Origin of the sequence: Microbulbifer sp. YPW1 (assembly GCF_013367775.1) — a bacterium.
Classification (GTDB): domain Bacteria; phylum Pseudomonadota; class Gammaproteobacteria; order Pseudomonadales; family Cellvibrionaceae; genus Microbulbifer.
The window spans coordinates 1,462,672-1,519,288 of record NZ_CP055157.1; the positions used below are offsets into that span (position 1 = coordinate 1,462,672).

Annotated in this window: 58 protein-coding genes (2 of these 58 running past the window's edge); 15 read left to right on the top strand and 43 right to left on the bottom strand. The window is 59.4% G+C overall.

Going from position 1 to position 56,617, the window contains the following annotated elements; genetic code table 11:
- The 7 genes from HUW35_RS06150 to HUW35_RS06180 all read right to left on the bottom strand — a co-directional run.
- Window positions 1-652, bottom strand: partial view of a hypothetical protein gene (locus HUW35_RS06150; RefSeq protein WP_181254730.1) — the 5' portion only. Its footprint begins 95 nt before the window's first position; only the first 652 of its 747 coding nucleotides appear in the window; its start codon is at window positions 650-652; the stop codon falls past the left edge of the window.
- 71 nt (window positions 653-723) lie between these two features.
- Window positions 724-1,134: an ACT domain-containing protein gene (locus HUW35_RS06155; protein WP_181254731.1), complete on the bottom strand. Its 411-nt coding sequence runs from the start codon at window positions 1,132-1,134 to the stop codon at window positions 724-726.
- Window positions 1,135-1,171: 37 nt separating this feature from the next.
- Window positions 1,172-2,032 (bottom strand): hypothetical protein, encoded by an 861-nt coding sequence (locus tag HUW35_RS06160; RefSeq protein ID WP_181254732.1) that lies wholly within the window; start codon window positions 2,030-2,032, stop codon window positions 1,172-1,174.
- 132 nt (window positions 2,033-2,164) lie between these two features.
- A complete protein-coding gene (locus HUW35_RS06165) occupies window positions 2,165-2,710 on the bottom strand; it encodes a hypothetical protein (RefSeq protein WP_181254733.1) in 546 nt (181 codons plus the stop codon).
- A 126-nt stretch (window positions 2,711-2,836) separates the two neighbouring features.
- On the bottom strand, window positions 2,837-4,057 hold the full coding sequence (locus HUW35_RS06170; RefSeq protein WP_181254734.1) for a cytochrome c: 1,221 nt from the start codon (window positions 4,055-4,057) through the stop codon (window positions 2,837-2,839).
- Window positions 4,058-4,184: 127 nt separating this feature from the next.
- Complete coding sequence (locus HUW35_RS06175; protein ID WP_181254735.1) at window positions 4,185-4,862, bottom strand: thiol:disulfide interchange protein DsbA/DsbL; 678 nt, start codon at window positions 4,860-4,862, stop codon at window positions 4,185-4,187.
- A gap of 205 nt (window positions 4,863-5,067) precedes the next feature.
- On the bottom strand, window positions 5,068-5,718 hold the full coding sequence (locus HUW35_RS06180) for a cytochrome c (RefSeq protein WP_181254736.1): 651 nt from the start codon (window positions 5,716-5,718) through the stop codon (window positions 5,068-5,070).
- A 134-nt stretch (window positions 5,719-5,852) separates the two neighbouring features.
- Between HUW35_RS06180 and yihA the strand changes: the two genes are divergently transcribed.
- Window positions 5,853-6,533, top strand: coding sequence for a ribosome biogenesis GTP-binding protein YihA/YsxC (gene yihA, locus HUW35_RS06185; protein ID WP_181254737.1), 681 nt, complete (start codon window positions 5,853-5,855; stop codon window positions 6,531-6,533).
- A gap of 26 nt (window positions 6,534-6,559) precedes the next feature.
- Here yihA and HUW35_RS06190 read toward each other — a convergent pair whose 3' ends face one another.
- From HUW35_RS06190 to polA, 3 genes are all read right to left on the bottom strand, one after another.
- Window positions 6,560-6,760 carry a hypothetical protein gene (locus HUW35_RS06190; RefSeq protein WP_181254738.1) on the bottom strand — a complete coding sequence of 67 codons (201 nt, stop codon included), beginning with the start codon at window positions 6,758-6,760 and terminating at the stop codon, window positions 6,560-6,562.
- A 15-nt stretch (window positions 6,761-6,775) separates the two neighbouring features.
- Window positions 6,776-7,246 carry a hypothetical protein gene (locus HUW35_RS06195; protein WP_181254739.1) on the bottom strand — a complete coding sequence of 157 codons (471 nt, stop codon included), beginning with the start codon at window positions 7,244-7,246 and terminating at the stop codon, window positions 6,776-6,778.
- A gap of 925 nt (window positions 7,247-8,171) precedes the next feature.
- Window positions 8,172-10,916 (bottom strand): DNA polymerase I, encoded by a 2,745-nt coding sequence (gene polA / locus HUW35_RS06200; protein ID WP_181255581.1) that lies wholly within the window; start codon window positions 10,914-10,916, stop codon window positions 8,172-8,174.
- 224 nt (window positions 10,917-11,140) lie between these two features.
- Here polA and HUW35_RS06205 point away from each other — a divergent pair, with 224 nt between their 5' ends.
- Window positions 11,141-11,563: a hypothetical protein gene (locus tag HUW35_RS06205; protein WP_181254740.1), complete on the top strand. Its 423-nt coding sequence runs from the start codon at window positions 11,141-11,143 to the stop codon at window positions 11,561-11,563.
- A gap of 50 nt (window positions 11,564-11,613) precedes the next feature.
- Here HUW35_RS06205 and HUW35_RS06210 read toward each other — a convergent pair whose 3' ends face one another.
- The gene (locus HUW35_RS06210) at window positions 11,614-12,558 is read right to left on the bottom strand and encodes a metal ABC transporter substrate-binding protein (protein WP_255463514.1); all 945 of its coding nucleotides are present in this window, start codon (window positions 12,556-12,558) and stop codon (window positions 11,614-11,616) included.
- Window positions 12,559-12,731: 173 nt separating this feature from the next.
- On the opposite strand from HUW35_RS06210, the gene HUW35_RS06215 reads away from it, so the two are divergent.
- Both HUW35_RS06215 and HUW35_RS06220 read left to right on the top strand, forming a co-directional pair.
- Window positions 12,732-13,568: an ATP-binding cassette domain-containing protein gene (locus HUW35_RS06215; RefSeq protein WP_181255587.1), complete on the top strand. Its 837-nt coding sequence runs from the start codon at window positions 12,732-12,734 to the stop codon at window positions 13,566-13,568.
- Complete coding sequence (locus tag HUW35_RS06220; RefSeq protein ID WP_181254741.1) at window positions 13,565-14,371, top strand: iron chelate uptake ABC transporter family permease subunit; 807 nt, start codon at window positions 13,565-13,567, stop codon at window positions 14,369-14,371. Before HUW35_RS06215 ends, HUW35_RS06220 begins: the two co-directional genes overlap by 4 nt.
- A 7-nt stretch (window positions 14,372-14,378) precedes the next feature.
- Here the strand turns inward: HUW35_RS06220 and HUW35_RS06225 are convergent, their stop codons facing one another.
- The 9 genes from HUW35_RS06225 to HUW35_RS06265 form a co-directional block, all read right to left on the bottom strand.
- On the bottom strand, window positions 14,379-14,537 hold the full coding sequence (locus tag HUW35_RS06225) for a hypothetical protein (RefSeq protein ID WP_181254742.1): 159 nt from the start codon (window positions 14,535-14,537) through the stop codon (window positions 14,379-14,381).
- Between the two features lie 14 nt (window positions 14,538-14,551).
- Window positions 14,552-14,731 (bottom strand): hypothetical protein, encoded by a 180-nt coding sequence (locus HUW35_RS06230; RefSeq protein ID WP_181254743.1) that lies wholly within the window; start codon window positions 14,729-14,731, stop codon window positions 14,552-14,554.
- Between the two features lie 24 nt (window positions 14,732-14,755).
- Window positions 14,756-14,950 (bottom strand): hypothetical protein, encoded by a 195-nt coding sequence (locus HUW35_RS06235; RefSeq protein WP_181254744.1) that lies wholly within the window; start codon window positions 14,948-14,950, stop codon window positions 14,756-14,758.
- Window positions 14,951-15,181: 231 nt separating this feature from the next.
- Window positions 15,182-15,973, bottom strand: coding sequence for a CPBP family intramembrane glutamic endopeptidase (locus HUW35_RS06240; protein WP_181254745.1), 792 nt, complete (start codon window positions 15,971-15,973; stop codon window positions 15,182-15,184).
- Between the two features lie 84 nt (window positions 15,974-16,057).
- Window positions 16,058-16,726, bottom strand: coding sequence for an SCO family protein (locus tag HUW35_RS06245; RefSeq protein ID WP_181254746.1), 669 nt, complete (start codon window positions 16,724-16,726; stop codon window positions 16,058-16,060).
- Between the two features lie 2 nt (window positions 16,727-16,728).
- Window positions 16,729-17,637, bottom strand: a complete 909-nt coding sequence (gene cyoE / locus HUW35_RS06250) for a heme o synthase (RefSeq protein ID WP_181254747.1) — start codon at window positions 17,635-17,637, stop codon at window positions 16,729-16,731.
- A 196-nt stretch (window positions 17,638-17,833) separates the two neighbouring features.
- On the bottom strand, window positions 17,834-18,886 hold the full coding sequence (locus HUW35_RS06255) for a heme A synthase (protein WP_181254748.1): 1,053 nt from the start codon (window positions 18,884-18,886) through the stop codon (window positions 17,834-17,836).
- Window positions 18,887-18,934: 48 nt separating this feature from the next.
- Window positions 18,935-19,585 carry a hypothetical protein gene (locus HUW35_RS06260; RefSeq protein ID WP_181254749.1) on the bottom strand — a complete coding sequence of 217 codons (651 nt, stop codon included), beginning with the start codon at window positions 19,583-19,585 and terminating at the stop codon, window positions 18,935-18,937.
- A gap of 84 nt (window positions 19,586-19,669) precedes the next feature.
- Entirely contained in the window at window positions 19,670-20,515 is an 846-nt protein-coding gene (locus tag HUW35_RS06265) for an SURF1 family protein (protein WP_181254750.1), read from the bottom strand.
- Between the two features lie 32 nt (window positions 20,516-20,547).
- Here HUW35_RS06265 and HUW35_RS06270 point away from each other — a divergent pair, with 32 nt between their 5' ends.
- On the top strand, window positions 20,548-20,772 hold the full coding sequence (locus tag HUW35_RS06270; protein ID WP_181254751.1) for a DUF2909 domain-containing protein: 225 nt from the start codon (window positions 20,548-20,550) through the stop codon (window positions 20,770-20,772).
- 49 nt (window positions 20,773-20,821) lie between these two features.
- On the opposite strand, the gene HUW35_RS06275 is transcribed toward HUW35_RS06270, so the two are convergent.
- From HUW35_RS06275 to coxB, 4 genes are read right to left on the bottom strand one after another with little or no spacing between them, the layout of a single operon-like run.
- Window positions 20,822-21,712, bottom strand: a complete 891-nt coding sequence (locus tag HUW35_RS06275; protein ID WP_181254752.1) for a cytochrome c oxidase subunit 3 — start codon at window positions 21,710-21,712, stop codon at window positions 20,822-20,824.
- A gap of 6 nt (window positions 21,713-21,718) precedes the next feature.
- The gene (locus tag HUW35_RS06280) at window positions 21,719-22,312 is read right to left on the bottom strand and encodes a cytochrome c oxidase assembly protein (protein ID WP_181254753.1); all 594 of its coding nucleotides are present in this window, start codon (window positions 22,310-22,312) and stop codon (window positions 21,719-21,721) included.
- 29 nt (window positions 22,313-22,341) lie between these two features.
- Window positions 22,342-23,892 (bottom strand): cytochrome c oxidase subunit I, encoded by a 1,551-nt coding sequence (ctaD, locus tag HUW35_RS06285; protein WP_078084159.1) that lies wholly within the window; start codon window positions 23,890-23,892, stop codon window positions 22,342-22,344.
- A 24-nt stretch (window positions 23,893-23,916) separates the two neighbouring features.
- The gene (gene coxB / locus HUW35_RS06290) at window positions 23,917-25,077 is read right to left on the bottom strand and encodes a cytochrome c oxidase subunit II (protein WP_181254754.1); all 1,161 of its coding nucleotides are present in this window, start codon (window positions 25,075-25,077) and stop codon (window positions 23,917-23,919) included.
- A gap of 433 nt (window positions 25,078-25,510) precedes the next feature.
- On the opposite strand from coxB, the gene HUW35_RS06295 reads away from it, so the two are divergent.
- Entirely contained in the window at window positions 25,511-26,875 is a 1,365-nt protein-coding gene (locus tag HUW35_RS06295) for an MATE family efflux transporter (RefSeq protein WP_255463515.1), read from the top strand.
- Between the two features lie 139 nt (window positions 26,876-27,014).
- Window positions 27,015-27,674, top strand: a complete 660-nt coding sequence (locus HUW35_RS06300) for a hypothetical protein (RefSeq protein ID WP_181254755.1) — start codon at window positions 27,015-27,017, stop codon at window positions 27,672-27,674.
- 32 nt (window positions 27,675-27,706) lie between these two features.
- On the opposite strand, the gene HUW35_RS06305 is transcribed toward HUW35_RS06300, so the two are convergent.
- The 3 genes from HUW35_RS06305 to HUW35_RS06315 are packed head-to-tail and all read right to left on the bottom strand — an operon-like array spanning window position 27,707 to window position 30,884.
- Window positions 27,707-28,513: a hypothetical protein gene (locus tag HUW35_RS06305; protein ID WP_181254756.1), complete on the bottom strand. Its 807-nt coding sequence runs from the start codon at window positions 28,511-28,513 to the stop codon at window positions 27,707-27,709.
- A gap of 20 nt (window positions 28,514-28,533) precedes the next feature.
- Entirely contained in the window at window positions 28,534-28,809 is a 276-nt protein-coding gene (locus HUW35_RS06310; RefSeq protein ID WP_181254757.1) for a YheV family putative zinc ribbon protein, read from the bottom strand.
- An 8-nt stretch (window positions 28,810-28,817) separates the two neighbouring features.
- A complete protein-coding gene (locus HUW35_RS06315) occupies window positions 28,818-30,884 on the bottom strand; it encodes a M3 family metallopeptidase (protein ID WP_181254758.1) in 2,067 nt (688 codons plus the stop codon).
- Between the two features lie 102 nt (window positions 30,885-30,986).
- On the opposite strand from HUW35_RS06315, the gene HUW35_RS06320 reads away from it, so the two are divergent.
- Window positions 30,987-31,544, top strand: a complete 558-nt coding sequence (locus HUW35_RS06320) for a gamma carbonic anhydrase family protein (RefSeq protein WP_255463516.1) — start codon at window positions 30,987-30,989, stop codon at window positions 31,542-31,544.
- 149 nt (window positions 31,545-31,693) lie between these two features.
- The gene (locus HUW35_RS06325; protein ID WP_181254759.1) at window positions 31,694-32,542 is read left to right on the top strand and encodes a helix-turn-helix transcriptional regulator; all 849 of its coding nucleotides are present in this window, start codon (window positions 31,694-31,696) and stop codon (window positions 32,540-32,542) included.
- 117 nt (window positions 32,543-32,659) lie between these two features.
- Here the strand turns inward: HUW35_RS06325 and HUW35_RS06330 are convergent, their stop codons facing one another.
- The 5 genes from HUW35_RS06330 to HUW35_RS06350 all read right to left on the bottom strand — a co-directional run bounded on the left by HUW35_RS06330 (window position 32,660) and on the right by HUW35_RS06350 (window position 40,716).
- Window positions 32,660-34,075: an FAD-binding oxidoreductase gene (locus tag HUW35_RS06330; protein ID WP_181254760.1), complete on the bottom strand. Its 1,416-nt coding sequence runs from the start codon at window positions 34,073-34,075 to the stop codon at window positions 32,660-32,662.
- Window positions 34,076-34,113: 38 nt separating this feature from the next.
- Window positions 34,114-36,441: a TonB-dependent receptor gene (locus tag HUW35_RS06335; RefSeq protein ID WP_181254761.1), complete on the bottom strand. Its 2,328-nt coding sequence runs from the start codon at window positions 36,439-36,441 to the stop codon at window positions 34,114-34,116.
- Between the two features lie 189 nt (window positions 36,442-36,630).
- Window positions 36,631-38,034 carry an APC family permease gene (locus tag HUW35_RS06340; RefSeq protein ID WP_255463517.1) on the bottom strand — a complete coding sequence of 468 codons (1,404 nt, stop codon included), beginning with the start codon at window positions 38,032-38,034 and terminating at the stop codon, window positions 36,631-36,633.
- 70 nt (window positions 38,035-38,104) lie between these two features.
- A complete protein-coding gene (locus HUW35_RS06345) occupies window positions 38,105-39,532 on the bottom strand; it encodes an aldehyde dehydrogenase family protein (RefSeq protein ID WP_181254762.1) in 1,428 nt (475 codons plus the stop codon).
- A 206-nt stretch (window positions 39,533-39,738) separates the two neighbouring features.
- Window positions 39,739-40,716 carry a LysR substrate-binding domain-containing protein gene (locus tag HUW35_RS06350; RefSeq protein WP_181254763.1) on the bottom strand — a complete coding sequence of 326 codons (978 nt, stop codon included), beginning with the start codon at window positions 40,714-40,716 and terminating at the stop codon, window positions 39,739-39,741.
- Between the two features lie 133 nt (window positions 40,717-40,849).
- Here HUW35_RS06350 and HUW35_RS06355 point away from each other — a divergent pair, with 133 nt between their 5' ends.
- Together HUW35_RS06355 and HUW35_RS06360 are read left to right on the top strand one after the other, a co-directional pair.
- Window positions 40,850-42,109, top strand: a complete 1,260-nt coding sequence (locus HUW35_RS06355; protein ID WP_181254764.1) for a Zn-dependent hydrolase — start codon at window positions 40,850-40,852, stop codon at window positions 42,107-42,109.
- Window positions 42,110-42,298: 189 nt separating this feature from the next.
- On the top strand, window positions 42,299-43,210 hold the full coding sequence (locus tag HUW35_RS06360; protein ID WP_181254765.1) for a dimethylarginine dimethylaminohydrolase family protein: 912 nt from the start codon (window positions 42,299-42,301) through the stop codon (window positions 43,208-43,210).
- Between the two features lie 91 nt (window positions 43,211-43,301).
- Here HUW35_RS06360 and HUW35_RS06365 read toward each other — a convergent pair whose 3' ends face one another.
- From HUW35_RS06365 to HUW35_RS06415, 11 genes are all read right to left on the bottom strand, one after another.
- Complete coding sequence (locus HUW35_RS06365) at window positions 43,302-43,691, bottom strand: cytochrome c (protein ID WP_181254766.1); 390 nt, start codon at window positions 43,689-43,691, stop codon at window positions 43,302-43,304.
- Window positions 43,692-43,722: 31 nt separating this feature from the next.
- Window positions 43,723-44,124: a hypothetical protein gene (locus tag HUW35_RS06370; protein WP_181254767.1), complete on the bottom strand. Its 402-nt coding sequence runs from the start codon at window positions 44,122-44,124 to the stop codon at window positions 43,723-43,725.
- Window positions 44,125-44,336: 212 nt separating this feature from the next.
- A complete protein-coding gene (locus HUW35_RS06375) occupies window positions 44,337-45,452 on the bottom strand; it encodes a 5-(carboxyamino)imidazole ribonucleotide synthase (protein ID WP_181254768.1) in 1,116 nt (371 codons plus the stop codon).
- Window positions 45,453-45,505: 53 nt separating this feature from the next.
- Complete coding sequence (purE, locus tag HUW35_RS06380; RefSeq protein WP_181254769.1) at window positions 45,506-45,997, bottom strand: 5-(carboxyamino)imidazole ribonucleotide mutase; 492 nt, start codon at window positions 45,995-45,997, stop codon at window positions 45,506-45,508.
- A 311-nt stretch (window positions 45,998-46,308) separates the two neighbouring features.
- A complete protein-coding gene (gene aroE, locus HUW35_RS06385; protein ID WP_181255591.1) occupies window positions 46,309-47,130 on the bottom strand; it encodes a shikimate dehydrogenase in 822 nt (273 codons plus the stop codon).
- 39 nt (window positions 47,131-47,169) lie between these two features.
- A complete protein-coding gene (locus HUW35_RS06390) occupies window positions 47,170-47,601 on the bottom strand; it encodes a hypothetical protein (protein WP_181254770.1) in 432 nt (143 codons plus the stop codon).
- Between the two features lie 80 nt (window positions 47,602-47,681).
- Entirely contained in the window at window positions 47,682-48,587 is a 906-nt protein-coding gene (gene hemF, locus HUW35_RS06395) for an oxygen-dependent coproporphyrinogen oxidase (RefSeq protein ID WP_181254771.1), read from the bottom strand.
- Between the two features lie 58 nt (window positions 48,588-48,645).
- Window positions 48,646-49,233, bottom strand: a complete 588-nt coding sequence (locus tag HUW35_RS06400) for an L-threonylcarbamoyladenylate synthase (RefSeq protein WP_255463519.1) — start codon at window positions 49,231-49,233, stop codon at window positions 48,646-48,648.
- 165 nt (window positions 49,234-49,398) lie between these two features.
- On the bottom strand, window positions 49,399-50,592 hold the full coding sequence (locus HUW35_RS06405) for a sorbosone dehydrogenase family protein (protein WP_181254772.1): 1,194 nt from the start codon (window positions 50,590-50,592) through the stop codon (window positions 49,399-49,401).
- A 116-nt stretch (window positions 50,593-50,708) separates the two neighbouring features.
- Entirely contained in the window at window positions 50,709-51,869 is a 1,161-nt protein-coding gene (dprA, locus tag HUW35_RS06410) for a DNA-processing protein DprA (protein WP_181254773.1), read from the bottom strand.
- Between the two features lie 133 nt (window positions 51,870-52,002).
- Complete coding sequence (locus HUW35_RS06415) at window positions 52,003-53,070, bottom strand: LysM peptidoglycan-binding domain-containing protein (RefSeq protein ID WP_181254774.1); 1,068 nt, start codon at window positions 53,068-53,070, stop codon at window positions 52,003-52,005.
- Between the two features lie 291 nt (window positions 53,071-53,361).
- Here HUW35_RS06415 and def point away from each other — a divergent pair, with 291 nt between their 5' ends.
- The 4 genes from def to trkA all read left to right on the top strand — a co-directional run.
- Window positions 53,362-53,868 carry a peptide deformylase gene (def, locus tag HUW35_RS06420; protein WP_181254775.1) on the top strand — a complete coding sequence of 169 codons (507 nt, stop codon included), beginning with the start codon at window positions 53,362-53,364 and terminating at the stop codon, window positions 53,866-53,868.
- Between the two features lie 218 nt (window positions 53,869-54,086).
- A complete protein-coding gene (gene fmt / locus HUW35_RS06425; protein WP_181254776.1) occupies window positions 54,087-55,055 on the top strand; it encodes a methionyl-tRNA formyltransferase in 969 nt (322 codons plus the stop codon).
- Window positions 55,048-56,385, top strand: a complete 1,338-nt coding sequence (gene rsmB, locus HUW35_RS06430) for a 16S rRNA (cytosine(967)-C(5))-methyltransferase RsmB (protein WP_181254777.1) — start codon at window positions 55,048-55,050, stop codon at window positions 56,383-56,385. Before fmt ends, rsmB begins: the two co-directional genes overlap by 8 nt.
- A gap of 215 nt (window positions 56,386-56,600) precedes the next feature.
- Window positions 56,601-56,617: the beginning of a Trk system potassium transporter TrkA gene (trkA, locus tag HUW35_RS06435; protein WP_181254778.1), read on the top strand. The gene runs 1,369 nt beyond the window's last position; the window shows 17 of its 1,386 coding nt (coding positions 1-17); it begins with the start codon at window positions 56,601-56,603; its stop codon lies beyond the right edge, outside the window.

Here is a 56,617-nt window from a genome sequence, read left to right on the forward strand (position 1 = left end):
GCAGGTGCTGGAAAGGCAGGTTAAGCAGGCGCTGAAAATCCGCGGCCAGCCAGCGCTGGTTGTTCTCGTGATCCGGCGTGGCGCGACGACACCAGGCGGGTGCGACCTGCATCCCCTGGTGCACACCGCTCAGGCGCAGCATCCACTTCCCGGCCCAGCTGCAGCCGGCCCAGCCACTCCAGAACTGCAGCGCGTCGCAGGTGAGCAGCAGTCCTCCGGATAGGGGCAGCAGCAGCGCCGCCTCGGGCACCCGGCTGTTGCTGAATTCAAATACCCGACCGCCGGTTACCGGACAGGTGCCGCCATCGGCGAGAAACTGATCCGCCGGGGGCAGTGGATAGTGATCGGAGTGGGCCTGTCGCCAGAAGAAAACATTGAAGCGATCGCGGTAATAGAGGTCGTCACAGCCGTGGTAGTAACCGAGCCTGACGGCCTGGCGCACCCGCCCCAGTTCACACAGGCGCTCTTCCTCCATCCGGCGCAGACGCACCGGGTTCACCAGCAGCAGATCGTCGCCGCTGCGCACGATGCCCATGTTGCGATTGACATAAACCCGCGGCGCGATGCGCGCAGTACCGCGCACCACAAAAAAGTCCGGCAACACCTGGCGGATTCGGCCGTGTGGTAGCGGAGCGGGATAGGCAATATGCATGGTCTCAGGAAGCTCCTCAGCGGCGCTCCCTGCCGGATATCTGTTTTCTCCGTCAGCGCGGTTGGCGCTGATCAGCTGTACTGCAATCGATTGCTGATACCGTACAGAACCTGCATGGCCTGCTTGGCGTCATGCTCGCTGACCAGCAGATGCTCGTGACAGCGCGCCGATACCACATTGGCCTGGATACCGGCGTCTGCCAGTTCGCGCACGATGGTGGCGGCGAGTCCCGGCACCTGCAGGCCGCCGGTGTACTGCAGGGTAATCTGGCGGTAACTGCCGTCTTCCGGCAGTGATTCGCGCTCGGCAACGTCCTTGGGCAGCAGCGCGCAGATACCCTCGCGCTCGCGGAAGATACACAGGCACTCCTGCAACAATGTGCGCAACTGGGCTTCATCCAGCTGACACATCACCAGCTGCTCACGGTTCAGAATCGGGGTGAGGCGCTGTAACAACTGGTCGATTTTTACCTGGGCATTCATGGTGATCTCACTCTCCGGATACTGACTTGGGGCGCGCTCAGTTCGCGCCGCGTTTTTTCGGTTTCGGCTGTTTGCCGGTGCCGCCCTTCACCCGCGCCCTGGCGGTATTCTTGCGCTGCTGCGGCAGCTTGCCCTTGGGGGCTTTGGCGGCAGGGCCGAATTCTTCACCGTCGAACTCCGGCTCGCCCTCCACCGGGGTGGTATCTACCAGAGTTTCCTGGCGCTGCGCTTCCAGCTCCCAGCGGTCGAGGGCGATATCGATATCTTTTTCAACATCCATACGCGGGAACTCGGGACACGGGGCGTCTTTCTGCGGGTTGTGCCAGCCGGACAGCGGGGCGACAAACACCACCAGGGATTTGTGCAGGTAATTGCGGCCGATGCTGGCTTCGGTCCAGGTGGTCTGCCAGGCGTATTTGCCCTTGACCGCGTAATCGCTCTCGTAGGATTTGAGGGTCAGGAAGTAGGGATACAGACGGCCGCCGCGGCAAACGATGCGGCGCTCGGTCTTGATATTTGCCATCTGGGTAAACGGATCGAAGTACCAGCGGATATCGTAGCCATAGGAGAATTTCATTTTTTCCCCGTGCTTGCTGAACGCGTAGGAACGACCGGTGCCATCCCGGTTCAGGCTCCACACGTGCTGGGCTTCGCCGTCGCGGGAGATCAGCCAGTTGCCAACCCACTGGCTGGCTTCCAGGCGGGAGTCCGCGTCCCACCCCGGGTACCGGGTTTTGTTCTCCGCCTGCGCCGCGCTGTTCGCGATATCCGCTGCGCTGGCGTCGGCGGGCGCCCCATCCTGCGCCTGCAGGCTGGGACATACACCGCACGCAACCACCGCAGTCACCAGCAGGACCGGTTTCACGAATCCGGAGGGAATAAAGCGAGGCTGCTTCACGGCTTGTCTCCGCTTGCGCTTTATTCGTCCCTGAAGAATTGGTCGCCCACCTGGGGTGTCGACGGGTCCTTCCTGACCGGGCCGACGCTCGGGCGCTGAATCCTGAACCATCGCGTGGGCAGCCGCCGGTGCTCAGTTGCCCGCAGACGCGGTCTGCTGGGTTTCCTTGCGTTCACCGTCGTACAGGTTCGGGCACTCGGCCCCGTGATTGGGGGTCTGCCAGTCTGTCAGGCGACGCTGGAAGGCCAGGATGCCGCCGTTGTGCTGGCGCCAGTGACGCCCGTCGATAACGTTGAAGTCTAGGGTGACCGGACTCCAACCGGTAAATTGCGCGTACACCATGCCGCTGTTGCAGTGCAGGGTGCCACCGGTGCGGATACGTACCGTATCTCCCTCGATTCGCCAGGAAATGGCGAACCCGTGGGTGAGCTGGCCATCGGCGCGGAAGCCGTGGGCAAAACCGGTGCCATCGGCTTTCAGTTGCCACACCAGCTGCTCGTCGCCCTGCCCCACCACCAGCCAGTTACCGGCCCACTGGTGGGCGGTGGACTGATCCGGGGTCTGGCTCTGGGCGGAAGCGAGCATCGGAAGTAACAGGAATATCGCAAGCACCAGGCCATAGACCTGCAGCAGGGATAGGAGAACGGGACGGAAGGACAACTGACGCAACAACTTCATGCGGCACTCTTCTCTGTTGGGTTCTACGACTGGCGGTTATTTAATCAACCTAATTAAAAGCCTAGTCGTAAATCTCAACTGTGGCAGCGGATGCGACAAAATTCTTTGTTTCCGCGCCAATGCACACTACGAAGTTCCGGTTTTGCCCCTGGGGCGGCGCAATCTGTACCACAAAAGCCCGCCAACCCCGAGGGCGATCACCAGGAAAAACACCGCCCACGCGTAGATTGCGCTGCCAGAGGTGGGCTGTAACTGTTCCCGCGCGCGCACCACGTTGGCCTGCAGACGCTGGAACTGTTCGATGATTTCATTGCTCGGGGCGCGGTCGAGGATGGACTGGCGCAGTTCCTGCCACTGCTGGTCGAGCTGGGCGGTGAGCGCCGGGTTGCGCTCGGCCAGCTGCGGACGGGCCTGGGCGTAGCCCTCGCGCAGGCCGAGCATCAACTGGTGATAGGCACTCGCGGAATCGCCGCCGCGATAGGCCGCCTGCCCCAGGTACAGCAGCCCGGCGGCCCGCGCCAGTGGGTGTTGCAGATGCGCGGTCTCCTGCGGGTGCGCGCGCCACCACATCAGCGCGTCACGGGCTTCGTCGGGCAGTTCCACCGGCCGCAGTACCGCCATTCCCGGCAGCCCCACCAGCGCCGGATATTCCTGCGCGCGGCGCGCTGACGGCGCCATCTCCGGCGCGGCAAAACCCGCCACCATCACCGCCAGAGCCCAGCGCTCGCGACTGCTGAGATCGCCATCGATGTCACGGTTGTGGGCGTCGTTGCGCGTGGGCTCGAGCACGTTATAGAAATCGTACAGACTCAGGTTTGCCATGCGTGCGGGATCGGTCAGCTTGCGCTCCGCCTGCGGTGCATCCCCGTTTTCGCCGTGACAGTTGCGGCAGCGATCCTGGTACAGCGCGCGCGCCTCTTGCGCCGACGGCAGCGGCTCTGCCGGCGAGCGCGGCAGCTGGTAGAGCGCCGCAAAGCGATCCGCCGCGGCGTTTGCGCGCTGGCGTACCTGTGCCGGCGGCGCGCGGCTTTCAATCTCCGCGGCGAGGTCTTGCAGGGTGCGCTGCAGCTGATTGCGGCCGGGCTTTTCGGGCAGCTTTTCCAGCAGCGACGCAGCCACCTCCACATTGCCCTGCAATTGACGATACAGGCTGCGATCCCGCATCCCGTCCCCATCGTCACTGACCGCCTCCGGATAATCCACGGCAACAAAGGACAGCAGGCTCACCGCGCGCGCCGCGGTATTCTGGGTTTCCTTGTCTGCAGTGGGCTGCGCCCACGCCGCGCCCCCACCCAGCAAGGTGGCAAGCAACAGTATCAGCAGCGGGGTTTTCGGCGTTCTCGGCATTGGGCAGTGGCGGATTTTTTTGCGGTATCCCGTTTCAGACTAGCAGTATTGCTCCGGACACGGCTCGCACGGCAAACCGCGGGCATAAAAAAACCCCGCATCTGCGGGGTTTCCGTCGCGGTGGCAATCAGCCCTTTTCCGCGCGCTCTTTCTCGACCAGATAGTCGACAACTTCCAGCATCAGCTCCTGACCGTTGGACTTGCCTTTGAAGCCCGGCAGCGAGGTGCTGACACGGTACTTGCCGGCCACAACCATTTCCGGGGTGCCGGAAAGCTTGTAGGCGCGCTGCTTGGCCTGGCCCTGCTTGATCTTGCTGTTGATGGCGAAGGAGTTCATCAGCTTCACCGCTTTGTCACCGTCGGCACCATTGTTGGTGAACATGGCGGCAATGGCGCTTTCGTCCGGGGTCCACTCACGGCCGTTGCGGTCGGCGAACATTTTGCGCTGCTGGGCGATGGCACCAAAGATCGGGTCGTGCACCTTGTCCAGCACGCCCATGGCGTCCGCCACGTAGAACATACGCGCGTGCACTTCCATTACCGGCTGCCAGATTGCCGGGATCTTCTTCAGTGCGACATCCGCAGGCATGGTTTTCTGCCACTTTTTCAGCGGTCCTTCAAAGTGGTAGCAGTGGCCACAGCCGTACCAGAACAGTTCGGTGACTTCGATTTTGCTGTCGTCATCCTGGGCGACGGCCTGGGGCAGCACTTCGTAGTACTCGCCCGCTTTGAATTTTCCCGGGGTATCCTGGGCACAGGCTGCGAGGCTCAGCAGCATGGTGAACAGTGCAACGACGGCTCTCATAAAGACTTACTCCAAACATTATTCTTGGTTCCGGCGGTCAGTATGGCTCGCATAAGCTGACGCCCGGCTGAATATAGACCGCGGGAATTATTGAAGTTCCCGCACTGCGGTGCAACCCGGGTGCGATGGCCGGACAGCAAAAGGCCGGTCAGCGACCGGCCTTTTGTGAACTGGGACCGATTCCGGTGATCCGGCAGGCCAACAGTTACTCGGTGAGGCCCGCAACGTAGTTGGCCACAGCCTTGATCTCGGCGTCGGACAGCTGCTTGGCTACACTGCGCATTACGCGGGTGTCGCCATCGTTGTTACGCGCACCTTCGCGGAAAGCCTTCAGCTGCTTCTCGACGTACTGTGCGTACTGACCGGACAGGCGCGGATAACCCGCAGGAGCGTTGCCCTGGCCGGTGGGAGAGTGACATCCCATACACGCCGGCACACCGGAGCTTGGGTTGCCTGCACGGAAAATCTTGCGCCCCAGGGCCAGACCGTCGACGTTATCGCCGTTGTTCAGCATGACCGAGAATGCCTCGGAGCCGGAGATCTGGATATTCTGGGCGGCGAAGTAGGCGGCGATGTCCGCCATGTCCTGGTCGCTCATGTTGTCGAGCTGGCCGGTCATCTCTGGTACCTTGCGCTCACCGCTCTTGATGTCGTGCAGCTGCTTGAGCAGGTATTTCTCGCCGAGACCGGCGATTTTTGGAAAGGTCGGCGCCGGGCTGTTGCCGTCCGCACCGTGACAGGCGGCACAGGCGGCAGCCTTGGTTTGCCCCGCAGTGGCGTCACCGGCGGCGTGGCCCACCTGAGCAAATGCCACCATCCCCAAAGCCAGAGCGGCCTTCTTTATAATGCTGTTCATACGTCGTCCTGTTGCGCGCTGAAGTTTTGCACCCGATCTTCGCTGCTGGCAGCAACCTTGCCCGGCAGCCATCAGCGACGATAAAACCGCGGCATTATATACTTGCGCGCCATCTGAGTGTACCGGGAAGACTCATGTCTGAATCCAATGTAGAACGAATCAATTACCGTCGCGCCGAATTTCTGATCAGCGCCCCCACCCTGGCGGAGTGTCCGGAAGATTCCGGCGCCGAAGTGGCCTTTGCCGGACGCTCCAATGCCGGCAAATCCAGCGCCATCAACGCCCTGACCGGCAACGGCAAGCTCGCGCGCACCTCCAAGACCCCGGGGCGCACCCAGCTGATCAACTTTTTCAGCCTGAGCGAACAGCAGCGGCTGGTGGATCTGCCGGGCTACGGTTACGCCAAGGTAGCCCGCTCCATGAAGGACGAGTGGCAGCGCCACCTGGCGTTCTATCTGGAACAGCGCCGCTGCCTCAAGGGGCTGGTGCTGTTAATGGATATCCGGCAACCACTAAAAGAGTTTGACCTGCATATGCTCACCTGGGCGGTGAATGCCGGCCTGCCCGCGCACATCCTGCTGACCAAGGCGGACAAACTGAAGAACGGCCCCGCCAACAATACCCGTTTCGCGGTGGAAAAGGAGCTGAAGGAGCTGGAACTGGACAAAAATGTCACAGTTCAGATTTTTTCAGCGCCGAAACGCAAGGGACTGGACAAGCTCGAGGCGCGCCTCAACCAGTGGCTGACACTGGCGCCGGAAGATATGGAAACAGATGTCGATGGCGACGACTCTGGCGAGGACGACAACGACTAAGGCAGGTGCGGGCACAGTGTAAGTGATTACCCACCCGCGAAGCCCTCCTCTTTGAGGCTATCCAGCAGTATCCGTCGCAATGTGCGCCGCGCGGTAGGTGTCAGGCCGCGCAACTGTTCGGCGGTGAGATGCCGCCCCGCGATCAGCGACGTCAGGGTCTGCTGGCTGATCTGGATTTTCAGGTATTGATTGGTGGAGGCCATGGTCTGCTCCAGGTTAAATATCATGGCAATCCGGGACGCTCAGTGCAGGTGTGGCACCGCAGTGTCGCCATCGGAGGACGCCGAGATCCCCTTCAGCTGTCCGCGCCAGCTCTCCGGTAGGCTTGCCTCCGCGGTATAGAGGGTGCGGATACAGTCCGCGGTCAGCTGGTAGTGGGACCTGTCTGCCAACTCCCGCGCCAGGCGCGAACTGGCACCTACCAGGATGTAGTTTGCGTGGCCGGTGGCGCCGTACTGACGATAGGCCTCCATCAGTTTGTGTGCGCTGTCGACAAATCGTGTGGCCGCCACCGCATAACCGGGGGCGCGCTCACTCAACAGGAAATCCGCCAGTTCATAAGCACAACCCAGGAAAGGGACCGCCTGCTGGTACTGCCTCTCCTCACACAACAACCCGCCCCGCTCGCTCCATTCCAGCCATGCCTGCTCCGCACGGCGGCTGTCGCTCATCAACCACTGGCGGTGGTTGGCACACAGAAACTTCAGATTCACAGCATCTCCCCAATATTTCTTCAACGGATCCCCGGTGGGCGTTTGCACCCGGCCAGCCCATATTAATGAGAACAATTATCACTTGCAATTAGACAATAGGCGCTGCTGTTCGAACGATGTGAAATGGGCCGCCAGATTTCTACTAAACTGAATTTAACGGTGCTGTTAACGGCTCTAAGCCGATACCGCTCCCTCGACAGGCTGCGGTGGGAAACCTGCCGGTACTGCTGCGAAATGTGGCATTACAAAACAGACAGGCAAAAAAAAGCCGGCAGATTGCAGCTACCGGCTAGGGGTCAGTGCCCTTGGGGATGGGCACCTAGGGGAACACGCCCAGGGGGACGGGCGCGCTCTTGGGTTCTCACCCAAATTCCACTGCATCCGATGCGTTTCCTTCAATACAAAGATTAAGCTGGGCCGCTAAGGTTCCCCACTCTTTTCTCCGCGTTGTTTTCTCGTCTACGGACAGGGGAAATGTATCCCACAACTATTGAGCACTGGGACAAAAAATTCTTTATTTGAGACTTTATTCCACGCCCCCGGCCAATTTTTTCCAGCTTCGTGCAATTAATCGGCAACCCTGATGATTCTTCAATCAACGGCATTTTCTCGATCGCACAAATTTTGGGCAAAAAAAAGCCCCGATGGGGGTAGCTTCGGGGCGAGGGGCTTCTGACTAAGCTTTGGGGGATGATGTTACATTCCAACGATCTTGCTTAATTAGAGAGCCCCTTCTGGCGGTAGTTCCAAGAGTTACGAAAAAAATTTAAAAAAATTTCGTGGCGGTATCGCTGCCTGGTGTGGCCTTGCGAGACACGCCGTGAACCCATCCCTGGGGGCTCTTCGAAAAAGTCCCTTTTTTCGAAGGTCTCGCAAGGCCACACCAGGCAGCGATACCTTCGCCCTAATATCGCGCACTTTAAGATCAGTGCGCCTCGTCCCAGTTGGCCCCTTCCCCGAGATCTGCGATCAGCGGTACATCCAGTTCCGCGGCCGCCTGCATCAACTCCGGTATACGTTTTACCACCAGATCCCGCTCATCTGCCGGCACTTCCAGCACCAGTTCATCGTGTACCTGCATGATCAGGCGGGACTTGAGCCCCTCGTCGCGCAGCCATGCATCCACCGCAATCATCGCGCGCTTGATAATATCCGCCGCGCTGCCCTGCATCGGCGCATTGATCGCGGTGCGCTCCGCGGCCTGGCGCTGCATGCCGTTGCGGGAATTGATTTCCGGCAGGTACAGGCGGCGGCCGAACAGGGTCTCCACATAGCCCTTGTCCGCGGCCTGTTTGCGGGTGTTCTCCATATATTCGAGGACACCGGGGTAGCGCTCAAAATACCGATCGATATAGGTCTGCGCATCCGCTCGCGGAATATCCAGCTGCTTGGCCAGGCCGAAGGCGCTCATGCCGTAAATCAGGCCGAAGTTGATCGCCTTGGCGCGGCGACGCTGTTCATCGCTCACGTCGTCCGCCGAAACCTCGAACACTTCCGCCGCAGTAGCGCGGTGAATGTCGGCGCCCGCGGCGAAGGCATCCAGCAGCCCCTTGTCCCCGGACAGGTGCGCCATGATGCGCAGCTCGATCTGGGAGTAATCCGCCGCGACGATCACGCTGCCGCCGTTGATGCGCGGGTCGGCGACAAACGCCTGGCGAATGCGGCGGCCTTCTTCGGTGCGAATCGGGATGTTCTGCAGGTTGGGATCACTGGATGACAGGCGGCCGGTGGCCGCTACCGCCTGGTGATACGAGGTGTGCACACGGCCGGTGGCCGGGTCGATCATCTGCGGCAGCTTGTCGGTATAGGTGTTCTTCAGCTTGGCCATGCCCCGATACTGCATGATCAGCGCCGGCAGCTTGTGTGACAGGGCCAACTCCTGCAGCACCGGTTCCGCGGTGGAGGGAGCGCCCTTGGGGGTTTTCTTGATCACCGGGATTTCGAGCTTTTCGAACAGGATCGCGCCCAGCTGTTTGGTGGAGCCGAGATTGAACTCCTCACCAGCTTCCTCGTATGCCTGCTGCTCCAGCTCGCGCATCTTTTCTTCCAGCTCGACCGACTGCTTTTTCAGCATCGCCGCATCGATATAGGCACCGTTGCGTTCGATATGTACCAGTACCGGCACCAGCGGCATCTCGATCTCGTCGAGCACTTTCTCCAGGCTCGGCTCCTTGGCCAGGCGCCCGCTCAGGTCCTGGTGCAGGCGCAGGGTGATGTCGGCGTCTTCCGCGGCGTAGGGCCCGGCCTTGTCCAGCTCGATCTGGTTGAAAGTCAGCTGTTTGGCGCCCTTGCCGGCAATATCCTCGAACTTGACCGTGGATTCGCCGAGATATTTCTGCGCGAGGCTATCCATGTCGTGGCGGCTGGCGGTGCTGTTCAGCACATAGGATTCCAGCATGGTGTCGCGCGCGATACCGCGCAGTTCGATATCGTAGTTGGCGAGAATGTGGCTGTCGTACTTCAGGTTCTGGCCGACCTTGTGGACGTTTTCGTCCTCGAGCAACGGCTTCAGCTTTGCCAGCGCCGCATCGAAGTCCACCTGCTGCGGTGCGCCCATGTAGTCGTGGGCCAGGGGCAGATAGGCGGCCTCGCCCGCTTCCACGGCAAAGCTCACACCCACCAGTTTTGCCTGCATGTAGTTGAGGCTGGTGGTTTCCGTATCGAATGCGAACACCTCGGCTTTGGCGAGTTTTTCCAGCCAGCCGTCGAGTTCCTTTTCGTCGAGGATGATGCTGTAGTTGCGCTCGACAGCGAGCGCTTCCGCGGCTGTTTCGGCATCGCCATCACCCCCCAGCTCCTCCACCCAGCTGCGGAATTCCAGCTCGCTGAACATCTCCCGCAGTTTGTCGGTATCCGGTTCGGCGTTGGCGAGGGACTCCGGTTTGTAGTCCATCTCCACGTCAGTCTTGATGGTGGCGAGCACGTAGGACATATCCGCCGCGTCTTTGTGCTCCTGCATTTTCTTGGCCAGGGTTTTGGAACCGCGAAAGCCGAGCGGCGCGATGGCGTCGAGGTCGGCGTAGATGTCCTTCAGGCTGCCGAGCCCCTGAAGCAGTGCCAGCGCGGTCTTCTCGCCCACACCCGGCACGCCGGGAATGTTATCGGCCTTGTCTCCCATGAGCGCGAGGAAGTCGATGATCAGTTCCGGGCCCACACCAAACTTTTCTTTCACGCCCTCCACATCCAGCACCGTGTTGGACATGGTATTCACCAGGGTTACGCCCGGGCGCACCAGCTGGGCCATGTCCTTGTCGCCGGTGGAGATGATCACATCCATGCCCTTGTCGGCAGCCTGCAGAGCCAGGGTGCCGATCACATCGTCCGCCTCGACCCCGTCGATTACCAGTCGCGGCAGCCCCATGGCATCGATGATGTCGTGGATGGGCTGGATCTGTGCGCGCAGGTCATCCGGCATCGGCGGTCGGTGGGATTTGTATTCCTCGAACAGTTCGTCGCGGAAAGTTTTTCCCTTGGCATCAAAAACCACCACTACCGGGCTGTCCGGGTGCTCCTTGAGATGTTTGCGCAACATGGAAATCACACCGCGCACCGCGCCGGTGGGCTGGCCACTGCTGGTCGCCAGGGGGGGCAGTGCGTGGAAGGCGCGATACAGGTAGGAGGATCCATCGACCAGGATCAATGGCGCGGAAGAAGTCTTGTCGTTACTCATAACTAGCTGGGAAGTCCGGTTTTTCATTGCGGGGCTTTCGTTGGGCGACAGGATACCCGCGATGGAAGCTTTTCGCTCGTTCCACTGCACGCATCTGTGTCTCCGTCGGCGGTGTGAAGGTTGTTCACCCCGTCGCCAACCGCGTACCAGTCGTCGCACTGTCACCACAGTCCCCGCGCGGGCTTCTAGGCTTTTATCAGGGAAGTCGCACAGAGGTGATCAACATGAACCCCCGCAAATTTGCCGCAGCGTTACTAGCCTGCGCCATCGCCGGGACCGCACTGGCCGCGGAACAATCCGATGCCAGTGAGGAAGCGGAAGTGATGGAACACGTGGAAGTGATCGGCTATCCAACGCCGGCGATTACCGCAACGGAAGCCAGCGTCGACGACGAGTCCATCGCCGAGCAGATGATCGAGCAACAGCGACAGGAGCTGTTGCGGAGTACCGAGGCCGTCCAGTTGCAGCAACTGGAGGCATTTCGGCTGGAAGGCGAGAACCTGAGCGGCGACACGTTGGCGCAGGAAGCCCCGCAGCAGCTTGAGCAGCTGGAGCCCGCGGAAGTTGAACTGGACGAAGAGGCTTCCAGTATCGATCCGGCACAGGAGTCTGAAATACAGGAGGAGCCACTGCAGGAACCGTCCTGAACGGATCGAGCAACGGCAGATACTTTTTCAGTTAAGCTCCGGCGCCCGGTTCAGTGCTCCGCGCTACGATCCGGTATCGCCCCCAGGCACTCGCGCGCATCCGCCAGCAGTTGCTGCATAAGTTGTGGATAAGTTGCGTCTGCTGGCAGCCGGGTACCGAGGGGATCCAGGGCCTGGTAGCCCAGGTTCAGGTGTTCTGCGGTCTGGCGATCGCGCTCGTTCACTGGCACCTCGCCGAACAGGCAGCCGTGCCCGGCCTCGGCTGCGGTGGCTTCTCGATGCTCGAGCATGGCGCGCGCGCCGTGCTGGTGACTGGAGGAACCACTCAGGCTGTTTACGGTTACCCCGGCGGGCCCGAAGAACTGACTGTAGGCCTTGTGGGTAGAGACAATCGGTACATCGCGATAGGCCCACAGGGCGCGATCCTGAACCTTCTGCAGGTTGGCCATGGCACGTGAGAAATCCCGCGCGCGGGCGCGAAATTCCTGCGCCTGACCCGGATTCAACTCTGCCAGGCGGGTAGCAATATGCGCCGCCATTACCGCCGCATTGCGCGGGCGCAACCACAGATGCGGATCGTCCTTGTCCGCCCCGTCAAACTCGTAACCACCCGCAGCCAGCAGGCTCAGCTGCTGTTGCTCGGGCAATAGCGCCATCTGTCGCGCCAGCACGGACTCCATTTGTGGACCCAGCCATACCACCAGCTGCGCGGATTCCATCGCCACGCGATCGGTGACACTCGGCGCATAGTGGTGGGGATCGCCGTTGCCGATCAGCGACCGGACCGCCAGCTGCTCGCCGGCAATTTCCCGGGCAATCATCGCCAGTGGGCCAATACTCACCACCAATGTCGCCTTTTTGGAAGCATCCCCAGGATCGCGGCTTGGCTGAGGCGATGTCTGCGCACTCTGGTCTCCGCCGCAGGCGGCGACCATCAGGGTGATGAGCAAGACGAAAAACTGGGCAAGAAACGGCTCTACACGACTACTAGACAAGGTGACCACCAGGATTCTGAGATTCGGCTGGGCGCCGGCGGGGGCGAAAAAAAGTGCGATATAATCATACCCGGCGTACACTCGCCAGCCATTCGCCCCGGGCCCCCGTATAAGGGTAACCTGCTCTATTGCCTTTATATGGCCAAGTCACCGTCAAATCACAGGAGTGCCCCCTGACTGCCAGCCAGCCGCTTATCCGCGCCCACAGCCTCGGCCTGGAAATTGCCGGGCGGCAATTGCTGCGGGATATTTCCCTCGAGCTCGAGCCCGCGGAAATCGTCACCGTCATCGGCCCCAATGGTGCGGGCAAAACCACCCTGTTGCGCCTGCTGCTGGGATTGACCCGCCCCACCAGTGGACGCGTGGAGCGACGTCCCGGCCTGCGCCTGGGCTATATGCCGCAGCGCCTGCAGATCGACGCCACCATGCCCATGACCGTGGGCCGTTTTCTACAGCTGGGTATCGACGACGTGAAAGTAGCGGATGCACTGGCGCGGGTGGGTGCGCCGCACCTCGCCGGCACCCGTCTGGCGGATCTTTCCGGCGGCGAGATGCAGCGGGTACTACTGGCGCGTGCGGCGGCGCGCAAACCGCAGTTACTGGTGCTCGACGAACCCACCCAGGGAGTCGACCTGGGCGGCCAGAGCGAGGTATACCAGCTGATTGCCCAGTTGCGCGACGAACTTCACTGCGGTGTGCTGCTGGTGTCCCATGACCTGCATCTGGTCATGGCCGCCACCGACCGGGTGCTGTGTGTCAACCAGCACATCTGCTGCCACGGCCACCCGGAACAGGTAAGCCGGGACCCGGTGTATCTGGAAATGTTCGGCGACAAGCTCGCGCCCTACACCCACCAGCACAATCACCACCACGACCTCAGCGGCGAGGTGGTGGATGACGGCTGTGATCACAACCACGCCCATGCATTGACGCCACCTCCCTCCAGTCACCCGGTTACACCGCCAGCCGGCGGCCAGCAACAAGATCCCGACAGCAGAAACGACCAGTGAACGATCTCTCCCAGCTATTACACAGCACCTTTCTCTGGTACGCCCTGGGGGCGGGCCTGCTGGTGGCCCTGGTCAGCGGCCCCCTCGGCTGTTTCGCGGTGTGGCGCCGCATGGCCTACTTCGGCGACACCCTCGCCCATTCGGCACTGCTCGGCGTGACGCTCGGTTTTGTTCTGCACATCCAGCCCACCCTGGCCGTGGGCGCGAGCAGCTGTCTACTGGCGCTGTTGCTGGTGTATTTCCATCGTCGCCAGAACCTTTCCGTGGACACCCTGCTGGGGATTCTGTCCCACACCATGCTGGCACTGGGGATCATCACCATCAGCCTGCTGGACATCAATGTGGACCTGCTGTCGCTGCTACTGGGGGACCTGCTGGCGGTCTCGAGCCAGGACCTGGTGCTGATGAGCGCCGCCGCGGTATTCATCGGCCTGCTTCTGCTGTTCCTGTGGCCCAAATTACTGGCGTTTACCCTGCACGAAGAACTCGCTGCGGTGGAAGGTATTCCGGTAGAGAGGATAAGACTGGCGCTGATGCTGATGCTGGCACTGCTGATCGCCATTGCCATGAAGGTAGTCGGGGTATTGCTGATTACTGCCCTGCTGATCATTCCCGCCGCGACCGCCCGGCGCATTTCCACCACACCGGAACAGATGGCCGGCTTTGCGGCACTGATCGGTGCCATCTCGGTGGTGCTGGGTCTCGCCGCTTCCGTGCTGTGGAACACTCCGGCGGGGCCATCCATTGTCGTCGCCGCTGGCGCACAGTTTCTGTTCGGTCAGTTGCGGCGCAGTAGCCAGTAACCGACCTCTATTCATCCCGTTGGCGATTGCGCTGCCTTCCACCACCGCGCTGCGGTCGGACCGGCTCACTGCCGGCGCAGTGGAAACCGTATACGGTCAGCCCGATGCCGAGCAGCATCAACAGGAAAACCCCGACACCCACATACAGAATCAGTTGATCTGACATGATCCCTTGCGCACCTAGTCGCGGCGCGCCAGCAGCGCGGAAACTTTGACATAGATACCAAAGGCGAGAATCGTCGGTACCCATATCGCGGTAAACACACCCTGTTCGCGGTAGCCGTTGAACCACAGGTAGCTCGACAGCGCGAAGGAAATGGCAACGGCGAGAAGAATAAACAGGTCCGATAACTGAAACATTGAAGCTCCTCTTCCTTGAACAGGTCAGTCGTGGCAGAAGCCGACGGCGGCAATCAGCAGGCCAGCGATGGCGCAGGAGGCGGGAATACGCAGGCCGGGGATACCGAACACCGATACCAGCGAGGGCACCAGGCCGGTCAGTCCCAACAGGAACCAGATGGCCCACGGCAGTGCAAGTGCGACCCCGATATAGCCCAGCAAGCGGCGCTTGGCGCTCATCCCGATACCTTTACCCTGTCCCTTACGCTTTCGATTCTCGCGGTGCGTACACCATGAACCAGCCTCCTATGAGACTAGCCCATGGCAGCCGGGCTGGCCCACAGGTGATGCGCATCGCGAGATGCCGGGAGGAACGGCCGAGGGGGTTGGACAGGTAGGAACGAGAGGGGAGAAAAACGGGGGAGCACAGGGCTCCCCCTCGGGTAGATCTTTCGGGCGTCGAGAACGGCCTCAGGCGGGATAGCCCAGCAGTGTCATATGCAGCAGGTTAACCCCCCAGTGCGTCAGCACGCAGGCCCAGAAGCTGCCGCGCAATTGCCAGACCAGCGCATACCCCAGGCCCGCCAGCCCCACCAATGCGAGCATCCGCGGTGAAGCCGCCCAAGCCGTGTGCGCAGTAACAAACAGCAGGGTCACAATGATTGTGGCCAGCCAGGGTAATTTCTTCAGCCACATGCCCAGACCGCGCTGCAATATCCAGCGAAAGAAGCCCTCTTCCGCAATACACACCACCAACAGGTTTATCAGTGCGGCGATGGCGATGGTTGCATTGAGCTTGGGGTAGATGGGGAGTAGAAAAAGACCCGCAATAATCGGTACTGCGACGGCAATGGCTACAACACCCAAATCAGCGCGTTTCAGCCGCTGCGGACGCAAGATCATAAACAGCACCAGAGTCAGTGCGATCATCGCCTTGGCCGGACGGAAACTTGCGTAAATCTGGTTGCCGTTGCTGTCCGTGTAGGGCGCCAGCAGGGCAACGTGGTCATTACCGGGGATCTTGCCGCTGTTTACCAGCAGCATCAGCAGCGCGGTGATGACAAAACCCAGCGCCTTTTTCCAACCGCGCGTGTTTTCAATGGACACCAGTCCCAGCCAGATGGCTGGGGCAAACACACCAATCCATCCCAGGGGAATGGCGAGCAGACACAGAAAGGCCGCAGGCAACCACAGACTTTTACTATCGAAGGGTTCGGCGGCACCGATTACCGGTGCCCCCTGATGGACATTGAGTGAAAACATAGAAAATCCATTTTCAAGTTCAACAAACGGGTACAGGCGCCATTCTAGCGCCTGTGCAATACCAATTCAGTGAACGACACCCAACTACCCGTTGTACGTAGCTCGCATTGAGCGGTACGTCAGTTTCATTTTGGCCGGGTCGAGCGGTGCCTTGAAGAATCCGTGATAGTGACCGCGAGGATTGATCAGCACCACCTGAGATCCGTGGTCGACGGTATATCCCCCGTCGTCCAGCGGCACCTTGTTGAAAGGAACATTCAGCTGGTTGGCAAAACGTTTCAGGTTGAGGAATTCACCGGTTACGCCAAAAAAGTTCGGATTAAAGTAGCGGACATAGTCGTGCAGCTGCTGTGGCTTGTCCCGCTGCGGATCCACTGAAACCAGCAGAATATCCGTATCAGTGCGGGTGTCGTCGTCCAGGGTCTGGTAGAACTGGTTGAGCGTGGACAGGGTTGCAGGACACACATCGGGACAGTGAGTGAAACCAAAAAACACCAGGGTCCAACGTCCGGCCAGCTGGGTTGTCTTGAATACCTCACCGGAATCGGCCAGCAACTCAAACTCATCCAGGATCCGCGGCCGCTCCAGCTTGATGGCGCCGTTCGCTCGCAATTCCGCATCGGTGATAACCCGCGGCTGACCCATTTTGTTCAGGAAGCCGGCCAGCACCGCCAGCATAAACAACACCATTACCACGACGGTGAGCAGGATTCCCCGTTTCTGTTCCGCCGTGTGCTGAACATTTTTACTCATGGTCACGCTCCGCTGGTGGGCAGGGCTACCAGGTAGTGATCCAGCAGCATGATGCAGAACAGCGCCATCAGATAGATGATGGAATACTTAAATGTCTCCATACCCGCATTGGGATTTTTATCCCGCAACATTTCCACTGCCCAGTACAGGAAACCGATACCCAGTACCACCGCTCCCAACAGGTATAACCAGCCGAGCATGGCGGTGGCAAAAGGCAACAGACTGACGACAAACAGGATAATGGTGTACAGCAGAATATGAACTTTTGTGTAACCGACACCGTGGGTGATGGGCAGCATGGGAATTTCTGCCTTGGCGTAATCGTCCCGGCGATGTACTGCCAGCGCCCAGAAATGTGGAGGTGTCCAGGCGAAGATGATCAGCGCGAGCAACAGTCCATGTCCGTGCACATCTCCGGTGACCGCAACCCAGCCGAGCAGCGGCGGCGCAGCACCGGCGAGCCCGCCGATAACGATATTCTGTGGTGTCGCCCGCTTCAGGAACATGGTGTACACCACCGCGTAACCTAACAGGGAAAACAGCGTGAGCCAGGCGGTGAGCGGATTGACGAAGGCGAGCAGTATGGCCATGCCACTGCAGCCCAGTACCAGGGCAAATAAAATGGCTTTGTGTGGCTCGACTCTACCGCGTGCGATGGGGCGATTGGTGGTGCGCGCCATCTTGATGTCCACGTGGCGATCTACCAGATGATTGACCGCCGCCGCGGAACCTGCGCACAGCGCAATACCCAGGTTACCGAGAATCAGGATATCCAGTGGCACCATCCCGGGAACGGCGAGCAACATGCCGATCACGGAGGTGAGTATCATCAACATCACCACCCGCGGTTTGGTGAGTTCATAGTAATCGCGCCAGCTGGCACGTTGTACGCTTACTGCCTGGGTACTCATGGTTACCACCTCGTTGTCATTATTATATTGGCCAATTCCGTATGGCCTGACTTGTGGCACCGGATGCTGTTCAACATCCGGTGGCGGGAAATCAGCGGCTGACTTCCCTTTTGAAAACCTTGAGGTACTACTTGATCCTCTGTGAAAACGCGCTATTCAAACCTCTGTTTAAATTTCCTAAATAAAGCGTCGCTTGCTACGAATATTTTTTTATCGCCGGTTGTACCGTATTGATCCGATAGCAGAATGTCAGCAGGCTCAGTAACAGCAGCGCTGCACCGGCGTTATGTGCCACGGCAACCGGCAGCGGCAGAAACATCACTACGTTCGCAATTCCCAACCCCACTTGCAAGCACAAAACGGCGAGCAAACCCTGTGCCCAGCGGGGCGATCCAGCGCGCCACGCGAGTAGTGCGAGCAGACTCACCAGCAGGGTGACAATTATGGCGCCAATGCGGTGGGTGAGATGGATTGCGGTGCGCGCATCATTTTCCATGGCGCCGCCCAAATAATTGGGTCCGATCTGTTGCGCAACGTTGAAACCCTGGCTGAAATCCGCGGCCGGCCACCACTCGCTGTGACAGGTGGGAAAATCCGGACAGGCGAGCGCGGCATAGTTGGAACTGGTCCAGCCGCCGAGGGCGATCTGCAAACAGACGGCAACCACCGCAACGACTGCCAGCGGCCTGATTTTCTGCAGCGCACTGAATTCATGGGGCGGGATCAGCCGTTTGCGGTAGCGCAGGCGCTCGGCGAGCATCCACAGGATCGACAGGGTTGCCATGCCGCCCAACAGGTGCGCGGTTACCACTTGCGGCCAAAGCTTCAGGGTAACCGTCCACATGCCGAAAGCGGCCTGTAGCAAGATAACGCCCAGCAGGATATGACTCTGGATAAACCCGCGGTGTCCGCGGCGACGCCAGAACATATAGGTGAGCCCGACCACTACCAGCAGCAACATACCGGCAAAGTACCTGTGTACCATTTCCGGCCAGGTCTTGTCGGTCTCCACCGGGGTATCCGGGAATGCGGCATTGGCCGCCGCTATTTCGTGACTTTCATTGGGCCACAGCAGGTGGCCGTAGCAACCTGGCCAGTCCGGGCAGCCGAGTCCGGCGTGTGTCAGGCGGGTAAACGCGCCCAGAACCACAACCACCAGGGCGAGTCCGGTGCCGATCAGGGCCAGGCGAAAACGCCAGTCATTCTTGTAGTTCTTGCGCAGTTCGGTGATGTCCGATTCCACATCCATTCGCTCTCTCCCGGATGAATATTTGCTGTGGGCTCCGTTGCCGGGCCGCTACTTTTCGTAGGAGTACTTCAGCAATCGTTTGATATCTTTGAGTAACTGGTTGCCACTGTGGCGGTTGTCATAGACCATCATCGCAAAACCGTTCTGGTCTACCAGCAGCGCGCTGGGGCGTTGCAGCTGCGCGTGGTCGCTGTCGGCGAGCCACTGATCGATCTGGCCCTGGTCCGCCGTGGTAAATCGCAGGCGCGGGTGCTGGCGCGCGAGATCCTCGTGACGCAGCTCGGTGAGCGGCGAACCGGTCACCAGCAGTCGCTCTACCCGGTGCGCCTTGTCACCCAGGCGGATATGCACCTGACGCGTGGTGTACAGCAGATCTTCACACTCACCCGCACACTTTTCATCACCGATGATGAGATAGCGCCACAGGGGTGCCTCATCGCTCAGCACAACGGGATTGCTGTCGCTGGAGGTCAGTTCAATGTCGGCGACATTCTTTGCTGGTGTTAGCAGCTCACCCTGGTTGACCGTGTTGGTGGGCATGCCGATGCCACTGTAAAACACGATATAGGCGGCGAGCATGGGCAGCGCCACTGAGGCAAACACGGCAAACCCGGACCAGCGGCCGAAGCCGGAGACCTTGCCGTGATTGTCGGCACCTTCACTAATCGCTGCACTTTCTGGATGGGTGTTCTCTGCCACGGGAATTACCTCGCTGCCGCGCCGCTGTTGCTGCAGGACCACCACAGAGCTGCAACTCGCGCGCTCGTTATTGTTATGTGTTGATTATGTCTGTTTTGTCGGCTTTTTAAACCACTTTTGCCGAACCATCTCTCGTATATTGGTCGCGGCCAGCAACCACAGCAGACACAGGGCCGCGGCCATGGAGAACCACTGTACCGCATAGCCCCGATGTCTTTGCGGATTTGTATTCACCAGTTGCCAATCTGTGAACAGTGCCGTGTCGGAGTCAGCACTCAGGCGGATATGCCACTGCGGGTAATCGAGCCGCAACCCGCTTTCGGCGATGTTGTAGAGCGACTGTATGCGGGCATGGGGTGTGGTGCGCGACGGGGCATCGTTAGACTCTCGTCCGACCTGATTACCGCTGGGATAGATAAATCCGGTGATCACCTTGGCCGCGAGGGGATACGCCACTTCCGGTAACTCTGAACGCTGGCTACTCGCCGGCAGCCAGCCGCGGTTGATCAGCCAGCGCCGCTTGCCGCGCTCGCGGTCGCCAGTTTCAAATACCTGTAGGATTTCATAACCCACGCGGCCGTTTCGGGTGCGGTTGTCGAGATAAAAATATTCGTCGGTATAGAACCCGAGCAGACGTACGGGGGTGTAGGACTGTGGCTCGTGAAGTTGATCAATGCTTTGCGGCTGTGCGGAAAGACGGCCGTCTATACGATCGAGCAGGATTTGCTTTTCAGCAGCGCGCTGTAACTGCCAGTTACCGAGACCTAATAGCAGGGGGAAAAAACACAGACACAGCAGGCTGAGTGGCCAGCTGCGGATAAATGCTACACTGGCAGCTCGCGATGGTTCTCCCGCTTCCTTGGAGTCTGATCGGGTCCCGGAGGTTAATGCATTGCCGCCTTCTTCCGGCGACATTTTCGGAACTGTCATGCCAATAATACTTCTATAAATGGCGTTATATTATGTGGCTCAAAACAATCATTGTATTGTTATTTCTTGCCGTGCTGGCCAGCCTGACCAGCGCCCTGCTATTTCTATTGCGCGATATGGGCGCACCGGAATCCAAGCGTACGCTGTACGCACTCGGTATTCGGATCACACTCGCTGCGCTGCTCCTGCTAACCATCTGGTATGGATTCCACAGCGGTATGCTTTCCAACACCGCGCCCTGGGCTAACAAGTATTAAATAGTTTCTGGTGGATACGGCAATCCGTATCCACCGTTAACGTCCGGGTTTACGCGCCCAGTACATAGACGAAAATAAACAGTCCGACCCAGACCACGTCCACAAAGTGCCAGTACCAGCTGGCCGCTTCGAAACCAAAGTGATCATCCGGCTTGAAGTGATGGGCAATCACCGAGCGCAGCAACATGATCAGCAGCATGATGGTGCCGAGTGTCACGTGGGCGCCGTGGAAGCCGGTGAGCATAAAGAAGGTAGTGCCGTAAATACCGGATTCCAGAGTCAGCCCCAGATGCTGATAAGCCTCCAGATATTCTTCGACCTGGAAGAACAGGAAGGCCGCACCGAGCGCGACGGTGGCACCCAGCCACAGATTGAATGCCTGACGCTTGCCCTTCTTAAGGAAAACATGGGCGATATGTACGGTAACGCTGGAGGCCAGAAGCAATACGGTATTCAGCAGGGGCAGGTGCCAGGGGTCGATGATGCCCTTGGGCCCCAGAACCTTGGCGGATTCACCACTCACCGCCTGATCCGGGGTCACCATCAGCGGCCAGGTATTCTGGAATCCCTCCCACAGCATGTTGGAAGAGCCGCGATCCCCTTCACCGCCAAGCCACGGCAAGGTAAAGGTGCGAATGTAATACAGCGCGCCGAAGAATGCGGCAAAGAACATCACCTCGGAGAAAATGAACCAGCCCATCCCCCACACATAGGAACGCTTGAGCTGATCGCTGTTGAGTCCCTGCATGTTCTCGCGGATCACCGCGGCGAACCAGAACCACAGCACTGTCGCCATGGCGATGGCACCGGCGAAGAAAATATAGGAGCTTCCGCCATTTACCCAGCTGGCGGCGCCAAAGGCCGTCAGGAACAGGCCAATGGTGGCAAAGATCGGCAGCCGGGACTGCTCGGGAACATAATAGCTGCTTTCGGTGGCCATAATTTTCTATCCCTCTCGCTCGGAGTCTCGCTCAATTGGGGAGGCATCCGTTTTTTTGTTGTCTGTCTGCTTCGCGATCCGTTCGGTTACATCAAACAGCGTGTAGGAAAGCGTGATGGTGTTTACGCCGGGAGGCAGATCCGGGTCGACGATAAATCGTAGACCCAGCTCGGCGCTCTCGCCGGCAGCCAGAGTCTGCTGGTTGAAGCAGAAACATTCGGTTTTATGGAAATAACTGGCGGCCTTGAACGGCACCAGGCTCGGGATGGCCTGGCCCACCATGTCGCGCTCGGTCGGGTTGTACGCAAGGAATACCGTATCCACCGCCTCGCCCGGGTGCACTTTCATTTCCACTACACCGGGTGTGAATTCCCACGGCATGTTTTCGTTGTTGCTGGCAACAAACTGGACTTTTACCGTGCGCTCGGTATCGACGGCCGCCGGTACCGCTTCATAGCGACCTCCGGTCTTGCCGTTGAGACCGGTAATCTCACAGAAGGCGTCGTACAGGGGCGGCATGATAAAAAGTGCAAACCCCAGCATGCTGACCGCGAGGGCCAGCATCTTTACCGTGGTTTTGGCGTTAGCACTCATTGCCATGATTCAGCCCCGCTTGTCATTACAACCAATCAACGCACTACCGGCGGCGTACTGAAGGTGTGGTACGGCGCCGGTGATGGCACAGTCCACTCCAGACCCTGCGGGTTTTCCCACACTTCATCGGTGGCTTTGCGGCCGCCGCGCACCGTGCGAATCACGTTGAACAGGAACACGATCTGCGCAGCGCCGAACAGGAAGGCGCCCACGCTCGCGATCTGGTTGAAATCGGCAAACTGCAGCGCGTAGTCCGGGATACGCCGCGGCATACCCGCGAGACCGACAAAGTGCATCGGGAAGAAGGTGACATTCAGGCCGACAAACGCCATCCAGAAATGCACCTTACCCATGGTCTCGTTGTACATGTTGCCGGTCCACTTCGGCAGCCAGTAATACACCCCGGCAGTGATCGAGAAAATGGCACCCGGTACCAGTACATAGTGGAAGTGCGCCACTACGAAATAGGTATCGTGATACTGGAAGTCCGCCGGTGCGATGGCGAGCATCAGCCCGGAGAAACCGCCCAGGGTAAACAGGATCACGAAGGCAATGGAAAACAGCATGGGGGTTTCGAAGGTCATCGAGCCCCGGAACATGGTGGTTACCCAGTTGAACACCTTCACCCCGGTGGGCACCGCAATCAGCATGGTCGCGTACATAAAGAACAGCTCACCGGCAATGGGCATGCCCACGGTGAACATGTGGTGCGCCCATACGATAAAGCTGAGGAAGGCAATCGACGCGGTGGCGTAGACCATCGAGCTGTAACCGAACAACGGCTTGCGCGCGAAGGTGGGAATGATCGCCGATACGATACCGAACGCCGGCAGGATCATGATGTACACCTCGGGGTGGCCGAAGAACCAGAACACATGCTGGAACAGTACCGGGTCACCACCGCCGGCGGCGCTGAAGAAGCTGGTACCAAAGTGGATATCCATCAACATCATGGTCACCACACCGGCGAGCACCGGCATTACCGCAATCAGCAGATAGGCGGTGATCAGCCAGGTCCACACAAACAGCGGCATCTTCATCAGGGTCATGCCCGGCGCGCGCATGTTCAAAATGGTGGCGACAATATTGATCGCCCCCATGATGGAAGACGCACCCATGATGTGAATGGAGAAGATAAAGAAAGTTACGCTGGGCGGCGCATATTCGGTGGATAGCGGAGCATAGAAAGTCCAACCGAAGTTGGGCGCGCCGCCCTCCATGAACAAGGTGGATGCCAGCATCGCGAACGCGAATGGCAGAATCCAGAAGCTCCAGTTATTCATCCGCGGCAGCGCCATATCCGGGGCACCGATCATCATCGGCACCATCCAGTTGGCGAGGCCCACAAACGCGGGCATCACCGCGCCGAACACCATGATCAGACCGTGCATGGTGGTCATCTGGTTAAAGAATTCCGGCTGCACAATCTGCAGGCCGGGCTGGAAAAGTTCGGCGCGGATTACCAGCGCCATGCAACCGCCAAGCAGGAACATCGCAAAACTGAACCACAGGTACATCGAGCCGATGTCCTTGTGGTTAGTGGTGTAGAGCCAGCGGGTAAAACCGGGTTTCGGACCGTGTGCCATAACTAAACTCCTTTCGGCTCCTGCTTACTTATTCTTGAAATTGAGAATGTCGATGGGCTGCACGGTGTCGCCCATATTGTTGCCGAAGGCATTGCGCTGATAGGTGATAACCGCAGCGAGATCCACTTCACTCAACTGTGCGCCGAAGGCCTGCATCGCGGGATTGCTCGGTGAGCCATTCACCACCATGCTCAAATGGCCATCCATCGCACCGGTGGCGATCTTGGAGCCGGCAATGGCCGGGAAGGCACCGGGCACACCCTGCCCTTTCACCTGGTGACAGGCGGCGCAGGTGCTCTCATAGACTTTCTTGCCGCGCTCGTACAGCTCGTCAAACGTGAAGGTCTTGTTGGTCAGCTCCTTGATCTTCGCCGCCGCTGCTGCGCGATCATCGAGCCAGGAGTGGTATTCATCTTCCGGCACGGCCTTCACCACAATTGGCATAAAACCGTGGTCCTTACCGCACAACTCCGCACACTGGCCGCGGTAAATCCCCGGTTCCTCGATGCGGGTCCAGGATTCGTTCACAAACCCGGGGATCGCATCTTTTTTCACTGCGAGATCCGGCACCCACCACGCGTGGATTACATCGTTGGCGGTGATCAGGAAGCGAATCTTTTTATTGATCGGCACCACCAGCGGCTCATCCACTTCCAGCAGATAATTTGCAGTTTTCGGCTGCTGGTTATCGATCTGTGCGCGGGGGGTGGAGAGATTGGAGAAGAAGGTGACATCGGAACCCAGGTAGTCGTATTTCCACTTCCACTGGTAGCCGGTGATCATGATGTCGAGATCGGCTTCCTTGGTGTCGTAGATATCGTAAAGGGTTTTGGTGGCGGGAATCGCCATACCGACGAGGATCAGCGTGGGTACAATCGTCCACGCCAGCTCCACCAGTGTGCTCTCGTGAAACTGCGCCGCCTTGTAGCCCTTGCTTTTACGGTGACGCCACATGCTGTAGAACATCACCCCGAACACCACAATACCGATCGCCACACAGATCCAGAAGATCAGCATGTGCAAATCGTAAGTGGTTCGGGAAACTTCGGTAACCCCCTGGGTCATGTTGACCCCCCAGCGCTCCACACCCTCTTCGGCTTTCTGCGCAGTTTCCTGGGCAAAAAGTTGGGGCGCGATGGCCGAGATGGTCAGGAAGGCGAACAGCCGTTTTAAGCCCATCAACATCGCCTGCAGATCTCCATGTTTGTTATTCTCGCGAGCCGCTTTCCTGCGGTCACATCACTGCGGGCCTGCCACACGAATACTGCTTTCGCTGCGGTATCGGGTGCGCAGTCGCGGCGCTGCAACCAACAAAATAGCAAAACCCTGTAACAGCGGTTGGCTGCTCGGAGGACTGGAGTCTGCCCCGATCGCAAGATCGGGAAATAATCCACACATCTTAAATGTGGACATGCTGTAGTAAACCAAGACTACATACACTGTTCGCACACCGGGGAGGACCACAGTTGCGCGATACTGCTGTCAGTGCAACTTGTTATTTTTACTTCAGATGTCGTCGCCCGGAAGGTACAACCAACAACCTGTGTCTTTTCGTCGCATCTAGCGCTATCAAAAGAAACACATCGCCAGAAGAAAGTCAATTAAACCGCCAACTTACATGAAAAATTCACCGGCGCCTTCGCGTGCCATTCAGCGCCGTTTTGCCGCCCCCTATGTGCGGGTCTGGCGCCTTGCCTGGCCCATGATTCTGAGCAACATCACAGTGCCGCTTCTGGGCGCGGTAGACACTGCTGTGCTCGGTCACTTGGCCAGCCCGGAATATCTTTCCGGCGTGGCTATTGGCGCCAGTGTGATTTCCATGCTGTTGTGGGCGTTCGGCTTTCTGCGTATGGGGACCACCGGACTGGTGGCGCGGGCAAGCGACAGCGCAAAGGGCGCCGCCTGGCTACTGCGCGCGTTGTGGATGTCGGCAATACTCGGCCTGCTGGTACTGTTACTGGCGTCGCCGCTGCTTCCGCAGATTACCCAGTGGATGAATGCCAGTGCGGAGGCCGCACCGCACGCCCGCGACTATTTGCAGATCCGCCTGTTGAGTGCACCACTGGCACTGGCCAACTTTGCCTTGCTGGGATTTTTTATCGGTCGCCAGGACAGCCGCGCACCGCTGGCAATACTGGTTACCGCCAACCTGCTCAATATTCTGCTCGACCTGATCCTGATCCTCGGCCTGGATATGGGCGCGAGAGGCGCGGCCTGGGCGTCGGTATCCGCGGACCTGTGTGCTTTCGCGATGGGGTTCTGGCTGCTGTCCCGGCGGCACCGCAACACCGTCCGGGAAATACGCGCAGTAATGGCCGCAACCGACTTCTGGCCGTGGCGGCGCGGCGCGCCGTGGTGGGAGCTGCTGCGTATCAATACCGACCTGTTTATCCGCACCTGTCTGCTGCTGTTCACACTGACGTTTTTCACTGCCCAGGGCGCAGCCCAGGGGGATACCGTGCTGGCCGCCAACGCGATTCTGCTACAGCTGCTGATGATGACATCCTATGCGCTGGACGGCTTTGCGCATGCCACCGAGTCCCTGGTTGGGCGCGCAGTGGGACGTGAATCCATGACACAATTCCAGCGCACCAACGCGGCCGCGGGGGTCTGGGCGCTGGTTTCCGCCATTGTCGTCACACTGATCCTGATCACCGGAGAAGGCTGGATTTTGCCGCTGTTTACCAGTATTCCGCCGGTGTTGACGGCAAGCGCGGAGTTTTATCCCTGGCTGTGTGCACTCCCCCTGGTGGCGGTATGGAGCTATCAACTGGATGGGGTATTCATCGGGGCGGGAAAAAGCAGGCAAATGCGTGACACCATGTTCATCGCAACTGTGATCGTGTTTTTACCTTGCTGGTGGTTTACGCGACACTGGGGTAACACTGGCATCTGGTTCAGCCTGTTTTTGTGGTTTGGCGCACGATCTTCCGGATTGATGGTCTACTTTTATAACTACACTAAGAACAATTATTGGCTGTAATTGGAGATACGCACCGAGTCCACTTCCAACGTTAAGCAGTCTTGTCCGCACTCTGGATCAATCCCCTGCCATCAGGGGCAAACGGGGGGTCAGCAGACAAAGAAACGGGGAGGCGGTTTCGTCGTTTTCGTTTTGATGTATGTGTGACCATTATCAACTGATCCAGCAGTGTATCGACCGCGCCGTGGCTGCAGAGCAGTCCCGTGGGCGCTTTCGTCGCGCGTTGCACGATACCCTGCCGAACCTGCATCGCAGCATCCACCTGCCGCAACGCGACGCACCCCTGCATATCACCTGCTTTGTCATCCGCTATATCCAGGCCATTCCTTCCTGGATGCAACGACTCGATGAGATGTGTAACGCCGGCGGCCTGGATTTTCACCCGTTGCGGGAACTGATCCTGCACAGCTTCAGCCAGGTGCCCGAGCGTCAGCCCTACGAGCACGGCCTGGGTTCCATTCTGGATGAGGCCTATCTGGCCCATCGCGCGATGGAGGAAATCAACGATATGCTGCACCCCCTGTGTGGTACGCCGCTGCTGCCGATGGATCCGATGGTGGCCAATCTGGTGGTGCGGGAACTGCTGGGAGAAAAGCTGGCGTGCCAGCTGGACGATCTGGCAAATATTTTGCTGCAGCGCTTTGAACCGGCGGAACTGGATCCGGAAAGGCTGGTATCCATGATCCTTTACAAACAACGCTACGACGATGCACCGGGTGAATGGCCGGACTTCGCCAGCCAGCTGCAGATTGAACTGCGTACCCCTTCCCTGTCCAGGCAGATCGACCTGTCGCACTAGGCGTAAGCTGCCAACGCTGACAAGTTCGCGCGCTACCGCTCGACGATCTGGCGCCAATTTGTGAAGAAATCCACCTCTCCCTGCAACAGGGCACGGTTCAGGTCATCTGCTTGGCGGTGCAATTTATCGTTATAAAAATACAGGCTGCCACCGCGCAGGGTAAACCCCCTGGGGTTGTCGCTAAGTAACTGGTAAAAGGTTTCCTGGCGCTCCAGATATTGCAATACCCGCGCCTTGCTAAAACGTCCCTTGCGATATTTATCGAAGATTGCTTCCTGCAACTGTCGCTCGACCAGAGCGCGCGATTCTGCTGAGATCCGGCTGATATCGAGCAGGCGATTGATATCCGAGCGCAGATCCTCCAGATACCGATCCGCAGCTTCCGCGGCTATTTTTGTCCGGTAAATCGTGCGTTTCCGGCGCGACTGATACTGGGAGCTCTTGGCATTTTTCAGGCTCCACATCTCTTTTTTTGCCATTTCCATCAGGGGGCGGAAAATGGTTTTGTGCAGACGGTTGGAGTTAACCGTAAGACGCTGGCAAATTTCCAGCGCGCCCTGCCAATCGGCAAAAGGCTTGTCGACCAGTACCGCATCCGGCAACGCAGCGATCCGCTGATCGAGCCGCTCTTCTTCTGACTGCAACAGTTCCGGGTTTTTCTCCCAGTCATTTTTTTGCAGGGTAAACAGGGACAGCAGTCCCTGGTTCACACAGCGGGTAATCAGGTGCGCAGTCTGGGCCTGCTGCTGTACGCGCACCTCGCGGTAGTGGTCAAGGCCCGCGTAGCCCGCAATAAGTAAAACGATCGCCAGTGCGATCAGGGGATAGATTTTCTTCAAGGAATTCTTTTTTTAGTGGATTAATTTTTATCGGCCGGTCCCGAAGGCGGCTGCAGTATTTTGACTGCGGTTTCTTCCACTTCCCTGTCATCGGTCTGATTCACCCGGGTATCCAATTCCCGTGGAGATGCCTGTAAGCGTATTTCGTCCTTGAAGCCACAGGCTACGCACTCGCGATAATTTTTATCGCCCAGTTTGTAGTTGACGATCTTGTCCATCTCGCTGCAGCGGGGGCACACAGCACCGGCAATAAACCGGCGCTTGGTGGGCTTTTCAATGTTCTGGTTATCGCTCATGGGTTACCTCATTCAATACCCGAGTGCCGCAACAGTGCGTCTATTTTAGGGGCTCGGCCGCGAAATTCTGCGAACAGGTCCTGTGCATCTCGACTTCCGCCCTGCTCCAGGACCGTGCTCAGGAAGTGATTGCCGGTGGCGGGATCGAAAATTCCCGTCTCCTCGAACAGGGAAAACGCATCCGCGCTCAGTACTTCGGCCCACTTGTAGCTGTAGTATCCGGCGGCGTAACCGCCGGCAAAAATATGGCTGAAACTGTTCTGGAAACGGTTATCCGGGGAAACCGGGACCACCGACACCCTGGCCCGAACCTCGTTGATCAGGCGCTGGATTTCCTCTGCATTGGCGCCCTCCGGGCGGGAGTGCAGCAGGAAGTCAAACAGGGCGAACTCCAGCTGGCGCACGGTAAACATGGCGGACTGGAAGTTCTTGGCCGCGAGCATTTTTTCCAGTAATTCCTGCGGCAGCGGCTCACCAGTCTCGTAATGACCGGCAATCATCGCCAGTGCCTCCGGCTCCCAACACCAGTTTTCCAGAAACTGGCTGGGCAACTCTACCGCATCCCAGGCAACACCGTTAATGCCGGAGACCGCGGCCACGTCCACCTGGGTCAGCATATGGTGCAGGCCGTGGCCGAATTCGTGGAATAAGGTGGTGACCTCGTAGTGGGTCAGCAGTGCCGGCGTGTCTTTACCCGAGCCGGAAGCGGCAGTCGGCGAAGAAAAGTTGCATACCAGGTAGGCCACTGGCAGCTGTAGGCCACCACTGGTCTGGCGGCGCACCCGCGCGTCATCCATCCAGGCGCCGCCGCGCTTGTTCTCGCGGGCATAGGGATCGAGATAGAAGCCGGCAATGGGCTCGCCGCCGCGCTTCAGCCAGTAAAAGTGCACGTCCGGGTGATAGGTGGCTACCGAGCTGTCCTGCTCGGCGCTCACGCCGAACAGCTTTTCCGCTACCGAGAACAGGCCCGACAATACTTTCGGATACGGAAAATACGGACGCAGCTCTTCCTGGCTGACCGCGTAGCGTGCCTGCTTGAGCTTCTCAGCGGCCCAAGCAACATCCCACGGCTGCAGGCGGTCGATACCGAGCTCACTGTCGGCAAATGCCTGCAGCTCGGCAAACTCTCGCACCGCGGCGGGCTTGGCGCGCTTGGCCAGATCCCACAAGAAGGTTTCCACATGCTCGGGAGATTCTGCCATCTTGCTGGCCAGGGAGCGCTCTGCGTAGTTCTTCATTCCCAGCAGATGTGCCTGCTCTGCGCGCAGGGAAAGAATTTCGGCCATCACATTGGCGTTATCGAACTCACCGGCGTTGGGGCCAACATTGGAGGCGCGGGTGATAAACGCGTAATGCATCTTGTGGCGCAGTTCGCGGTTCTCCGCGTGGGTCATCACCGCCAGAAAGCAGGGGCCATCCAGGGTCAGCAACCAACCGGATTTCCCCTTCGACTCCGCCAGTGCCCTGGCGGTGGCCAGCGAGGATTCGGGGATACCTGCCAGCTCGGCTTCCTCGGTGATATTCAGTGTCCACGCATTGGTGGCGTCCAGCACATTATTGGCAAATTTGCTTTTCAGTTCTGCCAGGCGCTTGCTGATGCTGGCGTAACGTTCGCGCTTCTCGCCTTCCAGGCTGACACCACCAAGATGCATGTCGCGAAGACCATGACGCACCGCCTGTTTGCGCGCCTGCGGCCAGTTGGCAAAATCTGTGGACTTGGCCAGCGCCCGGTAGACAGCGTAGAGCTCCGGATTCTGCCCGAGCTCCGTCCAGTATTCGGTGACCTGGGACAGGCACGCCTCGTAGGGCGCGCGCCAGTCGCCACTCAGTACGCTGTTCAGGTGAGAGACCGGAGAAAACGCCTTGCTCAGCTGATCCTGAGCCTCTTCCAACGGCGCCATGGTTTCTTCCCAGCTTGGGTTACTTCCCGCATTTTGCAGACAAGATTGCAGCTGTTCTCGACATTTGGCGATGAGCTCTGCGATTGCCGGCTCGGCGTGCTGCGGCTTTACAGTATCGAACGGGGGCAGCAGCGGAGCGCTCAACAGCGGGTTGGGTGCGGGCGATTCAGACATCGGAATTCCTTGTCGACGGGCCCCCGATGATGCAACACCGGGCGCGGAGAAGGGTTAACATATGCCCAGTATTCTAGTGGATTGCCCAAGCGGAGGTCAGCCTTGTCCAAATCCGATTTACCCCAACACACCTTGCGCGAACATCGCGGCCAAACCCCGACACTCGGAGAGCGCGTATTTATTGATCCCCAGAGCTGCGTGATCGGCGATGTCGAACTGGGCGATGACTGTTCCGTGTGGCCGATGACCGTTATCCGCGGTGACATGCACCGGGTACGTATCGGCGCCCGCACCAGCGTGCAGGACGGCTCGGTACTGCATATTACCCACGCCAGCGACTTCAACGAGGGCGGATGGCCACTGACCATCGGCGAGGATGTCACCATCGGCCACAAAGCGTGTCTGCACGGCTGCACCGTGGGCAGCCGGGTGCTGATCGGTATCGGCGCGATTGTATTGGACGGAGCGGTGATCGAAGACGAAGTGGTACTTGCCGCCGGGGCACTGGTGCCTCCCGGTAAACGGCTGGAGAGCGGATATCTGTACGTGGGCTCACCGGCAAAACAGGCGCGGCCACTGACGGAAAAGGAAAAAAAGTTCTTTACCTACACCGCCGGAAACTACGTCAAGCTCAAGGACGAATATCTGGCGAAAAATTAGCGCGCAAAACCTCGCTCAGTGCCAGAAAATCCAGCGAAAAAACTTGCTTAACGGGCCCGCTTTTAGATCCATTCAGGCGGGCTTTTTTGTTAAAATTTGAGCTTGGTTTTCGAGCCAGTTTTCCAGCCTAATGATCCGGCGCATTATCGATGAATACCACGAGTAAGGACTCCGACCTCGCCCAATGGCACCAGTGTATCGCCAACCTGCTGGATAGCGAGTCAGACTCCGAGCGTATCTATGAGCTGCTGCGTGGCGCCGAAGCCCTGGTGCGCGGTAACAGCAGCATGGCGATTCTGTACCCTGCAGATGGCCCGCCGGAAATTACCCATCATCGTCTGCTGGCCAACGAGCAGCTGAGCACCCAGGTGGATCGCTATATCGAGGGTGCCTATCTGTTCGACCCCTTCTATCGCGCTGCGGTGGATGAAAACAAGCAGGGATTTTACCTGCTGCGGGAAGTCGCACCGGACGCCTTCGCACAGACGGAATATTTCCGACGCTACTATCGCGAGGCCAACCTCGGCGACGAGGGGTGTTATCTGCTGCGCGGTGAAAACGGAATCATCGCCAGTCTCTCTATCGGTCGAGCGTCCGACCTGGGTAGCGGGCGCTTTTCTTCCCATGAGGTTTCACTGCTGAAATCGCTGTTGCCCATTGTGGAAAGTGTGCTGCGAAAGTGGATTTACAATTACCACCGCAGTGGCAGCCAGATCGAGACTTTCGGTAAACGCCTGGAAAGCGCGCTGGAGAATTTCGGCAGTTCACTGCTGACCAAGCGCGAGTGTGAGGTGCTGCACATGACCATGCGCGGACACTCGATTAAATCCATGGCGGAGAAGCTCGACGCCAGTGTGGATACCATCAAGACACACCGCAAAAATATTTATTCCAAGCTCGATGTTACTTCCCAATCCGAGCTGTTTTACCTGTTTATCAGCGCCCTGCGCCATCACTCCGGAACTGACCCGGATCCGCTGACCAGCCTGGAAAAATAAGTCGACGGACACAAAAAATCCCGCATCCACTGTTTGCAACGAGGTAGGCGTCGGAACAGCGGTGCGGGCAAATGTCCACAAGACAGAAATCAGGACAAGACAACAATCACAACAGAATTATTTCTGAGTAATGGGAAAACCCATCTTCTCCACCATACGCACCCAGGGAATACGCCAGCCGCGTTTTTCATCCAGGGTATCCAGTGCATACATGGTGATCTTTGCGCCGATCCAACGGAATGGCTCCGGCGGAATATACGCCGGCTGAGAAATGGCAAACTTCAACCCGAGCTCCGGGACTTTTTTGTCGTCCAGAATCGCCAGCGCAACGCGCGCGCCAAAGCGTGTGGCTGTCACACCGAAACCGGAGTAACCGCCGGCATACAGCATCTTTCCGCCGTGATAATGCTGATAGTGCACTGCCATACGTGTGGTCAGGGCAATGGGACCGCTCCACGCGTGGCTGAAGTTAATGCCGCGCAATGACGGAAAGGTGCGGTAAAAATTTTCGATCAGGCGCACATAGGGTTCCGGCGCCTTGTCGTCTTCCGGGTCGGTATTGTTGCCGAAGAAATAGTCCAGACGGCCACCGAACAGAATGCGATTGTCCGCGGTCAGGCGCATGTAGTTGAGCTGGGTGCGGGTATCGTAGATGCCCTGACGGTTTTGCCAGCCGATACTCGCCAGCTGCTCTTCGCTCAGTGGCTCCGTCACCACGATGCGGTCGCGGATGGCGGCAACGCGGTTGCGGATTTTCTTGTTGCCGGAAGCGAAGGCGTTGGTGGCCAGTAGCACCTTGTTGGCCTGTACGCGGCCTTTTGGTGTTTTCACCAGTACGCCTTTGCGATTTTTGGCGTTGCTGACCATGGGCGTGTTTTCGTAAATCTTTACACCCAGCTCCATGGCAACACGTTTCAGGCCCCAGGCGAGTTTTGCCGGGTGCACGGTGCCGCTGCGTTTTTTCGACCACAGGCCACCGTTAAACAATGGTGATTTCACTTCCTGTTGCACAGCATCCTTGTCCAGCAAGTGTGCGTCGTGGCCGTAGTGGCGATACAGCTCGTATTCCTTCTCAATATCCTCGATGCCTTCATCGCCGACAGCGACGGTGAGCTCACCGCCCCACTCCAGGTCGCAGTCGATACCGTAGCGCTCGATGGTCTCGCGGAAACCGTCCAGGTTTTCCTTGCCCAGTTGCTCCAGCATTTCCATGTCTTCGGGAAACAACCGCTGCGCATTGGCCAGGCCGTGCATCACCGACGTGGACAGAATCGCCGCCGGCCGTCCGGAGGCCCCGATGGCGATGCTGTTGGCCTCGATCAGCACAACATCGCGTTCGGGATTGGCTTCCTTGGCCTGCACCGCGGCCCACAGACCGGTAAATCCACCGCCGACAATCAGCAGGTCACAGTCCAGCGGTCGCTGCAGCGCGGGCTCATCGCGCGGGCGCTGCGGTGCATCCAGCCAGTAGGGAAAGAAGGTCGTTTTTTGTAGCGCTTCCAGAGCGTCCGCCCTGGTTTGTGGGTCACACATGATTACCTCTTTATCATCGCGTTATCGCCGGCGCGTAATTAGAAAATGTTGTAGCGAACCGAAACCCCAAAGGTGGTCGGCGCCTGGCGATAGAAAGAGCGGCCAGCAAAACTGGAGAACGCATAGGTCTCCGCACTGCTGTCCTCAATGTTTTTGATCCAACCACTGACTTCCCAGCGCTCGCCGGCATCGCTCAGCGAGGCTTCCGCGTCCCAGGAGTGCACAGGTCCGGACAGAGCGTTGTCGTCCGCCAGCTGTGCGGTCATCTCATCGCTGTAGGTGTAGCTGGTCTGCAGGCGCAGGTTGTAGTCGGCGAGCGGCAGGTCGTAGGCGACCAGGCTGTTGTAACTCCATTCCGGGGCCTGCGACAGCGAGGCGCCTGCGGGCAGCGGTGCGGCCAGGGCATCCACAAACAACTGGTTTACGCCATCGGCGTTGTCGTTCACCGACGGATCCGCGGCGATGCCGCGCATGTCGGCGGTGCCCGGTGCCCTGGTGACTTCGCTATCCAGGAAGGCCACACCGGCCATTACCGTCAGGTTGTCGGTGGGCAGCCAGTGCAGGTCCAGTTCGAAACCGTTGGTTTTGGATTCCGGTACATTGACCAGGGTGGTATCCGCTACCGGGAATTCCAGGTAGTTACTGAAATCGTCAACGATGATGGTCACCAGTGACTGGCGATCGGTGTAGTCGAGACTGAACAGGGCACCGTTCAGCTGCAGCGAGGCGTCGAACAGGGTGGCCTTGAAGCCCGCTTCAAAAGACAGAACTTTTTCCGGCTCCACGTACGCCCAGCTGGCGTCGTCGAGAATCGCTGCGCCGTAGTAGGCGCCGGCCTTGTAGCTGTTGGATACGTTGGCGTAGAGCAGCAGGTCGTCGTGCAGCTGCCAGTCGAGACCCAGCTTGCCGGTCACGGCATTTTCGCTGCTGCTGTCGTTGAGCTCGGCGATGGTGTCATTGAACGAGTAGATATCGTCGTGGTTGGTGGAGATACCGTCGAAGGTGCGGTCGTCCGCGCTGTAGCGGATACCGGCGACCAGGTTGAAGGAATCGCCCAGCGCGGTTTCGGTGTGCAGGTAGGCCCCCCAGGATTTGGTGACCTGCTCATATTCTGCGGTAAGCAGGTCCCACCCCTGAGCGGAAACATCGGCCGGGTCGAGTACGAAGGTGCTGGCCACGGAATCGGTGACGAAGAAGGAATCGTCGAACACATCGCGGACGTTTACCGTGTCCTCGGAAATATTCACCCCGGCGACCCAGGTGGTGGCACCGTCACCATTGCTGACCACGCGGAATTCCTGGGACCACTGGCTCATTTCGTTGTCCTGGTACAGGTCGAGAATCGCCGCGGAGGAGCCGCCGTAGTTGTCCACCACCTCGCGGTCGTAGGCATCGATCGCACTGATGGAGATGAAGTCAAAGGTTTCGAAACCGTAACTCAGATTCAGGGACGCGCCGTGGCCGGATTCATCGCGGGCCACCTTCAGGTCACCAACGTTGACGGTAGAGGCATCGTCGTTGCTGTTAAGTTCGTCGAACGAGGGATCGCCGAAGGCATCGCCGAGACCACTGACCTGAGGTGAAACCGGAGTGGACTTGTCACGACTGAAGTACACCTTGACCAGCGCCTCGCCGTTATCCGCAAACGGGAAGGAAACCTGGCCGCGGCCCGCGGAGCGGTCCACGCTGCCGAACACGCGACCGGTCTGGGGGTCTTCCTGCCAGCCGTCCGCCTTGGCCATGTTCAGGCTCAGGCGGCCCAGCACTTCGCCGCTGATCTGACCACTGACCACGCCCGTCATTTCGCGTGCGCCGAAGTTGCCAATACCCGCATCCACAAAGGCTTCAAATTCGCTGGTGGGTTTTACGCTGATGAAATTGATCGCACCACCGGTGGTGTTCTTGCCGTAGAGGGTGCCCTGGGGGCCCTTCAACACTTCGACCCGCTCGATATCGAACAGCTGGCCGCCGAGGAAGGACGGGTTGCTGGCGAAGACTTCGTCGGTGTAGATACCTACACCGCTGCTGTTGTTGGGGCTGAAATCGTCGAGGCCGATGCCGCGGATGGCGAACACTGGGGTGCCGCCTGAAGTGCTGTTCACGGTGACCAGGCCCGGGGTGTGTGCACCCAGGTCCACGGCGCTGTCGATGCCGAGGTTCTGCATCATCTCACCACTGAACGCATTGGCGGATACGCCGATGTCATTCACCGACTGCTCACGCTTCTGCGCGGTGACGGAGACTTCTTCAATCTGGTTGGCGAAGGTGCCGGATGATATTCCCATCGTGGACAGGAACGCGCCGGTAACGGCGACGGCAAGCGTGTTCTTGGTGAAGCGTCGGCTGGTGTAACCCGAAAATCCCATGACGATGTCCCTCTGATTCAATTATCTGTTTTATGTTGAGGGAGACTATAAAAACCGAATCAAAATTCAGGTATCACCCCAACGGGTGAGGAAACCGAGCTTTTATTCAACTTTAAAAACAAGCACAAAAACCCGCAAGTAGCGGGTTTTTGTCAGAAATTTGCGATATTTTTCTAGGCGTTTAACAGGCTACAGAGCAGTAAGAACTCCAGAGGTTTCGCTTGCCAGCTTACCGTTCTGCTTTTCGGCCCACAGGATCGCCAGCTCACCCAGCAACAGGGTGACGACGGAACCGATCAGCACCGGCCACTGCACACCTTCACCGGGTGTGTAGATAAACAGGAAAATGCTGCCGGCCAGTACCGCGACACAGAACAGTGTCAACGCCCGTGCAAAACCGTCTCCACCGGGCACCCGGAAGGGACGCGCGCGCGCGCCATCGGTGCGGCGCATTTTCAGGAACGCCAGGAACATACCCACATAGGGCAGCAGGAAAATAACCCCACTGAAGGCAAACAGCGACCAGAACAGGTCCTCGTTGGTTTCCACCAGAAAACCGTACAGCACCAGGATAAATGTGCTCATCAAGCCCATCAGTACCGCGGCGCCCACCGGGGTGTTGCGGCTGCGGCTTTTTATCGCAAACGCTTTCGGCAGTTCGCCCTCTTCCGCCGCTTCTGCCGCCGCGCGGTTGCCACCGATGGCCCAGGTAACGCCGTTGGAGAAAAATGTATAGAGCGCACCCACACCCAGCAGCATCACCACGGTTTCTCCAAAGGGCAGTGAAGCAAAGAAGAGCTCCAGGGTATCTACCAGGCCCTCTACCAGATCGATATCTTTTGCCGGGATGGCAGCCAGAATGGCAGTGGTGCCGAGGATATACAGCAGCAGGATAATCGCACCGGAAATCAGGATCGAGCGCGGCACATCGCGCTGCGGATTGCGCATTTCCTCACTGCTGGCACTGATCAGCTCGAAGCCGAGCATGCCGTAAATGATCGCGGGAATGTACTGCAGGCTGTCGCCCAGGTTGGGCTTGATACTCTCGAAAGTGATCGGGTTGGCGAGTCCGTTTTCCGCAGCGTAAAACACTGCGCCAGCGCTGATCACGAAAAAGATGACGATCTTGATTATGGCACCGATGTTCGGCACCCACTTGCCCACATTGAGTGTCACCACGTTGGCGATCACCGCCACCCAGGTAAGCACAATGCCGAGCCCGATCTGCACCGCGACCCCCATGCCCGGCCAGAACAGCTGTTTCGCCACGCCGGCAAACAGGATGAAAATCGCCGGCATCCAGATCGCCACATTGACCCAGTAACTCCAGCTGATACGCGACGCCCAGCGGCCGCCAAATGCGTCCCGCACCCAGGCGTAGATGCCCCCTTTTTCCGGATAGGCACAGCCGAGTTCGGCGGATACCAGGGCAAAGGGCACAAAGAAAAACAGCCCCAGAAACATCCACCAGAAAATACTCGAGGTACCGATGGCGGCGGTGGCGGCAAGGGTGTCCACCAACAGGATGGCGGACACGGTAAACAGGATCATGTCCCGTTTACCCAGATTCTTTTTGACGGCTACTTCTGTCACGGAGATTCTCCCGCGTTACTTATTTTATTATTTCGTTTGTGTCGGTCAGTATCAGCCGGCGCGCCGCGGATTACTCCGCGGGCACACCCAGTTGCGCAGATTTGATTTCGGTAAATTCTTCCACGCCGTGGTGGGAAAACTCGCGGCCATTGCCGCTCTGTTTGTAGCCGCCGAACGGCGCCTGATAGTTGAACTCACCACCGTTGACAAAACACAGGCCGGCGCGAATGCGTCGCGCAATGGCCAGTGCGTCCTTGTGGTCTTTGGCGTAGACACCGGACGACAGGCCGTAAGGCGTGTCGTTGGCAATGGTCACCGCCTGGTCCAGATCGTCGTAGGCAATCACGCACAGCACCGGGCCGAAAATTTCCTCGCGGGCAATGCGCATGTCATTGGTGACATCAGCAAATACCGTCGGCCGCGCATAAAAGCCTTGCGCCAGCCCTTGCGGTTTGCCGGCGCCGCCACACAGCAGGGTCGCGCCCTCGTCGAGACCGATCTGGATATAGTCCTGTACCTGCTGCCACTGGCGCAGTGAAGACAGCGGGCCCATAAACGCATTTTCGCCCATGCCCACTTCGATCTCGGCCACACGGGCGCGGATGATTTCCAGGGCCTCGTCGTAGCGGCTCCGGGGTACCAGCATGCGGGTGAGCGCGGTGCAGGTCTGGCCGCTGTTGATCATCACGTCGTCCACCCCGTAGCGCACCGCGGTGGTGAAGTCGCTGTCCGCGGTAATGATGTACGGGGACTTGCCGCCCAGCTCCTGGGTCACGCGTTTTACGGTGGGCGCACAGGCCTTGGCGATCTCGATGCCGGCGCGGGTGGAGCCGGTGAACGACAACATGTCCACCAGCGGGTGCTCGCACAGCGCCTGGCCGACAACCGGGCCGCGACCGGGCACCAGATTGAACACGCCCGCGGGCAGCCCCGCCGCATGGAAAATTTCCGCCATCAGGTAGTCCTGCAGCGGGGTCTGCTCGGACGGCTTGACCACCATGGTGCAGCCCGCCGCCAGTGCGGCGCCGACCTTGCCCACGAACTGGTGCAGGGGGTAATTCCAGGGGTTGATAAAGCCGCACACACCGGCGGCTTCCCGCCACACCAGCGAGTGGCCATGCTCGGCGGTCTCCTCGGTAATTCCGGTGTGCTCGGCGAACAGGCGCATGGCCTCGATGGGGCCCTCCACATGCAGCCAACCGGTGATATGGCGCGGGCAGCCCAGGCTGTCGGATACCGCGGCCACCAGCTCGTCCTGACGGGCTTCCATCAGGTCGGCGGCGTGCAACAGCAACGCGCGGCGCTCGCTGGCGGGGGTGTTGGCCCAGGCATCGAAGGCGCGGGCCGCGGCCTGCACGGCGCGATCCACATCGGCCACGCTGCCTGCGGGCACTCGGGTAATCAGGGATTCGGTTGCGGGATTGATGGCTTCCAGCCATTCGCCGGAGGTGGACGCGGTCCACTGGCCATCGATATAGATCTTGTTATGGTTTTGCATCTTACTCGACTTGCTTACTGCAGTTTTGCGGCGAGATTCGACCCTCGCGACGATTGGCGCCAATTTCATCGACCGAAACTGGCGCACATCGTCTATCAAACGGACAATCTGCGCAATAGTTAGACTTTTTCGAATGATTATTCAGTATGCGGGAAGGTCAAGCGGGGCCCAATCACCTGAACAGGTGATACGGCAGGGTGCAGGTGTTACGCGGGCGGTGACGCACCGCTGGCGGGCGCCGCAAGCCCCTGCTGCAGGGCCTTGGCTTCCGGCGCCAGCGACGCCCCGCGGCTCTCCAGCCAGCGAAACACCCGCTCCAGCACCAGCCGGGTACGCTGGTTGATGGCGCCGCGGTGATCATTCACCAGATACAGGAACTGGCCGATGGTGTAGGAGCGCTCGATCACCGGGGCCAGGCGACCGCTCTTCAGGTCTTCACTCACCTCAAGCCGGTCCGCCAGTGCCACGCCCATGCCCAGGCGCGCGGCCTCGATCGCCTGGTAGGCATAATCCACCGACATGCCATTGACCGACGGCGCGTAGTCCACACCCTGGGCGGTAAACCAGCCCGGCCACTGCTGCTGGCGGTCGTGCAGCAGCGGCAATGCCAGCAGATCCCCCGGGCGCAACGCGCGACTCAGATCCTCCCGCGCGCGCAGCAGCTGTGGACCCGCCACCGGCAAATAGTGCTCCTGATACAACGGCGTCACCTGCCGTCCCGGTGCCTCCGGCTCGCCGAGACAGATGGCGATATCCGCCTCGTCGTCGAGGCGCCGCGCGCGGGGCTCGATGGTGGTTACCCGCAGGCGGATCTCGGGATAGCGCTGCTGTACCTCCGCCAGAATCCGCAGCAGCCAGCGGCTGGCAATGGTGGCGGTGGTGGCGATCACCACCTCCCCGGACAGGTTGCCTGGATCCAGGGTAACCAGCCCCTGCTCCAGGCGGCCGAAGGCTTCGGACACCGCGCGGTGCAGGCGCTTGCCCGCGGCGGTCAGCGACAGACGATTGCCGGTACGCAGGAACAGCGGCGTACCCAACCGCTCCTCCAGCTCGCGGATCTGGCGACTGAGCGCCGGGTGCGACACATGCAGCTCCTCCGCCGCCCGCCGCAGGTGGCAGTGGCGTCCCACCGCATAAAAGCTGCGCAGGGAAGTCAGGGACAGGTTTCGGAGCTCGGTGGCCATGGATTGAACCTCGTTGCGGTGCCTTTTTGGTACCAAACCGGCAATTAAATGTTAATTGTGTTCGCAAAATCAAACCATAGACTTGTGCTAAACCCTATACATCCATTCACACAATAAAAGTCGGATGCATTCCATGACTGATACCCGCCAAGTCCGCGCCTCTCAAGTGCGTATCAATGGCCAGCGCCTGTGGGACTCCCTGATGGAGATGGCCGCCATCGGCGCCACCGACAAGGGCGGCTGCAACCGCCAGGCGCTCACCGACCTCGACAAGCAGGGCCGCGACCTCTTCGTACAGTGGTGCGAAGACGCCGGTTGCAGCGTCACCTTCGATGAAATGGGCAACATCTTCGCCCAACGTCCGGGTAAAAACCCGGACTTGCCACCGGTACTCACCGGCTCCCATCTCGACACCCAGCCCACCGGCGGCAAGTTCGACGGCGTCTATGGCGTGCTCGCGGGACTCGAGGTGGTACGCAGCCTGAACGACGCCGATATCGAAACCGAAGCGCCGCTGGAAGTCGCCGTGTGGACCAACGAAGAAGGTGCCCGTTTCTCCCCCGCCATGATTGGCTCCGGGGTCTGGGCGGGTGAATTCGACCTCGACTATGCCTACGCCCGTGAAGACAAGGAAGGCAAAACCTTCGGCGAGGAACTCGCGCGCATCGGCTACAAAGGGGACACCCCCGCCAAGCCGCGCCCGCTCGCCGCCGCGTTCGAAGTGCACATCGAACAGGGTCCCATTCTCGAGGCCGAAGAGAAAACCATCGGTGTGCTGAGCGGCGTACAGGGCATGTACTGGTACGACCTCACCCTGATCGGCCAGCCCTGCCACGCCGGCCCCAGCCCCATGGAAACCCGTCGCGACCCGTTTATGGGCCTGCACCGCATCCTCGACGAACTGTACAAACTCGCCGCCGAACACGGCCCCTGGGCCCGCGCTACCTTCGGCGACATCCGCGTCGAGCCGGGCAGCCGCAACACCGTGCCGGAAAAACTCGTCCTCGCCGTCGACCTGCGCCACCCGGACCAGAAAATTCTCGACAGCATGGACCAGCGCTTCCGCGAAATCGCCGCCCGTGTCGCGGATGAAACCGGCCTCGAACACCAGATCCGCGACGAATGGCGCTCCCCCGCCGTCGCCTTCGATCAAAGCTGCGTGGAAGCCGTGCGCAGCGCCGTCGCCGAGCTGGGTTACAGCAACAAGGAAATGGTCTCCGGTGCCGGACACGACTCCGTGTACATCTCCCGCGTCGCACCCACCAGCATGATCTTTGTGCCCTGTGAAAAAGGCCTGAGCCACAACGAAGCGGAAAACGCGGAGCCAGAGGATCTGGAGGCCGGTGCAAACGTACTGCTGCACGCGATGCTAAAAATGGCAAAGACGAGCTAACAAGGCTCAACACTTAATGCGAAGCCGCCGATGCCGGTGAACCTTCGCGAGACCTTCGAAAACAGGGATGTTTTCGCAGAGCCCCCAGGGATGGGTACACGGCGTGTCTCGCGAAGGTTCACCGGTAGCGGCGGCGCCACGGAACCGCGCGAGCGGTACCACGGACTCCGAAAAAATTCGAGAAAGACGATGACTGAATTTACCTACAAACACCGCAACGACAACGGCAATACCGCGCGCCTCGACAACTGGGGCATCGACTCCGAATACGGCGTGCTCACCGACCTGCTCGTCGGCCCGATTGACAACTACACCTGGCAGACCGGCAACGCCGCCAGCCGTCGCTCCATCCGCCTCGGCCGCCAGTTCGATGCCGCCGTCGCCAAACGCCAGCACCAGGAAATGCTCGACGCCTACAAACACGCCGGCGTCACCACCCACCTGTTGCCCGCCGATAGCAACCTCCCCTATCAGCTCTACGCCCGCGACAGCAGCGTCATGACCCCCTGGGGCCCGATTGTTACCCAGATGTACTCCCCCTGGCGCCGCGGCGAATGGGTGGACGTCGTAAAGACCTACCAGAAACTCGACATCCCCATTTACGACATTATCACCGCCGGCAGCCTGGAAGGCGGCGACTTCATGGTGCTTGAGCCGGGGGTCATCCTGTGCGGCTACTCCGGTGAGCGCACCTCACCGCAAGGCTTCAATCAAATGAAGAGCTGGATCGAAAAAGAAGGCTGGGAAGTGAAAGGTTACGAGTTCGACCCCTACTTCCTGCACATCGACGTGCTGGTAGCGGCACTGGCGGAAAAACTCGTCGCCGTGTGCGTGGACGCGGTGGAACCGGAACTGGTGCAGTGGTTCAAATCCCGCAACTTCGACATCATTGATATCTCCTACCCGCAGGTCATGGAGCTGGGCGTGAACGTGGTGGCGCTGGGTAACGACCGCGTGATGCTGCCGTCAGATAACACCGAGCTGAAGGAAAAATGTCGCGCGCGCGGCCTCGAAGTGATCGATCCGGATATCTCCATGATCACCGCCGGCGGTGGCGGTGTGCACTGCATGTGCCAGCCGCTGGCAAGAAAGCCCGCATAAGTCACACCGCAAATAAAAAAAGGTCGGCCCAGGGCCGACCTTTTTTTATTGCAGAGGACGGTACCGTTCCTCGCAATTTCGCGCAGCCGATTCAGCGCGCCGCCTTGATTTCCTCTTCACTCACCAGCACCACCTCATCGCCCCACGTATTGCTAATAAACGCGATGATCGCCGAAATCTCGCGGTCAGTCAGAAATTCCAGCGCCGGCATCAGCTCCTCTTCACCGCCATTGCGACGCGGTGCTGAGCGCCCGTGCAGCAGCGTCTCGACCAGCAGCTTTTTATTCGCTAGCAACGCGGGATCGCGCAGAGAGGGGTACAACGCCTCCTCACCGTAGCCATCGATCTGGTGACACTTCTTGCAGTTGTCGGCAAAGGTAAGCGCACCAAACCCAACCAGGTCACGGGTCTCTTGCTCTGAGGCAGCACTTTCAAGTGAAAATGCAGCGAGTAAAAGAGCGGTCAATACTCTGAATTTCATGCAATGTATCCTGTGGCAGATAACAGCTTTTTTATTTTCCCTGCGCCCGTAACAAACCGGAACCGGCAATACCACCGGCCGCACAGGCTAGAACAATCACCAGCGGTGTCAGGGTACCCAGTGCCAGTGCGCCCACGCCATAACCGCGCATCGGCAACAAAACCAGCAACAAGATACCAGCGGGAATCAGCGATAGCAGAAAACCGCGGGTAACCCAGCTTTTCTGCCACGGCAGCATAAAGATCAAGCCGCAGACGCCGCCCCACACCACCCGCTGGTAAATGTAGGCATTGGAGAGATACGGCGCGATATCCACGTGCAGAAAACGAGAGAACCCATAGTGCCCCATGGCCCACAAGCCGATGGCATAGGCCAGCCCGGCAAAGCAGCCGGCGGTAAAACAGAAGGACAGGTTTCTCAGAAATTCTCGCACTTACTACCTCCACAAGTGGTGTCCGCGAAAACGCTAGTCGCGTCGGGAACGTTTGTGGACGAGTATGCCAGATCCGCACCACCGAAGCGCAAACCGGTGTTCATTTTTGGTATTGGAAACGGATGGGAAAAGGAAGGGAAAATAAAAAACGCATTGCCCCGATCGGCAAGGAGAAGCGCGGAGCAATGCGTTCAAAAACAGAAAAGTCAGGTTCAGGCTGGGCGTCTGGTTTCGCCGTACAACTCCTCGAGCATCGCATCGATATGTTCAGCCAGGGCCTCCTGAGTGTCATCCAGCAGGATCACATGGCCCATCTTGCGGCCCGGACGCAGGCTTTTGCCGTACAGCCACACACCGTCATTGGCCAGCGTCGGCTTTTTGTCCACGCCCAGCATATTGATCATCACCGCCGGGCGCGCCGCGTGGGTATCACCCAATTCCATGCCGAGGATCGCGCGCACGTGGTTGGCAAACTGGCTGGTTTTGGCGCCCGCTAACGTCCAGTGACCGCTGTTGTGCACTCGCGGCGCCAGCTCGTTGATCAGCAGGCCGTCGTCGGTGACGAAGCACTCCATCGCCAGTACGCCCACGTAATCCCAGGCGTTCATCAGGGTGGAGAGATATTCCTCTGCAGTGGCCTGCAGCCTCTCATCTACATGTGGCGCCGGTGCGGTGGAAACCAGCAGGGTGCCGTTGTAGTGGTCGTTCTCTGCCAGCGGGTAGGTCACCACCTTGCCGTCCGCGGTGCGCGCGCCGATCAGGGAGACCTCGCGGGAGAAGTTGATACCCTTCTCCACCACGTATTCAGACTCTGGCACAGCATCGGCGATGGCCGCGAGATCTTCATCGCTATTCACCCGCCACTGGTTCTTGCCGTCGTAGCCGTTTTCACAGCTCTTGATAAACGACGGGTAACCCAGCTGTTTGACCGCTGCACAGATCTCATCGTAATTGTTCGCGGGCAGGAAGGGTGCAACCGGTAGCCCGGCGGCGGTGATTGCGGTTTTTTCACGCAGGCGATGCTGGGTTTTTTCAAACGCATCCGGGCGCGGGTATACCGGGCAACACTTTTCCAGTGCGCGCAGCAGTTCAACAGAGACGCCCTCGCGCTCGGCAGTGATCACCTCGGGGCTACCCATGGCTTCGTAAAGCGCCGCGATGTCATCGCCATCATGAGCATGCACGATGGTGCCGAGCCCCTCCACACAGGTGGTGTTCTCGTCACCCTCGGCGAGAAAGCTGAATTCGATTCCCAGCGGGCGAGCTTCCTGGGCCATCATCTGGGCCAGCTGGCCACAGCCGACAATACCTACGCGTCTGACTGTCATTTCGAATAATCCTCAATCATATCGGGCTTCACTGAGCCGCATTCAGGGTCGCCTTACTCGACCTCAAACGGGACACTGGCGCTCTGGTTTTCGCGCCAGGCGATCAGGCGCTTCTGCAATTCCGGGTCGGTCAGGGACAGCATCTGTGCCGCCATCAGGCCGGCATTGTACGCGCCGGAAGCGCCCACTGCCTGGGTGGCCACCGCAACGCCCTTGGGCATCTGTACGATGGACAGCAGGCTGTCCATACCGGTCATGAACTTGCTCGCCACCGGCACGCCGATCACCGGCAGCGGGGTCATTGCCGCAATCATACCCGGCAGGTGCGCGGAGCCACCGGCACCGGCAATGATCACCTGAGTGCCGCGCTCGTGGGCAGTGGAAGCGAACTCAACCATGCGCTGGGGCGTGCGGTGAGCAGATACCACAGCGGTCGCAAACGGAACCTGAAGCTCGGTAAGCGGCTTGGTCGCCATTTCCATGGTCGGCCAGTCGGACTGTGACCCCATTACAATGGTGACTTTTTCGAAGGGAAGCTGTTTCACTTAGGGATAACTCCAGTGTTGCACGAGCGCCTGATTCAGACAGGTATCGCCACCGCCAAATTACCGGGAAAGCCAGACGTCAGGTAAGAGTCCTGTGTGGTGCCGCCGGCCGCCCCAAAATCAAGGGGCGTGAGGATACCAAAACTCAGCGAGAAAGCACGCCGCACGTGGATTTCCGCCAAATATCAGCTCTAAAACGATAGTGTGCCGCGGCTTCTGCGGCACTTTGACGTGACTGCTTGGTTCTGCAGGAGAAGAAATGGAGACCGGAAGGCAGCGTTTGTTCACAAGCTGCCGTGTCGGGAGACGCGTTATTTGTCTCGCAGGCGTTCGCGCAGCATGGCTAGCACGGGTGCCACCTCGGGTCGTACACCGCGCCACAGGGTAAAGGACTCTGCCGCCTGCCCTACCAGCATGCCCAGGCCATCGGATACCTTCGCGCCGAGGCCGGTGGCCCAGTGCATAAACGGCGTCGGCTGGGCACCGTACACCATATCGTAAGCACAGCAGCCATCCGCCAGTGCCCGCGGAGACAGGGGGGGCAGCTCACCGGAAAGGCTCGCCGCGCTGGCGTTGATGATCAGGTCGAACTCTTCAGGCACCGCATCGAGACCGCTGGCTCCGATAGTGCCGTACCCGGAAAAGTCTTCCGCCAGCTGCTCCGCCTTGCGCGCGGTGCGATTGGCAATGTGCAGCCGGCCCGGCCCCTGTTTCAGCAATGGCAACAGGGTGCCGCGGGTGGCGCCACCGGCACCGAGAATAAGTACCTTCTTGCCGGCGATCGCCCAGCCCAGGTGATGGGTGATATCGGCTACCAGACCTGCACCGTCGGTATTGTCCCCGAGCAGGGAGCCATCCCCCTGCAACGCGAGGGTATTCACCGCACCCGCGGTGCGAGCGCGCTCGGTGAGTTGGTCGGCGTAGTCAAACGCATCCAGCTTGAACGGTGCCGTGACGTTCAGCCCCTTGCCGCCCTCGGCAAAGAATTGATCCACCACTTCCTTGAAACCATCCACTTCCGCAAACAGTTTTCCGTATTCGATATCCTGACCGGTCTGTTGTGCGAAGGCACTGTGAATATCCGGAGACATGGATTGGTTGATGGGGTTTCCGATGACCGCGTACTTGTCCATTTTTACTTCGGCTCTTTTCAACGTGTTTTCGCGCAGGAATCAGGCTGCGCTCAGGGCTTGCTTCAGTTGTTGTGTTTCATCCACCCCGATCAAGCCATCTATTTTCAGTTCGCCGTTATAGTCACAAACCATATAGCGGGTGATCGCACTGTATACCTGCCGGGGTTTTTCCTGCGAGGTATCCAGCAGCACCCAGTTGAGCGTGGCGAGGCTGGCATTTTCATTCAGCTCGATCACATCGGTCACCGCGCCGACAATCTGATTCACGCCGAGCTTTTCATACAGCTTGAGTAATTTTTCCACCCGTCCGATAAAGTATTCGCGGCTCAGTTCAGATTTCTTTCCGTTGGAAAAATAGTAGTGAATGGGGAAGCGATAGAAATCGGCGATCTGCTCGGCATCGCGGGCTTCGAACAGGCGACGGTATTCGAGAAATAACTTGCTGATCTCTTCCAGTCGGGCCTTGTGCATGGCGACTTCCTTTTAAACGGATTTTTCACGTCAAAAAATTAGGAGGGACCTAGTGAATAGGAACTCCTACCGCAACAGAATTAAATCCACTCCCGATGCGGCAGAAAATCCGTATAAAGCTTGGCTTCGGGTGTACCCGGCTGCGGGTGCCAATCGTACTTCCAGCGTACCTCAGATGGCAGCGACATCAGAATGGATTCCGTGCGTCCGCCACTCTGTAAACCGAACAGCGTACCGCGGTCGAACACCAGGTTGAATTCCACATAGCGACCGCGGCGATACAGCTGGAAATCCCGCTCGCGCTCGCCGTATTCCGTATCCTTGCGTTTTTTCAGGATCGGTAAATACGCATCCAGGTACGAATCGCCTACCGCCTGCATAAAACCAAACGCGTTGTCGAACCCACCCTCGTTGAAATCATCAAAGAACAGGCCGCCCACACCGCGCGCCTCATCCCGGTGTTTCAGGTAAAAATATTCATCGCACCACTTCTTGAAACGCGGATAGATATCTTCGCCGAATGGTGCGCAGGCGTCTTTTGCCGTCTGGTGCCAGTGCACCACATCTTCCTCAAAACCATAGTAGGGTGTCAGGTCGTAGCCGCCACCAAACCACCACACCGGCTCTGCACCCTCCTTCTGCGCGACAAACAACCGCACATTCGCATGGCTGGTCGGCGCATAGGGGTTTTTTGGGTGAATTACCAGACTCACACCCATGGCCTCAAACGAACGTCCGGCGAGCTCCGGGCGCGCCGCGGTGGCAGACGGCGGCAGCTTGTCACCGTACACGTGAGAGAAATTTACCCCACCCTTCTCGATTACATTGCCGTTTTCCAGCACCCGGGTTCGACCGCCACCACCGCCCTCGCGCTCCCACGCATCCTCAAAAAACTCGGTGCCGTCAATCGCCGTCAGTTCCGCACAAATGCGGTCCTGCAGCTTCAGCAGATAGTCTTTAACAGCCTGGATATTTACTTCGCTCATGGAATGCTCACGATCGGTTCAGGGAGGCTCCGCTGCACGGAGCAAATGCGGGTCTGGTTCAGCCGGCGCGTACGATGCGGCCACTCGCTGCGTCGCGGATTTCGCTGGGTGCTTTGCGCCCACCGGTATTGCCACCGCCGACAAAGTCCAGCTGGTCGCCAAAATAGCGCAGCACCTGGAATTTGTGTCGCGCGGGCTGGCAACCGGTGGGATTCGCGGAGGTGGATACGATAGCACCGCCGTAAGCGCGCGTTAATGCCGCGGTAAAGGGATGGCTGGTATGGCGCAACGCGACACTGTGATGAATGCCGGAAATCCAAGGTGCCACCTGATCGAAGTGCGGCACCAGCCAGGTGACCGGCCCCGGCCAGGTCGCGTCGATTCTCGCGCGCTGATCGCCGTTGAGGTTGTGCAGCAGGCCGCTGAAATCATCGGCATTCCCGGAAACCAGGATCAGTCCCTTTTCCAACGGTCGGTTTTTCAGCTGCACCAGGCGGGCAACGGCATCGGGATTGTTCGGATCACAGGCGAGGCCCCACACCGACTCGGTGGGATGGGCGATCACCCCGCCGGCGGCAAGCGCGCGTACGGCGCTGGCGATGGTGAGGGCACCAAAGGGTGTGGACAAACTGTTAGTGTCTGGCAAGGATTTGACTCTTTCTGCTCGTAAACGGGTTCCGCACCCAGCCGCCTTGCCGGTTAGGGGGGCCAGCTCGGGATGCGCGGCAATTTAGCGGAACGATAGCGGCGGAACAAGATTTCGCCGACCACTGGAAAGGGGTCGGCCATCACGCTTATTCCGCCGGCACTACTACTTACTGTAGGAAACCCGGTAAACCGCGCCCGCCTGGTCATCGGAAATCAACAGCGCGCCGTCCGGCATCACCAGCACGTCCACCGGACGCCCCCAATTCTGTTCGCCCTGCAACCAGCCATCGATAAACGGCTTGTAAGACGTCGCCTTGCCGTTGTCATCCAGGGTCACCATGGTTACCCGATAACCAATCTTCTTGCTGCGGTTCCAGGAGCCGTGCTCGGCAATCAGCACCTGGTTTTTGTACTCCGCCGGGAACTGGTCGCCGGTGTAGAACTTAACGCCCAGTGGCGCCACATGGGGGCCGAGTTCTTGCACTGGCGGCACATAGGCGCTGCACTGTTTGCCCTCGCCAAACTCGGGGTCCAGCACATCGTCACCGTGACAGTAGGGGTAGCCGAAGTGCATGCCGGCTTCCGGCGCGGTGTTTAGCTCGCACGGCGGGATATCATCCCCCAGCATGTCGCGCCCGTTGTCGGTAAACCACAGGGCCTCGGTCTCCGGGTGCCAGGTAAAGCCAACGGTATTGCGTACCCCTTCAGCCCAGGTTTCGGTTTTCACCACCTTGTCGCCCTCGATTTTCAGGCGCTGGATATTGGCGAAGCCTTTTTCGTCACAGATGTTGCACGGCGCGCCCACCGGCACGTACAGCCAGCCGTCCGGACCAAAGGCGATGTACTTCCAGCCGTGGTGGCGCTCGGTGGGAAACTGATCGGTAATCACGATCGGTTTGGGGGGATTGTCGAGGCGTGACTCGATGTCGTCCAGGCGCAGTATCTTGCTGACCGCGGAGATGTAGAGATCGCCATCGCGGAAGGCGACGCCGGTCGGCGAGGTAATCCCTTCGGCTACAACCTTGGCAGCATCCGCCTTGTTATCACCGTTTTCATCGGTGATGGCGTAAACCTTGCCCTCGCGCATGGAGCCCACAAACAGGGTGCCCTTGTCGCCGCGCACCATATGTCGGGCATTGGGCACATCATCGGCGTAGACCTCGATCTTGAAGCCTTCGGGCAGATTCAGCTTTTCCAGCTGGATACCGCCCTCTTCCGCCTGTGCGGCTCCCGCGCCCACTGCAATCAGCAGGCTGCCGGTACACGCGGCAAACTGACGGGAGGCGGTACGGAAAAAGGAAGGATTGTGTGCAAGGCGTGCGCAAAGGTGTGAAGAGAATCGCTTGAACAGACCCATCAACTGGTCACTCCTGTGTTTTTTCTCGGCGGCGCCGCTTTTCCGCAACGCGCAGGTGTCAGGCGTGACCCTATCGGCTTTTGTGGCATTCGGCCAGAGTCTTTAATGGCGAGTCTTTAACCCTCAACCAGCGCACTCAGGGTCTGCGCGCCACCGCCGGTGAGTTGGTAGCCACCGGGCAACTGTTCCACCAGCCCCTCCAGTTCCAGATGTAAAAGGTTGGCCATCAGGTCTCCGGTGTCACCGCCGGTATCCCGCACCAGCTGCTCGATACTGCGCGGGTCGCCGCCGAGGGCACGAATAATGGCACTCTGATCCGGGGGCAGTTCCACTCCGGCGTTCGCCGACACTGCATCGAACAGCCCCGGCTGTTGCGCCATTCCGGAAAGCAGACCGCCGAGGTGCTGCACGATATCGGCACTGGTTTCCACAAGATGGGCGCCGTGTTTGATCATATGGTGACAACCCCGTGCCATCGGGTTGTGGATGGAGCCGGGAATCGCAAATACCTCGCGATTTTGCTCCAGCGCCAGGCGTGCGGTGATCAGGGAGCCGGATCGCACCGCCGCCTCCACCAGCAGGGTCCCGAGGCTTAGGCCGGAAATAATGCGATTCCGCCGGGGAAAATGGCTCGCATCCGGCGCACCGTCCAGCGGCACCTCACTGACGATAGTGCCGTCTGCGGCAAGGATCTGTTCAGCCAGTACCGCATTGCGGCGCGGATAGACGCGGTTTACTCCGGTACCCATAACCGCGACCGTTTTGCCGCCGCCCTTCAGCGCCCCCCGGTGAGCGGCGGCATCCACGCCCAGCGCCAGGCCTGAGGTAATGGCGAAACCGGCACTGGCAAGATCGGTGGCGAAGGCCTGGGCGTTGTCGAGACCGGCGCGGGTTGCGCGCCGCGCGCCGACAATCGCCACCTGCGGCAGTGACAGGGCGTCGAGGTTGCCGGTGACATAGAGCACCGGTGGCGGCCGCGGAATTTCCTTGAGCAACGATGGATAGTGTTCGTCGTCAAAGTGCAGCAGATAAATGCACTCTTCCGCACAGCGCTGGCGCTCTCTCAGAGCCCATTGACCCAGCTCGCTGTCGAGCTCAAGGCGCTGCAGTTCCGCGAGCTGGGTGCGGGCGCGATCCGGAAGTTTGCGGGGAAAGTCTTGCGGGGGCTGCTGGAGGGCAGCGGTGGCAGAGCCAAAACGCTCAACCAGCTGCCAGTAGATCCCGGGGCCTACGCCCTCGAGACGCTGAAGAATAAGGGAAGCCGTCAACGCATCCATGCGTCTTGTACCTCTAAAAATTATCTTTTTTGTACGAGAGCAGCGTCGGCTCTGTACGCGGTGCCTCCCTGCTCTCGTATGAAAATCCGATTTTTGGAAGGCACCTGTTAACGGGTAGACCCCGAAACACGCGTTACGGGTTGCGCACCAGGTCCATGACTGCCAGCGGCTTGTCCGCTTCCAGTACCAGGCCGAGGCTCATTTTCTCAAAGCTGCGGAACACCATCAGTACGCCGGCGCGCTCGTCCGGCAGCTTGACGCTCTCGCGGGCCAGCTGGTCGCGCACGGTGGCGCCGCGCTTGTAGATGGCCAGTACATGGCCCGGTTCAAGGCCTTCGCGCAGGCCGCGGTTGATCGCAACCACGTCGTATTTGGCAACCTGGGTCACACCTTCTTCCACCCCGAGGATGATGCCGTCTACCGGGACAGACGGAGCACCGGGCTGGAACAGGGCGGCAATGGCGCGCTCCTCAACCGGCAACAGGCGGTCCTGCAGGCGGATATCGCGGCTGGTACGGGTAACGTCGAGGGTGGCCACGGCGTACTCGCTGTTGGCGTTGTCCTCATCCAGCTGACGCAGATCTACAGAGCCTACGTCGAGGGCCTGCTGGCCGAGCTCTTCACCGGTAAAGGGATCGGCGTAAACCGGGCCCGGGCGATAGATGCCGTAGGAAGCCAGGGGCTCGCGGAAGTCGCCGCGGGCGTAAATTTTCTCACCGGCACCCATCAGGATCCGCTGATCCTGCCCGGAAATAACGTAGGGCACACCCTTGAAGGCGTTGGGTCCAACGATGCGGGTGCGGGACAGGAAGGCGTTGATGGCGTCCAGCGGAATGGCCGGAATGGCGCTGTCGATGGGTTCGCGACGCACCGCCGGGCCCAGGCGGTTATTGCTGGCAGGGCTCAGTTTGTAGGCGGTGGGCGCACGCTCGAGCTCGAGCCGGGGTTCACCGTCGATATACACGAGGTTCAGGCGGTCGCCGGGATAAATTAGGTGGGGGTTCTCAACCTGGGGGTTCACCTGCCAGATTTCCGGCCAGTACCAGGGCTGGGAGAGGAAGGTCCCGGAGATATCCCAGAGGGTATCGCCCTTCTGCACCACATAGGTGTCTGGGTGGTCGGGATTGAGGCGCACATCTTGCGCCTGCAGACCAAAGGTCGCCAGCAGTGTGGCGGCAGCGGCCAGAATTATTTTTTTCATGGAAGCATTCCTATGCTTTTTATCGCAAACGCTGGGGGCCATAGTGTCTGCTGAATCTTTATACGGCTATCACTGAGGGCTTATATCGCTATAATCTCACAGCGCTGGACCGGTGGCGGCTGACGTCGCCGGGGTGGAGGAGCAAATAGGACGCCATCTGGCGAGTTCCTGCCCGCGGTATCGCTGATTCATCAGCACGCGGAAACAGCCCCCCAATTCAGCAAATTTCAAGCGCGATCATTATGTTATCAGCGCAAGTTCCACTAAGACTAGAAGTTTGTCACAGGTGTTATGGCCAAACTGGAAATCCTGGAATTCCCCGACCCCCGTCTGCGCAAGGTTGCAGAGCCCGTTGCTGAGGTAACGGACGCACACCGCACGCTGGTCGATGATATGTTCGAAACGATGTACGACGCGCCCGGCGTGGGGCTGGCGGCGACTCAGATCAATGTGCACGAGCGCATTGTGGTGATTGATGTTTCTGAAGATCAGAGCGAGCCGCTGGTGATGATCAATCCCGAGGTCGAGGTGCTCGATCCGGAGATCCACAAGTACGATGAGGGCTGCCTGTCGGTGCCCGGTTTCTACGAGACGGTGCAGCGCCCGCGCAAGATTCGCCTCAAGGCGCTGGATCGCAACGGCGAGACCTACGCGCTGGAGGCCGAGGGGCTGCTGGCGGTATGTATCCAGCACGAGATCGACCATCTCGATGGCAAGCTGTTTGTGGATTACATCTCGCCTCTAAAGCGCAATCGTATTCGTTCCAAGCTCGAAAAGGCCCACCGACAGAAAGCCTAAGCTTTAAGCCGGTTCTTTTGGGTCCCGAAGCAGGCGCAGTGGCGGCGCGGCACCGGGTACCTGTTTTCAGAACCGCTGTGAATACATCCCTGTACGCTGCGTCGGCAACGTCCCTGTCGCCGACGCTTCTGAAAACAGGTACCCGGCACCGCGCCTTCGCATCGTATTTTTGCGCTCCATAGCAAATTCTCTTTTCTGACCAAAACCGATACCCCTTCATGAGCCTGAACATCATCTTCGCCGGCACCCCCGACTTCGCCGCGGTACACCTGCAAACCCTTCTGGACAGCGAACACAAGGTAATCGCCGTCTACAGCCAGCCGGATCGCCCCGCCGGGCGAGGCAAGAAACTGCTGGCGAGTCCGGTAAAACAGCTGGCGCTTGAGCACGATATCCCTGTTTACCAGCCGCTCTCCCTGCGCGACGAAGACGCGCAGCGGGAACTGGAAGCGCTGAATGCCGATGTGATGGTGGTGGTGGCCTATGGCCTGATACTGCCGCAGGTTGTGCTGGATACCCCGCGCCTAGGCTGTGTGAATGTGCACGCCTCGCTGCTGCCACGCTGGCGCGGCGCGGCGCCGATCCAGCGCGCTGTGGAAGCCGGGGATGCGGAGAGCGGCGTCGCCATCATGCAGATGGAGGCCGGACTGGATACCGGGCCGGTGCTGGTTGAGGTGCGCACGCCGATCACTGCCAATGAAACGGGCGGTAGCCTGCACGACAAACTTGCGGGCCTGGGCGGGCCTGCTCTGCTGGAAGCGCTCCAGGCACTGGAGAGCGGCACCGCACAACCGCAGGTGCAGGACGACGCGCTGGCCAATTACGCGGGCAAGATCTCCAAAGAGGAAGCCCGCATCGACTGGCAGCGCCCCGCAGCGGAGCTGGCGCGGCTTATCCGGGCGTTCAACCCGTTTCCGGTGTGCTGGACCGAGTATCTCGACGGCAAGGGCAAACCCCAGCGCCTGCGGATCTACGCTGCCAAACACGAACAGGGCTGCCACACCGAGCAACCGGGCACCATCCTGAGCGCCGATGATGAAGGTATTCTGGTGGCCTGCGGGCGCGAGGCCTTGCGCCTGACTCAACTACAATTGCCGGGCAAGAAGGCCCTGCCGGTTGCGGAGATCCTCAAGGGCTACCGCGAACTGTTCAGCGCGGGTACCCAATTAGGCCAAACCCATGAGTGATTCTTCCAGCAAAACCCTAAAAGACGCCCGCGCCCTCGCCGCCCGGGTGATTGCCCGTCTTTACCAGGATCGGGGTTCCCTGCAACGCCTGCTGCCCTGGGCGGAAAAACAGGTGGATGAAAAAGACCGCGCGCTGCTGCGCGAGCTCTGTTACGGCACCGCCCGTTTCGCCCCGCGTCTGGAACTGATGCTGAAAAAGCTGCTGCGCAAGCCGGTGAAGGATGAGGAACTGGAAGCGTTGATGCTGGTGGGCCTGTACCAGCTCGAATACACCCGCATCCCAGATCACGCCGCCATCGCCGCTACCGTCGAGGCCGCCCGTGCGATCAAGCTCGGGCACGCCACTGGCGTGGTCAACGGTGTACTGCGCAACGCCCTGCGCAATAAGGAAACACTCACTCGCAAGCTCTCCGGCAACCCCCAGTTCAGCTCTGCACATCCCGAGTGGCTGCAGCAGGCGGTCAAGAATGCCTGGGGCAGTGAAGCCAGGACCATCTTCACCGCCAACAACGAAAACCCACCCATGACCCTGCGGGTGAACGCCGCCCAGACCACCCGCGACGACTACCTGGAGCAGCTGAAACAGGCGGGTATCCCCGCGCAACCCTGTGAGCTCGCAGATTCCGGACTAGTACTGGAAACCCCCGTCGCTGTAACCCGGCTGCCCGGCTTTGAAGAGGGCCTGGTCAGTGTGCAGGATCAGTCCGCACAACTGGCAGCACAACTGCTCGACCCGCAGGCAGGAGAAAAAATTCTCGACGCCTGTGCCGCCCCCGGTGGCAAAACCTGCCACCTGATGGAACTGCAACCCGACCTCGACCTCAGCGCACTGGATATAGAAGAAGAGCGCCTGGACCGGGTGATCGAGAACATGGAACGCCTCGGCATCGCCGTGCAGATCATCTGCGCCGACGCCGCCGAACCGGAACACTGGTGGGACGGTGAACAATACGACCGCATCCTGCTCGACGCCCCCTGCTCCGCCACCGGCGTCATCCGCCGCAACCCGGATATCAAGCTACTGCGACGCCCCGAAGACATTGCCGAATTGGCCGAATTACAGGGCCGCATACTGCGTGCAATGTGGCCGCTGCTCAAACCCGGCGGCACCCTGCTCTACGCCACTTGCTCCATACTCCCAGAGGAAAACAGCGCTCAGGTGGCGCGCTTCGTTGCGGAGACACCGGATGCGAGGGACAATACGCCGCAATTGCTGCACGATCAGCCCTGGGGGCTGCCGCAGGAAGCCGGTATGCAACTGTTGCCCGGTATTCATGCAGGCGATGGGTTTTACTACGCGAAGCTGGAAAAGCTGATTCCAGAGGGCTGACCCTGGAAGATTCGCTGAACTGTTCTCCGGCTTACGAAGTACAAATATAGAAATTTAAGGCCGAGTGCCGGGGGCGAGTTTTCAGGAGCGTCGGCAACAGGGATGTATTCACAGCGGTCCTGAAAACTCGCCCCCGGTACTCGGCCGCCACCCTACCTGCTCAAAGAGCAATGAGTGGCACAATGGCCAGATAACACAGGCCCCGAAACCCAATTATGAAAATCATCATTCT

Excerpts from the sequence above, each read along its gene's own strand:
- HUW35_RS06155 (WP_181254731.1), bottom strand. The coding sequence starts at position 1,134 with ATGAATGCCCAGGTAAAAATCGACCAGTTGTTACAGCGCCTCACCCCG.
- HUW35_RS06165 (WP_181254733.1), bottom strand. The coding sequence starts at position 2,710 with ATGAAGTTGTTGCGTCAGTTGTCCTTCCGTCCCGTTCTCCTATCCCTG.
- HUW35_RS06170 (WP_181254734.1), bottom strand. The coding sequence starts at position 4,057 with ATGCCGAGAACGCCGAAAACCCCGCTGCTGATACTGTTGCTTGCCACC.
- HUW35_RS06175 (WP_181254735.1), bottom strand. The coding sequence starts at position 4,862 with ATGAGAGCCGTCGTTGCACTGTTCACCATGCTGCTGAGCCTCGCAGCC.
- HUW35_RS06180 (WP_181254736.1), bottom strand. The coding sequence starts at position 5,718 with ATGAACAGCATTATAAAGAAGGCCGCTCTGGCTTTGGGGATGGTGGCA.
- yihA (WP_181254737.1), top strand. The coding sequence starts at position 5,853 with ATGTCTGAATCCAATGTAGAACGAATCAATTACCGTCGCGCCGAATTT.
- HUW35_RS06190 (WP_181254738.1), bottom strand. The coding sequence starts at position 6,760 with ATGATATTTAACCTGGAGCAGACCATGGCCTCCACCAATCAATACCTG.
- polA (WP_181255581.1), bottom strand. The coding sequence starts at position 10,916 with ATGAGTAACGACAAGACTTCTTCCGCGCCATTGATCCTGGTCGATGGA.
- HUW35_RS06205 (WP_181254740.1), top strand. The coding sequence starts at position 11,141 with ATGAACCCCCGCAAATTTGCCGCAGCGTTACTAGCCTGCGCCATCGCC.
- HUW35_RS06225 (WP_181254742.1), bottom strand. The coding sequence starts at position 14,537 with ATGTCAGATCAACTGATTCTGTATGTGGGTGTCGGGGTTTTCCTGTTG.
- HUW35_RS06230 (WP_181254743.1), bottom strand. The coding sequence starts at position 14,731 with ATGTTTCAGTTATCGGACCTGTTTATTCTTCTCGCCGTTGCCATTTCC.
- HUW35_RS06235 (WP_181254744.1), bottom strand. The coding sequence starts at position 14,950 with ATGAGCGCCAAGCGCCGCTTGCTGGGCTATATCGGGGTCGCACTTGCA.
- HUW35_RS06240 (WP_181254745.1), bottom strand. The coding sequence starts at position 15,973 with ATGTTTTCACTCAATGTCCATCAGGGGGCACCGGTAATCGGTGCCGCC.
- HUW35_RS06245 (WP_181254746.1), bottom strand. The coding sequence starts at position 16,726 with ATGAGTAAAAATGTTCAGCACACGGCGGAACAGAAACGGGGAATCCTG.
- cyoE (WP_181254747.1), bottom strand. The coding sequence starts at position 17,637 with ATGAGTACCCAGGCAGTAAGCGTACAACGTGCCAGCTGGCGCGATTAC.
- HUW35_RS06255 (WP_181254748.1), bottom strand. The coding sequence starts at position 18,886 with ATGGATGTGGAATCGGACATCACCGAACTGCGCAAGAACTACAAGAAT.
- HUW35_RS06265 (WP_181254750.1), bottom strand. The coding sequence starts at position 20,515 with ATGACAGTTCCGAAAATGTCGCCGGAAGAAGGCGGCAATGCATTAACC.
- HUW35_RS06270 (WP_181254751.1), top strand. The coding sequence starts at position 20,548 with ATGTGGCTCAAAACAATCATTGTATTGTTATTTCTTGCCGTGCTGGCC.
- HUW35_RS06275 (WP_181254752.1), bottom strand. The coding sequence starts at position 21,712 with ATGGCCACCGAAAGCAGCTATTATGTTCCCGAGCAGTCCCGGCTGCCG.
- HUW35_RS06280 (WP_181254753.1), bottom strand. The coding sequence starts at position 22,312 with ATGGCAATGAGTGCTAACGCCAAAACCACGGTAAAGATGCTGGCCCTC.
- ctaD (WP_078084159.1), bottom strand. The coding sequence starts at position 23,892 with ATGGCACACGGTCCGAAACCCGGTTTTACCCGCTGGCTCTACACCACT.
- coxB (WP_181254754.1), bottom strand. The coding sequence starts at position 25,077 with ATGTTGATGGGCTTAAAACGGCTGTTCGCCTTCCTGACCATCTCGGCC.
- HUW35_RS06295 (WP_255463515.1), top strand. The coding sequence starts at position 25,511 with ATGAAAAATTCACCGGCGCCTTCGCGTGCCATTCAGCGCCGTTTTGCC.
- HUW35_RS06300 (WP_181254755.1), top strand. The coding sequence starts at position 27,015 with ATGTGTGACCATTATCAACTGATCCAGCAGTGTATCGACCGCGCCGTG.
- HUW35_RS06310 (WP_181254757.1), bottom strand. The coding sequence starts at position 28,809 with ATGAGCGATAACCAGAACATTGAAAAGCCCACCAAGCGCCGGTTTATT.
- HUW35_RS06315 (WP_181254758.1), bottom strand. The coding sequence starts at position 30,884 with ATGTCTGAATCGCCCGCACCCAACCCGCTGTTGAGCGCTCCGCTGCTG.
- HUW35_RS06325 (WP_181254759.1), top strand. The coding sequence starts at position 31,694 with ATGAATACCACGAGTAAGGACTCCGACCTCGCCCAATGGCACCAGTGT.
- HUW35_RS06330 (WP_181254760.1), bottom strand. The coding sequence starts at position 34,075 with ATGTGTGACCCACAAACCAGGGCGGACGCTCTGGAAGCGCTACAAAAA.
- HUW35_RS06335 (WP_181254761.1), bottom strand. The coding sequence starts at position 36,441 with ATGGGATTTTCGGGTTACACCAGCCGACGCTTCACCAAGAACACGCTT.
- HUW35_RS06345 (WP_181254762.1), bottom strand. The coding sequence starts at position 39,532 with ATGCAAAACCATAACAAGATCTATATCGATGGCCAGTGGACCGCGTCC.
- HUW35_RS06350 (WP_181254763.1), bottom strand. The coding sequence starts at position 40,716 with ATGGCCACCGAGCTCCGAAACCTGTCCCTGACTTCCCTGCGCAGCTTT.
- HUW35_RS06355 (WP_181254764.1), top strand. The coding sequence starts at position 40,850 with ATGACTGATACCCGCCAAGTCCGCGCCTCTCAAGTGCGTATCAATGGC.
- HUW35_RS06360 (WP_181254765.1), top strand. The coding sequence starts at position 42,299 with ATGACTGAATTTACCTACAAACACCGCAACGACAACGGCAATACCGCG.
- HUW35_RS06365 (WP_181254766.1), bottom strand. The coding sequence starts at position 43,691 with ATGAAATTCAGAGTATTGACCGCTCTTTTACTCGCTGCATTTTCACTT.
- HUW35_RS06375 (WP_181254768.1), bottom strand. The coding sequence starts at position 45,452 with ATGACAGTCAGACGCGTAGGTATTGTCGGCTGTGGCCAGCTGGCCCAG.
- aroE (WP_181255591.1), bottom strand. The coding sequence starts at position 47,130 with ATGGACAAGTACGCGGTCATCGGAAACCCCATCAACCAATCCATGTCT.
- HUW35_RS06390 (WP_181254770.1), bottom strand. The coding sequence starts at position 47,601 with ATGCACAAGGCCCGACTGGAAGAGATCAGCAAGTTATTTCTCGAATAC.
- hemF (WP_181254771.1), bottom strand. The coding sequence starts at position 48,587 with ATGAGCGAAGTAAATATCCAGGCTGTTAAAGACTATCTGCTGAAGCTG.
- HUW35_RS06405 (WP_181254772.1), bottom strand. The coding sequence starts at position 50,592 with ATGGGTCTGTTCAAGCGATTCTCTTCACACCTTTGCGCACGCCTTGCA.
- dprA (WP_181254773.1), bottom strand. The coding sequence starts at position 51,869 with ATGGATGCGTTGACGGCTTCCCTTATTCTTCAGCGTCTCGAGGGCGTA.
- HUW35_RS06415 (WP_181254774.1), bottom strand. The coding sequence starts at position 53,070 with ATGAAAAAAATAATTCTGGCCGCTGCCGCCACACTGCTGGCGACCTTT.
- def (WP_181254775.1), top strand. The coding sequence starts at position 53,362 with ATGGCCAAACTGGAAATCCTGGAATTCCCCGACCCCCGTCTGCGCAAG.
- fmt (WP_181254776.1), top strand. The coding sequence starts at position 54,087 with ATGAGCCTGAACATCATCTTCGCCGGCACCCCCGACTTCGCCGCGGTA.
- rsmB (WP_181254777.1), top strand. The coding sequence starts at position 55,048 with ATGAGTGATTCTTCCAGCAAAACCCTAAAAGACGCCCGCGCCCTCGCC.